At 70.1% G+C, this 47,998-nt stretch carries 42 protein-coding genes (1 of these 42 cut by a window edge); 29 read left to right on the forward strand and 13 right to left on the reverse strand.

Going from position 1 to position 47,998, the window contains the following annotated elements; translation table 11 throughout:
• Together AC0KUR_RS33020 and AC0KUR_RS33025 are read left to right on the forward strand one after the other, a co-directional pair.
• A protein-coding gene (locus AC0KUR_RS33020) for a hypothetical protein (protein ID WP_473376964.1) crosses the window boundary here: on the forward strand, positions 1–626 show its 3' portion. It extends 589 nt beyond the left edge of the window; 626 of the gene's 1,215 nt are visible here — the last part of the coding sequence; the start codon falls outside the window, past its left edge; it ends in the stop codon at positions 624–626.
• Positions 627–639: 13 nt separating this feature from the next.
• Positions 640–1,314, forward strand: a complete 675-nt coding sequence (locus AC0KUR_RS33025) for a DUF1266 domain-containing protein (RefSeq protein ID WP_034186723.1) — start codon at positions 640–642, stop codon at positions 1,312–1,314.
• Positions 1,315–1,391: 77 nt separating this feature from the next.
• Here AC0KUR_RS33025 and AC0KUR_RS33030 read toward each other — a convergent pair whose 3' ends face one another.
• The 3 genes from AC0KUR_RS33030 to AC0KUR_RS33040 all read right to left on the reverse strand — a co-directional run bounded on the left by AC0KUR_RS33030 (position 1,392) and on the right by AC0KUR_RS33040 (position 3,325).
• On the reverse strand, positions 1,392–2,321 hold the full coding sequence (locus tag AC0KUR_RS33030; protein WP_034186724.1) for a phosphatidate cytidylyltransferase: 930 nt from the start codon (positions 2,319–2,321) through the stop codon (positions 1,392–1,394).
• Between the two features lie 38 nt (positions 2,322–2,359).
• Positions 2,360–2,992 carry a lysophospholipid acyltransferase family protein gene (locus AC0KUR_RS33035; RefSeq protein WP_034186775.1) on the reverse strand — a complete coding sequence of 211 codons (633 nt, stop codon included), beginning with the start codon at positions 2,990–2,992 and terminating at the stop codon, positions 2,360–2,362.
• A 102-nt stretch (positions 2,993–3,094) separates the two neighbouring features.
• On the reverse strand, positions 3,095–3,325 hold the full coding sequence (locus tag AC0KUR_RS33040) for a hypothetical protein (protein WP_226251760.1): 231 nt from the start codon (positions 3,323–3,325) through the stop codon (positions 3,095–3,097).
• Between the two features lie 133 nt (positions 3,326–3,458).
• On the opposite strand from AC0KUR_RS33040, the gene AC0KUR_RS33045 reads away from it, so the two are divergent.
• From AC0KUR_RS33045 to AC0KUR_RS33060, 4 genes are read left to right on the forward strand one after another with little or no spacing between them, the layout of a single operon-like run.
• Positions 3,459–4,064 carry a CDP-alcohol phosphatidyltransferase family protein gene (locus AC0KUR_RS33045; RefSeq protein WP_034186725.1) on the forward strand — a complete coding sequence of 202 codons (606 nt, stop codon included), beginning with the start codon at positions 3,459–3,461 and terminating at the stop codon, positions 4,062–4,064.
• Between the two features lie 59 nt (positions 4,065–4,123).
• Entirely contained in the window at positions 4,124–5,893 is a 1,770-nt protein-coding gene (locus AC0KUR_RS33050; RefSeq protein WP_473376965.1) for a bifunctional alpha/beta hydrolase/class I SAM-dependent methyltransferase, read from the forward strand.
• Positions 5,890–7,290 carry a dual specificity protein phosphatase family protein gene (locus tag AC0KUR_RS33055; protein ID WP_473376966.1) on the forward strand — a complete coding sequence of 467 codons (1,401 nt, stop codon included), beginning with the start codon at positions 5,890–5,892 and terminating at the stop codon, positions 7,288–7,290. Before AC0KUR_RS33050 ends, AC0KUR_RS33055 begins: the two co-directional genes overlap by 4 nt.
• The gene (locus tag AC0KUR_RS33060) at positions 7,290–7,742 is read left to right on the forward strand and encodes a hypothetical protein (RefSeq protein WP_059557015.1); all 453 of its coding nucleotides are present in this window, start codon (positions 7,290–7,292) and stop codon (positions 7,740–7,742) included. The genes AC0KUR_RS33055 and AC0KUR_RS33060 overlap by 1 nt, the downstream gene beginning before the upstream one ends.
• A gap of 16 nt (positions 7,743–7,758) precedes the next feature.
• On the opposite strand, the gene AC0KUR_RS33065 is transcribed toward AC0KUR_RS33060, so the two are convergent.
• Positions 7,759–8,781, reverse strand: coding sequence for a diguanylate cyclase domain-containing protein (locus AC0KUR_RS33065; RefSeq protein ID WP_473376967.1), 1,023 nt, complete (start codon positions 8,779–8,781; stop codon positions 7,759–7,761).
• A gap of 475 nt (positions 8,782–9,256) precedes the next feature.
• Between AC0KUR_RS33065 and bcsB the strand changes: the two genes are divergently transcribed.
• The 9 genes from bcsB to AC0KUR_RS33110 are packed head-to-tail and all read left to right on the forward strand — an operon-like array spanning position 9,257 to position 23,924.
• Positions 9,257–11,566, forward strand: a complete 2,310-nt coding sequence (gene bcsB / locus AC0KUR_RS33070; protein WP_473376968.1) for a cellulose biosynthesis cyclic di-GMP-binding regulatory protein BcsB — start codon at positions 9,257–9,259, stop codon at positions 11,564–11,566.
• Between the two features lie 3 nt (positions 11,567–11,569).
• Positions 11,570–12,799, forward strand: a complete 1,230-nt coding sequence (gene bcsZ / locus AC0KUR_RS33075) for a cellulose synthase complex periplasmic endoglucanase BcsZ (protein ID WP_034186731.1) — start codon at positions 11,570–11,572, stop codon at positions 12,797–12,799.
• Positions 12,784–16,692, forward strand: coding sequence for a cellulose synthase subunit BcsC-related outer membrane protein (locus tag AC0KUR_RS33080; RefSeq protein ID WP_473376969.1), 3,909 nt, complete (start codon positions 12,784–12,786; stop codon positions 16,690–16,692). Before bcsZ ends, AC0KUR_RS33080 begins: the two co-directional genes overlap by 16 nt.
• Positions 16,693–16,701: 9 nt before the next feature.
• Positions 16,702–18,645, forward strand: coding sequence for a cellulose biosynthesis protein BcsE (bcsE, locus tag AC0KUR_RS33085; RefSeq protein WP_473376970.1), 1,944 nt, complete (start codon positions 16,702–16,704; stop codon positions 18,643–18,645).
• Positions 18,642–18,851 carry a hypothetical protein gene (locus AC0KUR_RS33090; protein ID WP_034186734.1) on the forward strand — a complete coding sequence of 70 codons (210 nt, stop codon included), beginning with the start codon at positions 18,642–18,644 and terminating at the stop codon, positions 18,849–18,851. Before bcsE ends, AC0KUR_RS33090 begins: the two co-directional genes overlap by 4 nt.
• Positions 18,848–19,627, forward strand: a complete 780-nt coding sequence (gene bcsQ, locus AC0KUR_RS33095; protein WP_473376971.1) for a cellulose biosynthesis protein BcsQ — start codon at positions 18,848–18,850, stop codon at positions 19,625–19,627. Before AC0KUR_RS33090 ends, bcsQ begins: the two co-directional genes overlap by 4 nt.
• Positions 19,624–22,161, forward strand: coding sequence for a UDP-forming cellulose synthase catalytic subunit (gene bcsA / locus AC0KUR_RS33100; RefSeq protein WP_473376972.1), 2,538 nt, complete (start codon positions 19,624–19,626; stop codon positions 22,159–22,161). The genes bcsQ and bcsA overlap by 4 nt, the downstream gene beginning before the upstream one ends.
• 27 nt (positions 22,162–22,188) lie before the next feature.
• Entirely contained in the window at positions 22,189–23,745 is a 1,557-nt protein-coding gene (gene bcsG / locus AC0KUR_RS33105) for a cellulose biosynthesis protein BcsG (RefSeq protein ID WP_049031656.1), read from the forward strand.
• Positions 23,727–23,924: a hypothetical protein gene (locus AC0KUR_RS33110; protein ID WP_034186737.1), complete on the forward strand. Its 198-nt coding sequence runs from the start codon at positions 23,727–23,729 to the stop codon at positions 23,922–23,924. Before bcsG ends, AC0KUR_RS33110 begins: the two co-directional genes overlap by 19 nt.
• A 63-nt stretch (positions 23,925–23,987) precedes the next feature.
• Here AC0KUR_RS33110 and AC0KUR_RS33115 read toward each other — a convergent pair whose 3' ends face one another.
• From AC0KUR_RS33115 to AC0KUR_RS33130, 4 genes are read right to left on the reverse strand one after another with little or no spacing between them, the layout of a single operon-like run.
• A complete protein-coding gene (locus tag AC0KUR_RS33115; protein ID WP_034186738.1) occupies positions 23,988–24,872 on the reverse strand; it encodes a pirin family protein in 885 nt (294 codons plus the stop codon).
• A gap of 35 nt (positions 24,873–24,907) precedes the next feature.
• Entirely contained in the window at positions 24,908–25,300 is a 393-nt protein-coding gene (locus tag AC0KUR_RS33120) for an OsmC family protein (RefSeq protein WP_473376973.1), read from the reverse strand.
• A 52-nt stretch (positions 25,301–25,352) separates the two neighbouring features.
• Positions 25,353–26,933: a cation:proton antiporter gene (locus AC0KUR_RS33125; RefSeq protein WP_034186740.1), complete on the reverse strand. Its 1,581-nt coding sequence runs from the start codon at positions 26,931–26,933 to the stop codon at positions 25,353–25,355.
• 25 nt (positions 26,934–26,958) lie between these two features.
• Positions 26,959–27,219 (reverse strand): XapX domain-containing protein, encoded by a 261-nt coding sequence (locus AC0KUR_RS33130; protein WP_034186741.1) that lies wholly within the window; start codon positions 27,217–27,219, stop codon positions 26,959–26,961.
• A 274-nt stretch (positions 27,220–27,493) separates the two neighbouring features.
• Between AC0KUR_RS33130 and AC0KUR_RS33135 the strand changes: the two genes are divergently transcribed.
• Positions 27,494–28,180: a hydrolase gene (locus AC0KUR_RS33135; RefSeq protein ID WP_034186742.1), complete on the forward strand. Its 687-nt coding sequence runs from the start codon at positions 27,494–27,496 to the stop codon at positions 28,178–28,180.
• Between the two features lie 63 nt (positions 28,181–28,243).
• Here AC0KUR_RS33135 and AC0KUR_RS33140 read toward each other — a convergent pair whose 3' ends face one another.
• Positions 28,244–29,167, reverse strand: a complete 924-nt coding sequence (locus AC0KUR_RS33140; RefSeq protein WP_034186743.1) for a LysR family transcriptional regulator — start codon at positions 29,165–29,167, stop codon at positions 28,244–28,246.
• A 99-nt stretch (positions 29,168–29,266) separates the two neighbouring features.
• On the opposite strand from AC0KUR_RS33140, the gene AC0KUR_RS33145 reads away from it, so the two are divergent.
• From AC0KUR_RS33145 to AC0KUR_RS33170, 6 genes are read left to right on the forward strand one after another with little or no spacing between them, the layout of a single operon-like run.
• Positions 29,267–29,434: a DUF1427 family protein gene (locus tag AC0KUR_RS33145; RefSeq protein ID WP_034186744.1), complete on the forward strand. Its 168-nt coding sequence runs from the start codon at positions 29,267–29,269 to the stop codon at positions 29,432–29,434.
• A gap of 18 nt (positions 29,435–29,452) precedes the next feature.
• Positions 29,453–31,345 carry an amidohydrolase gene (locus AC0KUR_RS33150; RefSeq protein WP_059557005.1) on the forward strand — a complete coding sequence of 631 codons (1,893 nt, stop codon included), beginning with the start codon at positions 29,453–29,455 and terminating at the stop codon, positions 31,343–31,345.
• 1 nt (position 31,346) lies between these two features.
• Positions 31,347–31,808, forward strand: coding sequence for a DoxX family protein (locus AC0KUR_RS33155; protein ID WP_034186746.1), 462 nt, complete (start codon positions 31,347–31,349; stop codon positions 31,806–31,808).
• 26 nt (positions 31,809–31,834) lie between these two features.
• Positions 31,835–32,752 (forward strand): glyoxalase, encoded by a 918-nt coding sequence (locus tag AC0KUR_RS33160; RefSeq protein WP_200089531.1) that lies wholly within the window; start codon positions 31,835–31,837, stop codon positions 32,750–32,752.
• Positions 32,749–33,444: a YoaK family protein gene (locus tag AC0KUR_RS33165; protein ID WP_034191206.1), complete on the forward strand. Its 696-nt coding sequence runs from the start codon at positions 32,749–32,751 to the stop codon at positions 33,442–33,444. Before AC0KUR_RS33160 ends, AC0KUR_RS33165 begins: the two co-directional genes overlap by 4 nt.
• The gene (locus AC0KUR_RS33170) at positions 33,441–34,919 is read left to right on the forward strand and encodes an alginate export family protein (protein WP_473376974.1); all 1,479 of its coding nucleotides are present in this window, start codon (positions 33,441–33,443) and stop codon (positions 34,917–34,919) included. The genes AC0KUR_RS33165 and AC0KUR_RS33170 overlap by 4 nt, the downstream gene beginning before the upstream one ends.
• A 96-nt stretch (positions 34,920–35,015) precedes the next feature.
• On the opposite strand, the gene AC0KUR_RS33175 is transcribed toward AC0KUR_RS33170, so the two are convergent.
• On the reverse strand, positions 35,016–36,602 hold the full coding sequence (locus AC0KUR_RS33175; RefSeq protein ID WP_059557001.1) for an acid phosphatase: 1,587 nt from the start codon (positions 36,600–36,602) through the stop codon (positions 35,016–35,018).
• Between the two features lie 223 nt (positions 36,603–36,825).
• Between AC0KUR_RS33175 and AC0KUR_RS33180 the strand changes: the two genes are divergently transcribed.
• From AC0KUR_RS33180 to AC0KUR_RS33190, 3 genes are all read left to right on the forward strand, one after another.
• Positions 36,826–38,175, forward strand: a complete 1,350-nt coding sequence (locus AC0KUR_RS33180; protein ID WP_069245621.1) for a cytochrome-c peroxidase — start codon at positions 36,826–36,828, stop codon at positions 38,173–38,175.
• Positions 38,176–38,284: 109 nt separating this feature from the next.
• Positions 38,285–38,671 (forward strand): hypothetical protein, encoded by a 387-nt coding sequence (locus AC0KUR_RS33185; protein WP_034191202.1) that lies wholly within the window; start codon positions 38,285–38,287, stop codon positions 38,669–38,671.
• An 11-nt stretch (positions 38,672–38,682) separates the two neighbouring features.
• Positions 38,683–39,153, forward strand: coding sequence for an NUDIX hydrolase (locus AC0KUR_RS33190; RefSeq protein ID WP_049035811.1), 471 nt, complete (start codon positions 38,683–38,685; stop codon positions 39,151–39,153).
• A gap of 128 nt (positions 39,154–39,281) precedes the next feature.
• Here the strand turns inward: AC0KUR_RS33190 and AC0KUR_RS33195 are convergent, their stop codons facing one another.
• Positions 39,282–40,991 (reverse strand): glutamine--tRNA ligase/YqeY domain fusion protein, encoded by a 1,710-nt coding sequence (locus AC0KUR_RS33195; RefSeq protein ID WP_034191200.1) that lies wholly within the window; start codon positions 40,989–40,991, stop codon positions 39,282–39,284.
• Between the two features lie 253 nt (positions 40,992–41,244).
• Between AC0KUR_RS33195 and AC0KUR_RS33200 the strand changes: the two genes are divergently transcribed.
• Both AC0KUR_RS33200 and AC0KUR_RS33205 read left to right on the forward strand, forming a co-directional pair.
• A complete protein-coding gene (locus AC0KUR_RS33200; RefSeq protein WP_006497729.1) occupies positions 41,245–41,454 on the forward strand; it encodes an ornithine acetyltransferase in 210 nt (69 codons plus the stop codon).
• Positions 41,455–41,611: 157 nt separating this feature from the next.
• Positions 41,612–42,160, forward strand: a complete 549-nt coding sequence (locus AC0KUR_RS33205) for an RBBP9/YdeN family alpha/beta hydrolase (protein WP_059556998.1) — start codon at positions 41,612–41,614, stop codon at positions 42,158–42,160.
• A gap of 33 nt (positions 42,161–42,193) precedes the next feature.
• On the opposite strand, the gene AC0KUR_RS33210 is transcribed toward AC0KUR_RS33205, so the two are convergent.
• Complete coding sequence (locus AC0KUR_RS33210; protein WP_059556997.1) at positions 42,194–43,414, reverse strand: CaiB/BaiF CoA transferase family protein; 1,221 nt, start codon at positions 43,412–43,414, stop codon at positions 42,194–42,196.
• A gap of 254 nt (positions 43,415–43,668) precedes the next feature.
• On the opposite strand from AC0KUR_RS33210, the gene alaS reads away from it, so the two are divergent.
• A complete protein-coding gene (alaS, locus tag AC0KUR_RS33215) occupies positions 43,669–46,293 on the forward strand; it encodes an alanine--tRNA ligase (protein ID WP_034191197.1) in 2,625 nt (874 codons plus the stop codon).
• 129 nt (positions 46,294–46,422) lie between these two features.
• Here alaS and AC0KUR_RS33220 read toward each other — a convergent pair whose 3' ends face one another.
• A complete protein-coding gene (locus tag AC0KUR_RS33220) occupies positions 46,423–47,337 on the reverse strand; it encodes a LysR family transcriptional regulator (RefSeq protein ID WP_343727038.1) in 915 nt (304 codons plus the stop codon).
• Between the two features lie 123 nt (positions 47,338–47,460).
• Between AC0KUR_RS33220 and AC0KUR_RS33225 the strand changes: the two genes are divergently transcribed.
• Positions 47,461–47,998, forward strand: a 538-nt coding sequence (locus AC0KUR_RS33225; protein ID WP_473376975.1) for a YbfB/YjiJ family MFS transporter, incomplete at its 3' end; no start/stop codon positions are given.

Here is a 47,998-nt window from a genome sequence, read left to right on the forward strand (position 1 = left end):
AGAGTTACGTGATGCGTCACTGCCTCGGCCAGTTCGCGGATCGGCGCGCCTTGACGGGCGGCTACGGCGAACGCTACGCGCGGGCGATCGAGGCACGCACGCTGCGGCTCCTGAGCTTTCGCGACCCGAACGGCCAGCCGCACATCACGATCAGCGTCGCGATACGCGCGGACGGCGGCCTGGACGTCGATCAGGTGAAGGGCAAGCAGAACCGGCCGCCGATCGAGCGCTACGTCGGCGACCTGCTGACGTGCCTGAATGCGCTCGGCACGACCGATCGCACGCCGGACGACTGCATTGCGATCGGCGTCGTGCGCACGGCGTCCGGCTGGTGCCGGATCGAGGACGTGACCGAGGCCGCGGCGCAAGCGCGACTCGTCGCCCGTCATCCGCAACTGTTCGCGCGGCTGGCGGCGCCGACGCCTGCCGTCGAGTGGCTGGTGGCGGCACGGCAGCCCGAGCTGTTGTCGCAGCGGCCGCCGCGCGCGGCTTCGGTGCGTTATGCGGTGCGCGCGACGGCGCCGCAGTCGCAGCCGCCGTCGGTCGATGCCGCGGCCGGGTTCGCGACCGAGGGTGTGTCGTGGCCCGGGTACGACGGGCGCGGTGCTCAACGGCCGGGCAGTTGAAGGCGCCGCGACCATGACACTGAAGCTGATCGTCGCGCTGTTCATCCTGTGGCGCATCGTCCGCTACCTGCGCCGGCGCGGCCGCGCGCGTGCGTCGGTGCTGTCCGCGCGCAAGCACTGGGCGCTGCTGCTTGCGCATCCGTACGTGGAGGCGACCGAGTTCTCCCGTTTCAGCGATGCCGATGCGAGCCGCGTGGGCGACGACACGCGCCGGTTCCTGCGCGCGCAGATGCTCCACCAGATGGAATTGCGTACCGACGCGACGGACGACGACGCGCGCGCGCATCTGGCGAGGGTGCTGGAAACGCAGTGGTTCCGGGCCGATCTCCACGCGCTGCACGCCGACGACGAACCGCGCGCCGCGCTCGCGTTCGCCTGCGCGCGGATGGCCTTCTTTGCGCGCGCCGCGATGCTGATGGGCTGGGCCGAGCCGGACGTCGCGTGGCGCGTGCTGCTGCTCAATGCACAGCGTGCGCAGGATTGCTTCGACGGCTGGGAGGATTTCGGCCGCGCGTACGTGGCGGGCCGCAAGCAGTGGGTCACGGCGTTTCGTGCCGATCCGCTCGGTCGCGCGGTCGACGAGGCGGCCGTGCAGCGATGGCTCGCGCCGGCCGACGGCGCGTGGGGGCGGGCGGCCTGGCCGGGCCTCGCGACGTTCGATCCGGAGCCGGTCGCCCGACCGCGTTGATGCCGTCGCCGGCCGGTTTGCGTCGATGCATTCGTGCGGCGGCGCCGGCATGTCTGATGCGCCGGCGCGGCCGCGCGTCACACGTACAGATAGCGCACGAGGTGGAAGAACACCGGCGCGGCGAAGCAGATCGAGTCGACGCGATCGAGCATCCCGCCGTGGCCGGCGATCATCGAGCCCCAGTCCTTCGTGCCGAGCGAGCGCTTGACGGCCGACAGCACGAGCCCGCCGACGAAACCCGCGATCACGATCGCGAGCGAGATCCCGAATGCCGCGCCGAAGCTGAACGGCGTCACGCGATACAGCGACGCGCCGCACAGCGTGGCCAGCAGCCCGCCGCCGACGAAGCCTTCGACCGTCTTCGACGGCGACAGCTGCGGCGCGATCTTGCGGCGCCCGAACAGCTTGCCGACGACGTATTGCAGCACGTCGCTGATCTGCACGACGAACAGGAAGAAGAACAGCAGCAGCGCGTTCTGCCCCGCGTAGCGCGGAATGTCGAGGATCAGCACGGCCGGCGCATGGCTCAGCCCGTACACGCACACCATCAGCGCCCAGTTGATCTTCGCGTTGCGGCTGAGGAATTCGCGCGTGTCCTGCGTGAGTGCCGAGACGAGCGACATCGCGAAGAACAGGTGGACGGGCACGAAGATCGAATACATCCCGTACCAGTTGATGCCGAGCAGCAGGTACTGCACGGGGATCGCGATGAAGAACGCGATGAAGAGCGTCGTATGGTCGCTCGCCGTGGTCGGCGTGAGCGTGATGAACTCGCGCAGCGTCAGGTACGACAGCAGCGCGAACACGAGATACGTGACGTTGTTGCCGAGGCCGATCGCGACGGCCATGATCGCGATCATCGCCCACCATGCGCGGATGCGCTGGTTCAGGTTGGCGATGGTCGCGTTCTGCCCGCCGCTGCGCGCGCCGAGGATCGCGCCGATCACGGTCGCGACGACGAGCACGCCCGTCACGCCCGCGACCAGTTCCCAGAAGAGGGTTCGCATGGTTGATATCCGGAAAAGGGGAGAAGAGGGCGCCGCGTTCAGCCGGCCGGTCGTTGCGGCGGCGCGAGCGCGATGACCGCGTCGCGCATGCGGGCGAGGAACGTCGGCTTGTCTTCCTGGGCGTCGAGCGCGTCGTTCGCACCGAAATGCACCTTGCAGATCAGCGGCACGGGCCAGATCGCGCCCTTCGGCATGATGCGCTGCAGGTTCTCGAGGTAGACGGGCGCGAGCGCGACGTTCGGGAACTCGGTCGCGAGATGGAACAGCCCGCTCTTGAACGGCTGCGGCAGCACGTCGGCGCCGCGCGTGCCTTCGGGGAAGATGATGATCGAGTGGCCCTGCCGCAGCGCGTCGCGCACGGGGTCGAGCGGGTCGCCGCCCGATTCGCGGTGGCGGTCGATCAGCACGACGTTCAGCAGTTTCCGCGCGATGTGCCGCTTCAGGTCGCTGCTGTCCCAGTAGTCGCGCGCGGCGACCGGCCGCACGACCGCGCGCACGTCGCGCGGCAGCGCGGCGAGAATCGCGAGCGTGTCGATGTGGCTCGTGTGATTCGAGAAATAGATCTTCTGCGTCGGGGACGGCGGCGCCTGATGCCAGACCGGATACGCGCCGGCGACGAGCCGCACGATGGACAGCAGGAAATCGCGCTGCCAGACGTTGAGAATGTTCATCGGCGCGACGCCTCCTGCCTGCATGCACGGCCCGCTGCGCACGCGCGGCGGGCGGAACCCCGGAATGCCGGCGCGGCAGGATGCGCGCCGGACGGCTCTTGTTTAAATTTTTTCAAATTCGTGGCTGCCTGTCGCAGGTCCGCGATAATCGGACGATTCGCCGTCGCACGCTGTTGCGTCGCGGCGAATGCGCCGGTCGGCGGCGTGATAATCGGCTGTTGCACGAGTGCCCGTCTGCAGTTCGAATGGATCGCGCCGCGATCGGGCCAGCGGATTATCGCGAGTTTCGCCGAAAAACGCCAGATTGGCGCCGCGCGGGCGGGCCGAGCGCATGCTTGACGCATCGGGGCCGCTCGGCGACGATTAGGGCCGTCCAATGAAGGCCGACCGAGGCCGACCAAGGCCGTTACGCCGCCCGGGGCATGGCGGCGGGAAACGTATCCGATAGCGCCGCGCAAATAAAACGATGAGCCTCTACGCACTCAAACCCAAATTCCAGAACCGTCTGCGTCCGTTCGCGGATTCGCTTGCCGCGCGCGGGGTCACGGCCAACCAGGTCACGCTGTTCGCGGCCGGCGGCTCGATCGTCGTCGGCGCGCTTGCCGGGCTCGGCGTGTTCGCCCGCGCGCTGTTCCTGCTGATTCCGCTTTGGCTGTTCGCGCGCATGGCGCTCAACGCGATCGACGGCATGCTCGCGCGCGAGCACGGTCAGAAGAGCACGCTCGGCGCGTACCTGAACGAGCTGGGCGACATCGTGTCCGACGTCGCGCTCGTGCTGCCGTTCCTCGCCATTCCCGCGTTCGCTCCGGCGGACGTCTGGCTGTTCGCGCTGACGGCGGTGATCGTCGAGTGCGCGGGGCTGATCGGCCCGCTCGTCGGCGCGACGCGCCGCTACGACGGCCCGTTCGGCAAGAGCGACCGCGCGCTGGCCCTCGGCGCGTTCGCGCTGTGGATCGGCCTCGGGTTCCCGGTCGGCGGCGTCGCCGCCTGGCTGTGGCGGCTGCTGATCGTGCTGTCGATCGTGACGGCGGTGCGGCGCGTACGGGCCGGGATCGCCGAAGCGGGCGGCTGACGGGCCGGGCGCCGGAGGGCGGCGCCACACCATTCGAATAACGAAACGAGAGAAAGCGCATGAGCACACGCACGGCACGTGAGGCCGGCTTCATCACGCACGACGGCGAAACGCTGTTCTACCGCCACTGGCCCGCGACGGGCCCGCATTGCCGCGGCGCCGTCGTGCTGCTGCATCGCGGCCACGAACATTCGGCGCGCGTCGCGCACCTCGTCGGCGAGCTCGACCTGCCCGATTTCGCGTTCTTCGCGTGGGACGCGCGCGGCCACGGCCGCTCGCCCGGCGCGCGCGGCTACAGCCCGGGCGCGGCCGCGTCGGTGCGTGACCTGCAGACCTTCGTCGAGCATATCCGCGACGCGCACGGCATCGCGATCGAGGACATGGCCGTGGTCGGACAGAGCGTCGGCGCGGTGCTCGCGGCCACGTGGGTGCACGACTACGCGCCGCCGATCCGCGCGCTCGTCGTCGCGTCGCCGGCGTTCCACATCAAGCTCTACGTGCCGTTCGCGCGGCCGGGGCTGCGGCTGATGCACAAGCTGCGCGGGCTGTTCTACGTGAACAGCTACGTGAAACCGAAATTCCTCACGCACGATCCCGAGCGGATCGCGAGCTACGCGTCCGATCCGCTGATCACGCGGCCGATCGCGGTCAACATGCTGCTCGACCTGCACGATACCGCGCGGCGGATCGTCGCCGACGCCGCCGCGATCACCGTGCCGACGCAACTGCTGATCTCGGGCGCCGACTGGGTCGTGCATCGCGGCCCGCAGGACCGCTTCTTCGAACGGCTCGGGTCGGCGCGCAAGGAGCGCATCGTGCTGCCGGGTTTCTATCACGACACGCTCGGTGAACGCGACCGCGCACAGGCGCTCGCGCCGCTGCGCGCGTTCGTGCTGCGCGAGTTCGACGCGCCGAGCCCGCGCGTGTCGCTCGCCGACGCCGATCGGCGCGGCGCGTTCCACGACGAATACGCGGCGCTTGGCCGGCCGCCCGCGAACGTGTTCGCGCGGGCGTACTGGGCGCTGACGCGCGCCGGGCTGAAAGCCGGCGGCGCGCTGTCGGACGGCATCGCGCTCGGGCTGCGGCTCGGCTTCGATTCGGGCTCGACGCTCGACTACGTGTACCGCAACCGTGCGCAGGGGCGGCTCGGCGTCGGCGCGCTGATCGACCGCACGTACCTCGATTCGCCGGGCTGGGTCGGCATCCGTCAGCGCAAGGTGCATCTGCAGGAACTGATCGGCTCGGCGATCGGCCGCCTGCGCGGCCACGGCACGCCGGTGCGGATCGTCGACATCGCGGCCGGCCACGGGCGCTACGTGCTCGACGCGATCGCGTCGGCCGCCGAGCGCGACGGCGCGGCGCCGGACGACATCACGCTGCGCGACTACAGCCCGCCGAACGTCGAGGCCGGACGCGTCCTGATCGCGCAGCGCGGCCTCGAGCCGATCGCGCGCTTCGAGCGCGGCGACGCGTTCGACGAGACGTCGCTCGCGACGCTCGAGCCGCGCCCCACGCTCGCGATCGTGTCGGGCCTGTACGAACTGTTCGGCGAGAACGCGCTGATCGAGCGCTCGCTGCGCGGGCTCGCGCGGGCCGTGCCGCCCGGCGGCTATCTCGTCTATACGGGGCAGCCGTGGCATCCGCAGCTGGAATTCATCGCGCGTGCGCTGAACAATCACCGCGGCGAGGCGACCTGGGTGATGCGCCGCCGCTCGCAGGCCGAGATGGACGAGCTCGTCGCGCGCGCGGGCTTCCGCAAGCTCGACCAGCGGATCGACGAGATGGGTATCTTCACGGTCAGCCTCGCGCAGCGGGTCGACGCGCCATGAGCGCGCTCGGCGGCGGCGCGGGCGGCCTCGCCGAGCCGGTGACCGGCGCGCGCGACGCATCGTTCGCGCTACGCTTGGGCTGGCTCGCGGCGATGGGCGCCGTGTTCTTCTCGACGTACGGCTTCGCGAACTGGCTCGCCGCGCGCCGCGCGGCGGTGCCGACGTTCGCGTTCGGCTGGGAGCACGCGATCCCGTTCGTGCCGTGGACGATCGTGCCGTACTGGTCGATCGACCTGCTGTATGCGGTGTCGTTCTTCTTCTGGACGCGCCGTGCCGATCTGCTCGATCACGTGAAACGGCTGCTGACCGTGCAACTGGTGTCGGTGGCCTGCTTCATCGCGTGGCCGCTGCGCTTCGGGTTCGAGCGGCCCGACGCGGGCGGCGTGGCCGGCGCGCTGTTCACGCTGCTGATGGGCTTCGACAAGCCGTTCAACCAGGCGCCGTCGCTGCATATCGGGCTGCTCGTCGTGCTGTGGGCCGTTTATGCGCGGCACCTGCGCGGTACGGTCGCGCGCGCCGTGCTGCATCTGTGGTTCGCGGCGATCGGCGTGTCGGTGCTGACGACCTACCAGCATCACGCGATCGACGTGCCGACCGGTGCGGCCGTCGGCTGTCTCGCGCTGTTCCTGTTTCCGTTGCGCGATGCGACGGGCCGGCTGCCGGGCGCCGATGCGTCGCCGAGCGCGGCCGGCCGCGCGCTCGCACGGCGCTATGCGATCGGCGCGGCACTACTGGCGTGGACGGCCCTGTGGTGCGTGCCGCGCGCGCCGGGCTGGGCGCTGGCGGCCGGGTGGGTCGCGCTGGCGCTCGCGTGTGTCGCGTGGGCGTACCGGCGCGGCGCGCCCGGCGTTTTCCAGAAGGATGCGGATGGACGTCTCCCGGTCTTCATCCGCGCGCTGCTTGCGCCGACGATCGCCGGCGCGTTCGTCAATTCGCGGCTGTGGACGTGGCGCCGGCCGGCGCCCGTGCGGATCGACGAACGCGTGTCGATCGGCCGTACGCCGACGACGCGCGACGTGCGCCGCCATGGTTTCACCGCGCTGGTCGACTTGACCGCAGAGATGCCGCGCTGGGCGGCGGACGAAACGTCGCTCGCGTATGCATCCGTGCCGCAGCTCGATCTCGTCGCGCCGACGGCGGCGCAGCTTGCGCAGGCCGTCGCGGCGCTCGAACGCCTGCACGGGGAAGGGCGTGACGTGCTGGTCTGCTGCGCGCTCGGTTATGGACGCAGCGTGCTGTGCGCGGCCGCGTGGCTCGCCGCGCGGCGCGGGCTGGGAGACGCGCGCGACGCGCTGGCCGCGGTGCGCGCGGTGCGGCCGCACGCGGTGTGGTCGGACGAAGGCGTGGCCGTGCTGCAGCAGTGGATCGATCGCCGTCGCGGCACGGAGCGCGTGTGATGCGCGATCCGTCCGCTCCGTTCAGGATTGCCGCCGCGCGCGGCGCGCTCGATGCGGGCGCATGGGCGATCGCGGCCGCGCTGGCCGCGGCCGGCGCGGGCTGGTGGGTCGCGGCGGGCTGGATGCCGGCGACGCTCGCCCGCGTGTTGCTGGCCGTTGTCAGCACGGGGTCGGGGATGGTGGCGCTGTGGTACGCGGTGCGCATCGAGATCGACCGCCGGCTGTTCGCGGCGCTCGCGCGGGCGGCAGCGGGCGACGGGCCCGTCGACGACGCGCTCGCGGCGCTCGACCGCGCGCTCGCCGATCTCGGCTGGATCGACGCGGCCAAGGCCGGCCGTACGCTCGATGCACGCGTGCGCGGCGCGGTCGGGCTGTGCCGGGCCGGTGTGCTCGTGGCGATCGTGCAGTGGCTGGCGGTCGGGATCGCGATCGCGGTGTCGCGGATCGGTTAGCGCCGCCCGCCGCCCGTCAAGCGTGCGCCGCGCGCCGCGAGCGCGTGCGCTTCACTTCATACATGGCCCGATCGGCATGCTCGATCAGCGCGGTCATGTCGGTGCCGTCGTCCGGCAGCATCGCGACGCCGATGCTGACGCCCAGCCGCAGCGCATGCCCGTCGAATTCGAACGGTTCGCCGACCCGCCGCGCGAGCCGCGCGCTGTGCGTGTGCGCGTCGTCGCGGGTGCCGATGTTCGGCAGGATCACCGCGAATTCGTCGCCGCCGATGCGCGCGACCGTGTCCGAGCGCCGCACCGCACCCTGCATCCGCGTGGCGATCTCGCACAGCGCGGCGTCGCCCGCGCGGTGGCCGAGCCCGTCGTTGATCGGCTTCAGCCCGTCCATGTCGATGTTGAGAATGCCGAGCCGGCCGTTCGCGCGCAGCGCCGTATGCATCGACTGGCGCAGGCGGTCGTAGAACAGCGCGCGGTTCGGCAGGCCCGTGAGCGCGTCGTGCGTCGCGCGCAGGTACAGCTCGTTGGCCTCGTTGCGCGCCGCGTGGAACATCGCGGCGGCGATCAGGTCGGCCGTCAGCCGCAGCGTGCCGGCGTCGGCCGGCGAGAAGCCGTCGACGTTCGGCGACATCACCTTCAGCACGCCGACGGTCGTGTCGGCATGCGTGAGCGGCACGACGAGCATCGAGCGCAGGCCGACCCGGCGGCACGCATCGCGATCGACGCGCGGGTCGGTTTCCGAATCGACGCAGTGCAGCAGTTCGCCTTGCTGCACGCACCGGCCCGACAGGCTGCCCGAGCGGCGCAGCCGCAGGCCGAGCATCCCGGCGGCGGTGCCCGACGCGGCGCGGTACACCATGTCGTCGCCCTCGGCGAACTCGACCGCGGCGGCGCTCGCGCCCGTGAGCTGCGGCACCTGCTCGGCCACATAGGCCATCACGCTGCCGAGGTCGAGGCCGAGCTTCGCGATCTCGGTCTGCAGGGCGATGATGCGCAGCAGCGTGTCGGAGGACGGGGTGGCGGTGTCGACGATTTGATTCAAGTCAGTGATCCATCAAAGAAAGCGCATCCGGCGTCGCGGGTTTGCGGTAGCATACGCGCCGCATCGCGGCGGCGTGCCCCGGGCGGTCCGTCACGGGCCGCCGCCGGCCAGCCGCACGGCGCCGGCAGTATGCCGTTCGGCTCGCCCGGCGACAACGGCGCAATTCTTACCATTCGTCCCTCTCGTGCAGCATTTCCGACTCGATTGAGGTTTTTTTCGCTTTATCGGCGCGAATTCGCGTAAGTTTTGTCCTATTTTTGAGATAGTGTGACGAATGGGCGCGCGCCCGTGCCAGGCGCGCGCAGCACGGCGACGGCCGTTAAAGAATCCGCCGCGTCGTTTCGATAAATGCATCAGGCCAGGTCGCCATATGAGGGGAAGCAGTGGGGATGTGCACTCACGGGCATAGCTGCTTGACGCGCGTCGGTTCGGACGCGCTTGATGACCGGATCAACCAGACGACACGGAGGGGCGCATGAAGCCGGCCGCGTCGCTGCTCGTCCTGTCGGTCGCCATGGTTGGCGCTTTTCACACGGCAGTGCTGTCGGCCGCGCCGATGCCGGCGGTGCCGGCGGCCGCGTCGGCCGCCGGGCCCGCCGATGCGTCCGCTCCGGTGCTCGCGGCCGCGCCGGCCGTGGCCAGCGCGTCGTCCGCCGGCTTGCCGGCGACCACCGTGCATCTGCCGTTCGCGTCGCTCGGCGCGTTCGATCCGCTGCGCCTGCGCGGCGCCGACGACGCGCGCACGATCAACGCCGGCGTGCGGCTCGACCGCGTGGTCACGGGGGCGCGGTTGCGCCTGACCTACGCGTATTCGCCGTCGCTGGTCTTCCCGATGTCGCACCTGAAGGTGTCGGTGAACGGCGAGGTGATCGCGACCGTCCCGTTCGACGCCGCGCGCGCGGGCCGCACGGTCACGCAGGAGATTCCGATCGATCCGCGCTACTTCTCGGATTTCAACCAGATCGGCCTGCGCCTGATCGCGCACTACACGCTCGACCATTGCGAGGATCCGTCGAACTCGGCGCTGTGGGCCGACGTGAGCCCGACGAGCGAACTGATCCTCGACGAATCGCCGGTGAGCTTGCCGAACGATCTCGCGCTGCTGCCCGCGCCGTTCTTCGACCGGCGCGACAACGGCCGCGTGCGGCTGCCGTTCGTGCTGCCGGCAGCGCCCGATTCGGCGACGCTGCGCAGCGCGGGTGTGCTCGCGTCGTGGTTCGGCGCGCTGGCCGATTACCGGCATGCGCGCTTCCCGGTATCGTCCGCGCTGCCGGCCGACGACCAGGCGGTGGTGGTCGGCACGGCCGCGACGCTACCGGCCGGGCTCGCGCTGCCGCCGGTCAACGGACCGCTGCTCGCGGTCGCCGACAACCCGGCCGCGCCGGGGCGCAAGCTGCTGGTCGTCACGGGCCGCACGGCGGCCGAAGTCGACGACGCGGTCGCCGCGCTCGTGCTCGGCCGTGCGGCGCTGTCGGGGCCGACGGCGACGGTCGCGCACGTCGATCTCGGCGCACCGCGCAAGCCGTACGACGCGCCGCGCTGGCTGCCCGTGAACCGGCCGATCACGTTCCGCGAGCTCGTCAACGATCCGCGCCAGCTGGAAGTGCGCGGCACGACGCCCGACGCGATCCGGCTCAACCTGCGCGTGCCGGCCGATCTGCACTCGTGGAACGGCGCGGGCGTGCCGATCACGCTGCGCTACCGCTACACGGCGCCGACCGTGCAGGACAACTCGACGCTCGCCGTCGAGATCAACGACCAGCTCGTGAAGTCGTACCGGCTCGGGCCGGCCCATGCCGAGGACGCGCGCGGCCGCATGCAGCTGCCGCTGCTGTCGGTGCCGGAAGGGCGCGTGACGAGCGACGTCGACATTCCCGCGTTCCGCGTCGGCAGCGGCAACCAGCTGCAGTTCCGCTTCACGCTCGATTCGCAGAAAACGGGCCTGTGCTCGAGCACGGCGACCGAGCCGCAGCGCGCGGCGATCGATCCCGATTCGACGATCGACTTCTCGCATTTCGTCCACTACGCGCAACTGCCGAACCTCGCGTTCTTCGCGAACAGCGGCTTCCCGTTCACGCGCTTCGCCGACCTGTCGCAGACGGCCGTGGTGCTGCCCGACCGGCCGTCGCCGCAGGAACTCGAGGCCTATCTGACGATGCTCGGCCACATGGGCGAATGGACCGGCTTCCCGGCACTGCGCGTGCAGATCGCCCGGCCCGGCGACGTCGCCGCATTGGCGGGCAGCAAGGACCTGCTCGTGATCGACGGCTCGCCCACGTCGCCGTTGCTGGCGCACTGGCGTGCGGCGCTGCCGCTCGCGATCGGCGAGCAGGGCGGCGCCGGCGCGACGCGCGTCGCGTTCTCGGTGAAGGAGCGCTGGCGCAACGGCGTCGGTCTCGCGGACGGCGGCGCGCATATCGAACAGACGGGGCCGCTCGCGGCGCTCGCCGGTTTCGAGCTGCCGGGCAGCCACGGCCGCAGCGTCGTCGCGCTGACCGCGACCGACCAGCCGCGTCTCGGCGATCTGCTCAACGTGTTCGAGAACGCCGGCCTCGTCGCGCAGCTGCAGGGCGACCTCGCGGTGGTGCGGCCGGGGCAGGTCGACAGCCTGCGGGTCGGCGAGCCTTACGTGGTCGGTTTCGTGCCGTGGTATGCGCGTGTCTGGACGCATGCGGCGCGGCATCCGGTCGTGCTCGGCGCGGTGGGCGTCGTCGCGGGGCTGCTGCTCGCGCTCGGCGTGTTCAGCGTGCTGCAGAGGATCGCCGCGCGTCGACGGGGGATGTAACGGATGGCGCGGGCAATGACGAAGCGACGGGCAGCGCGGCCGGCGCGGCGTGTCGGCGCGACACTCGCGCTGGCGGTTGCGGTGACGTGCGCGGCGGCCGGCCTGGCCGCGCGGGCGCACGCGGCCGGGGGCGGCGCGACCGATGCGGCCAGCGCGGGATGCAGTGCGGCGTGGCCGCGCTGGGATGCGTTCAAGCGCGATTTCATCTCGGCCGACGGCCGCGTGATCGACGTCGGCTCGGCCGATTCGCGCACGGTGTCGGAGGGGCAGGCCTATGGACTTTTCTTCGCGCTGGTCGCGAACGACCGGCGCACGTTCGACACGATCCTCGCATGGACCGAGAACAACCTCGCGCAGGGCGACCTGAGCGCGCATCTGCCCGCGTGGCTGTGGGGCCGCGCGCCCGACGGCGCGTGGCGCGTGCTCGACGCCAACGCGGCGTCGGACGCCGATCTGTGGATCGCGTACGCGCTCGTCGAGGCCGGCCGGCTGTGGCACGAGCGCAGCTATACGGCACGCGGCGCGCTGCTCGCGAAGCGCGTGCTCGACGACGAGACGGCGACCGTGCCGGGCCTCGGCCTCACGCTGCTGCCGGGGTCGACCGGGTTCAAGCTCGCCAACGGCCAGTTCCGCGTGAATCCGAGTTATTCGCCGCCGCAGGTGATCCGCGCGCTCGGCGCGCGCCTGCCCGACGACCGGCGCTGGGCCGCACTGGCATCCAGCACCGGGCGCGTGCTGCTCGACACGGCGCCGAAGGGTTTCTCGCCGGACTGGGCGCTGTATCGCGCGGGCACGGGCTTCGGCCCCGATCCGCAGACGCACGCGGAGAGCGCGTACAACGCGATCCGCGTGTATTTGTGGGCCGGCATGCTCGACCGTGCCGATCCGCTCGCCGCGCCGCTGCTCGCACGCTTCGCGCCGTTCGCCGACCATATCGCCGCGCATGGCGCACCGCCGGAGAAGGTCGATACGACGACGGGCGTCGCGGGGCCGAACGACGGCAACGGCGGGTTTTCGGCGGCGGCCGTGCCGTTCCTCGATGCGCGCGGCCAGCACGCGCTTGCCGATGCGCAGGCGGCCCGCGTCGATACGCTCGCGCGGCAGTCGGCGCCCGGCTATTACACGAGCGTGCTGACGCTGTTCGGCCTCGGCTGGCGCGACGGCCGCTACCGGTTCGGCGCGGACGGCACGCTCGACACCCGCTGGGGAGGTCGCTCGTGCGCCGCCCGCTGAAACGCGCCGCGCCGCACGTCGCGGGATTCGCGTGGCTCGCGTCGTCGATGTGCGCGGCGGCGCCGGGCGCCGCATCCGGCACGGCGATGGCGAACCCCGCGGCGCCGGCGACTGCCGCGTCGGCCGACGCGCAGCGTCAGCTCGACACCGCGCGGATGTGGGGCGTCAAGCATCGCGACGATCTCGCGCGCGATGCGCTGCGCAAGGGGCTGCTGATCGCGCCGGGCGATCCCGAGCTGCTGGCCGAACAGGTCCGCGTGCTGCTGCGGCTCGGCGACGCGAAAGGCGCGCAGGCGTCGCTGGCGCGCCTGCAGGCGCAGTCGCCGAATGCGCCCGCCACGCGGCGCGTGGCCGACGAATACCGTGTCGCGACGAGCGGGCGCGGCGAGATGGCGCAGATTCGCCTGCTCGCGCGCAGCGGCCGCGCCGACGAAGCCGCGCGGCGGATCGTCGCGCTGTTTCCGAACGGCGCGCCGTCGGGTGCGCTTGGCGCCGAGTATTACGAGATCCGCGCGAATGCGCCGGGTGGCCGCGAGTCGGCGCTTGCCGCGCTGCGCCGCAGGGTCGCGGCCGATCCGCAGGACACCAGCGCGGCCATGGCGCTGGCGCGGTTGCTGAACCAGCATGCCGATACGCGCGCGGAGGCCAACCGGATCGCCTGGTCACTCGCGAAGCGGGACGATGCCGACCATACCGAGGCGATGTCGCTGTGGCGCCGCGTGCTGCAGTCGGCCGGCGACGATCCCGCGTATCTCGACGCGCTGCATGCGTATCTCGCGCTCACGCCGGACGACACCGAATTCCGCGACCGTGCGGCCGGTCTCGACCGGCAGCGCGACGCGCAGCGCCGGCTCGAACGCGACCCCGACTACATCGCGCAGCAGCGCGGGCTGCAGGCGCTCGCGCGCGGCGACTTGGTCGCGGCCGATCCGCTGCTGTCGCGGGCGGCGCGTGCGCGAGCGGACGACGCGGACGCGCTCGGCGGCCTCGGCCTGCTGCGCCTGCGCGAAGGGCGGCACGACGAAGCGCGCGCGCTGTTCACGCAGGCCGCCGCGCGCGCGACCGATCAACGCGGGAAATGGCAAGGCCTCGCACGCACCGCGCAGTTCTGGGGGCTGCTCGCGCAAGGCCGCGAAGCGGCCAACGCGGGGCGCCCGCAGGAGGCCGAACGCGCGGCGCGGGCGGCGCTCGCGATGCAGCCGGGCAGTCCGGACGCGGAGCTGCAGCTTGCCGATGCGTTGCTCGCGCAGCGCGACTGGGCGCACGCGGAGCCGTTGCTGCATGAATTGCTGGCGGCACGTTCGCCGGCGCTGTCGGCCGTGCGCGGCACGGCCACGTTGTATGAAAACACGGGCCGCGCGGACCGGGTCGGCCCGCTGCTCGACGCGCTGCAAGGTCGCGTGACGGGCCGCGACGATCGCCGCGCGCTCGACGGCCTGCGGGCCGACCTGCTCGCGAACCAGGCGCGCGCATTGGCCGACAAGGGCGAACGCGGCCCGGCCGCGCAACGCTACGAGGCGGCCGTGCGTGCGGCGCCCGACGCGCCGTGGACGCGCTTCGCGCTCGCGCGCCTCTATCGCGACATGGGGTTGCCGCAGCTCGGCCGCACGGTGATGGACGACGGGCTCGCGCAGGGCGATACGCCGGAGATGCGCTACGCGATCGCGTTGTACCGCAATTCGCTCGACGATGTCGCGGGCGCGCAGGCCGCGCTGGCCCCGGTCGACGACGCGCACCGTTCGGACGGAATGCGTGCGCTCGCGCGCAAGCTCGACGCCGAACATGCGCTGGCCGACGCACGCGGTACGCTCGCGCGCGGCGACCGCGCGGCGTTCGCCGCGTCGCTCGCGCACGCGCAGGCGAGCGCGCCGGACGATCCCGACATGCTCGCCGCGATCGGCGCGCAGTGGATCGACGCGGGCGAACCCGAACGCGGCCTCGCGCTGCTGCACGACTGGATCGTCGCGCATCCGCGCGAAGCCGATGCCGACGTGCGGCTGCGTTACGGCGATCTGCTCGGCAGCGCGGGGCGTGACGACGCGCTCGCCGCGTGGCTCGACACGTTGCGGCGCGAAGCGTCGCTGACCCCGGCGCAGACGGCGCGGCTCGAGGACCAGTCGCTGCGGCTCGTGCTGCGGCAGACCGACGAAGCGATCGCGCGGCAGGACTATGCACGGGCGCGCACGCTGCTCGATCGTGCGAGTCCGGCCGGCCGAGCGGACAAGCGTCACGCGCTCGAGCTGGCCGATCTCGAACGCGCGCAGGGCCATTACGGCGCCGCGCGCGACGCGCTCGCGCCGGTTGTCGCGCGCACGCCGGACGACGCCGATACGCAGCTCGCGCTCGCACGGATCGACGAGGACAGCGGCAACCGGGCCGCCGCGCTGGCGCGCGTCCAGGCCGTGCTCGCGCGTACGCCGGACGACGACGTCGACACGCAACTGTCGGCCGTGCGCCGCCTGAACGCGCTGCGCCGCCCGGACGAAGCCGCGCAGGTGACGGACCGGCTGCACGCCGCGTATCCGGCGCGCGCCGACGTGACGGTCGCGGCCGGGCGCGTGGCCGAGGCGCAGGGCCGTTACGACGACGCGGCGTCGCTGTACCGGCTGTCGCAGTCGCAGGAACGCGCGACGGGCGTGAGCCCGGGCCGCGACGGCCTGACGCCCGCGCGGGCCGCGTTCGCGGAGCTCGAACAGCGGCGCAATCCCGAAATCGAGACCGGCTGGACGCCCGCGTACAAGTCGGGCGACGAAGGCGTCTCGTCGTATCGCGCCCAGCAGGTGCCGATCTATCTGCAGATGCCGGTCCGCTACGACGGGCACGTGTTCGCGCAGATCGATACCGTGCATCTCGACCCGGGCACGCTCGATACGAGCGACCCGGATGCGTATGCGCTGAAGACGTTCGGCACCTACGCGGCGCTCAAGGCCCCGGGCGGACTGCCGCCGCCGTTCCAGACGAATCCGTCGGCCGCCGCGCTGCTCGCGAATCCGCCGGGTTCGCTGCACCAGTCGACGACGGGCGTCGCGCTCGGCGCCGGTTATCTGTCGGACGCATGGCGCTTCGACCTCGGCACGTCGCCGCTCGGCTTCCCCGTGCACTACCTCGTCGGCGGCGTGCGCTACCGCTTCGACGCGGGCCCGGCAAGCTTCAGCGTGAATGCGTCGCGGCGGCCGGAAACGAGCAGCGTGCTGTCGTATGCGGGGATGCGCGACCCATGGACGGGCGCGGTCTGGGGCGGGGTGCGCCGCGATGGCGTGAACCTGCGCGCGTCGGTCGACGTCGGCCGCACGAACCTGTTCGCGGAACTCGGCGCGGGCGTGCTGTCCGGCCGCAACGTCGAACGCAACGCGGAAGTCACGCTGCGCACCGGCTTCACGGTGCCCGTGTACGAACGCGCGACGATGAAGGTCAGCACCGGCCTCGTCGGCAATGCGTGGCACTACGCGCAGAACCTGCGCTACTACACGTACGGGCAGGGCGGCTACTACAGCCCGCAACGCTACCTGTCGCTCGGCGTGCCGATCGAATGGGCGGGGCGGTACGACGCGCTGTCGTGGGACCTGACCTTCACGGGCGGGATCTCGAACAGCTTCGAGAAGGATTCGCTGTACTACCCGACGTTCTCGGGCCAGCGGGCCGCGCAGGTCGCGGCCGGGTTCGTGTACGCGGGCAGCTCGACGCGCGGCGTGTCGTTCTCGTACGGCTTCAACGGCATCGCCGAGTACCGCGTGAACCCGCACCTGAGTGTCGGCGCGCAACTGCATGTCGACCGGTCGCACGACTACGCGCCGAGCTCGGCGCTCTTGTACTTGCGCTATGCGTTCGATGCGCGCGCGCAGCGCAGCTGGCTCGTCACGCCGACTCCGGTGCGGCTTTATTCGGATTACTAGGGGAACGTCGTGAATACGGAAATCGATGCCACCCGTCCCGCGCCCGGCGTTGCCGGTCTGCTGGGCCACCTGCGCGCGCTGCTGCGCATGGGGCCGGCCGGCGGCCGCGTCGGCACGCTGAGCCGGCTTGCGATCGACGGCCTGCCCGATGCATGGACGCAACTGGAGGCGGGGGGGCTGTACGCGATCTACGCGGCCGGCGGCACGCCGGCATGCGATGCGCTTGTCTGGGAAAGCGCGCGGCAGGCACGCACGCGCGATGTGACGGTCGTGCTCGCGCGCGACGCGGCCCGCGTGGCCGACCAGATGGCATCGCTCGGCTTCGCGGGCGGCGTGCAGCCGGCCGGCTGGCCGCGCAACCTGAACGTGCTGGCGATGCCGCCGGCGGTCGAGGCGGCCGACGACGGTCTCGGCACCGGCGCGCCGCGCCGCGCGGCGCCGGGCCCGTTCGCGCGGCTGACCGGCGGCCTGCGCGCGATGCGGCGCTACGGTTTTCGCGCGCGTTCGCTGTATTTCGTGGAAGGCGCCCAGCGCTGGTTCAGCTGGGACGATCCGGTCGCGCTCGCGGATGAAGCCCGCGCACTGGCCGACTGGTGCCGTACGCACCGCCTCGCGCTCGTGCTGCTGCTCGACCCGGAGGCCGCGCGGGCGGGCGACGACGCGCGCACCGACGATGCGCCGCTCGTGCGCGATGCGGACCGCACGCCGCGCAGCGGCTTCCACGGTATCTGCTCGGGCGTCGCGCAGTTGCAGCGCACGCATGGCGAGCTGCTGTGGATCGTCGATTTCTGGCGCGTGGGCGACACGCTCGCGGCCGGTGAAGTGCGGCCGCTGCGCTTCGCGCCCGGCGGTCGGTTGTCCGCGAGCATCGACGGCGGCGCGACCGAACCGGCATGCCGGATGAAGCTCGCGAGCGACGAGGACCGTGTCATCGTCAGCCGCGCGGTGCTCGACGGCACGAATCGCCTGCCCGCCGACTGGGAAATCGTCGAAGACAACGCGGCCGTCGTCGCGGCCTGCGCCCGTGCCCAAGCCGCGACCGCGGTGCTCGCGTTCCGCTCGCATGCGCAGCTCGAGGCGTTGTGCGCGGACGTGCATGCGTTGCGCCGGCAATGCGGCGGCGCGCTGAAGATCGCGGTCGTCGAGCGCGGCGAAGTGCTGCGCCAGCAGTTCGAGATGCTCGTGCTGAGCGTCGGCGCGAACCGCGTGGTCGCGCGCGACTTGCCGGTCTCGCGGATGCAGGCGGCCGTGCACGCGCTGCGCGGCCAGCTCTACGCGCGGCCGGTCGCACCCGACTATCGCGCGGCGCTCGCGGCCGCGCTCGGCGATTCGGTGCTCGGCTATCTGCCGGTCGGCGCATTCTGCCTGCGCATTCGCGCGGTGCTCGATCGCGGCGCCGTGCTCGCGCTCCCGCACACGCTCGCGAAGATCACGCTGCTGCCGGGCGTGTCGCACGTCGATGCGTTGCGGCACTGCCGCCCGCGCCGGGCGGGCGACGTCGTGACGGCCGATCCCGGGCATCTGTTCGTGTTCCTGTTCGCGTGCGAACCGGCCGACGCCGACGATGCGCTCGCGCGGATCTTCGACGTGCCGGTCGACACGCTGTCCGATCGCGTCGTATGCCTCGGAAAGGGCAGCATCGACACCGAGCTCGATGCGCTGAAAGCCGAGAACCGGCGCGCGCCGATCGCCGACTACAGCGACCTGTTCGCGGCAACGCAACCGGCCGGCAGCGCGAGTGCGCCGCCCGCGGATGCCGGTCCCGGCGAGACGCCCGCCGAGGCGAGCGAGGCGATCGATGCAATCGATGCGATCGTCGCGCTCGAGGCGATCGGCGCGCCGCCGGTGCCCGATGCCGTCGACGCACCGGCGCCGCATCCCGTCATTCCCGCCGCGCGTGCGCGCGGCGCTACCCGCAGCGCGATGCCGCTGCGCAAGCAGGAGCGCGCATGATTGCCGTACTCGTCATCGGTTTCATCGTCGGCATCGTGATCGCGGTGCCGGTGTGGATCATTGCGCAGCACCTCGGCGTCGGCCGCGGCTTTCAGGCGCCGCGCGGAATCGACCGGCGCGACGCCGTGCCGTGCGAGCTCGTGCCGGTCGCGCTGCGCGGCCGGTTGCTGCCCGGCGCCGAGGGCGGCGACAAGGCGGCCCGATGAAGACGATCGCCATTACGTCGACGACCGGCGGCGCGGGCCGCACGACGCTTGCCGCCGCACTTGCGGTGCTGCTCGCGCGCCGCGGCCGGCCGGTCGTCGCCGTCGAATTCGATGCGCAGAACCTGATGGGCGCGACGCTCGGCCTCGACACGCTGGCCGAACACGGCCTCGCGCAAAGCGTGCTCGGCGGCGCCGAACCGTGGCACGCGCACACGTGGCGCAATGCCGACGGCGTGCTGTTCGTGCCGTACGGGCAAGTCGATGCGGTCGACGCAGCCGCATGCGATGCGCGGCTCGCGGCGGATCCCGCATGGCTGTCGCGCGCGCTGGACGAGATCGCGCTGCCGGCCGACGGCGTGGTGCTGGTCGACACCGCGCGCTATCCGTCGCCGCAGGCCGAGCAGGCGATTCGCCGCGCGGACCTGACGCTCGTCGTCGTGCCGCCGGAGCCGGCCGCCTGCGCGACGACGGCCGCGCGGCTCGGTGCGCTGCGGGCCGGCACCGGTGAGCTGCAGATCGTCGTGAATCGGCTGAATCCGGCACGCGACATGCAGCGCGACGCGCTCGCGATGCTGCGCGCGGTCGCCGGGCCGGCGTCGATGCTCGAACAGCGGATCCACGTCGACGCGGCCGTGCCCGAGGCGCTCGCGCGCGGCAGCTGGATTTTCGACGACGCGCCGTATTCGCAGGCGTCGCACGACCTGAACGGCGTCGCGAACTGGGTCCATGCGTGGCTGACGGCCGTTGCCGCGGGCCGCACCGGAGCGGCGCGATGAAGCCCGCGCGCGCGCAGCGGTTGCGCACGCTCGGCCGCCGTGCGGCCGACTGGTGCGCGCGCGGCATCGGCCTGCCGGCCGAGCGCACACTGGTCGACTGGCTCGTGCGGCTGTTTTTCCACGCACCGCCGCCGGGCCGGCCCGATCACGTGCGCCGCTGGGTGCGCATCGCGTTCCTGCGGCTCGCGCACGACTGGGGCGTGCTGCAGCCGTTGAGCCCGCGCGAATGGCTGTGGCGCGCGATCGTGCGTGCGCCGCGCGCGGCCGACGGCCGGCCCGCGCGCGATCCGCTCGCATGGTTCGACAAGACCGTCGTGCCCGCTTACGTGGCCGTCCGCGCGGTCGGCCGGCGCATCAACGCGCTGCTCGATCGTCTGCCGTGGGCACGCTGGGGCGGCTGGCTCGATGCGCGCGCGAACGGCGTCGGCCGGCGCGGCTGGCTCGCGCCGCTGCTGCTGGTGGCCGGCGCGGTGCTGTGGGCCGCGGCCGGGATGTCGCCGCTGATGCCCGGCGCGCAGTTCGCCTTCTTCGCGATCGTCGCGGTGCTGGCGCTCATGCTGCGCCGTCTGCCCGGCCATCTGCCGACGCTCGCGCTCGCATCGCTCGCGCTGCTCGCGACGGTGCGCTACGTGTGGTGGCGCACGACGCAGACGCTCGACTTCCGCAGCCCGGTCGAGGCCGTCGCCGGCTACCTGCTGTACGGCGCCGAAGCCTATACGTGGATGATCCTGCTGCTCGGCTTCGTGCAGACCGCGTGGCCGCTCGACCGGCCGATCGTGCCGCTGCCCGACGACCCCGACACCTGGCCGACCGTCGACGTCTATATCCCGACCTACAACGAGCCGCTGTCGGTCGTGAAGCCGACCGTGTTCGCCGCGCAGAGCATCGACTGGCCGACGGCGAAGCTGCGCGTGTACCTGCTCGACGACGGCCGGCGCTCCGAGTTCGCGGCGTTCGCGGCCGAGGCCGGCATCGACTACCTGACGCGCGACGACAACCGCCACGCGAAGGCCGGCAACATCAACCGCGCGCTGCCGAAGACGCACGGCGAATACATCGCGATCTTCGATTGCGATCACGTGCCGACGCGCTCGTTCCTGCAGACGACGATGGGCGTGTTCCTGCGCGACCCGAAGTGCGCGCTCGTGCAGACGCCGCACCATTTCTTCTCGCCCGATCCGTTCGAGCGCAACCTCGGCACGTTCCGCGAGATCCCGAACGAGGGCAACCTGTTCTACGGGCTCGTGCAGTCGGGCAACGACCTGTGGAACGCGACGTTCTTCTGCGGCTCGTGCGCGGTGCTCAAGCGCAGCGCGCTGGAGGAGGTCGGCGGCGTCGCGGTCGAGACCGTGACCGAGGATGCGCACACGGCGCTCAAGCTGCACCGGCGCGGCTACACGTCGGCGTACCTGCCCACCGTGCAGGCGGCCGGCCTCGCGACCGAAAGCCTCGCGGGCCACGTGAAGCAGCGCACGCGCTGGGCACGCGGGATGGCGCAGATCTTCCGCATCGACAACCCGTTCCTCGGGCGCGGGCTCGGCCTGATCCAGCGGATCTGCTACGGCAACGCGATGCTGCACTTCTTCTACGGGATTCCGCGGCTGGTGTTCCTGACGATCCCGCTCGCGTACCTGTTCTTCCACCTGTACTTCATCAACGCGTCGTCGCTCGCGCTCGCGAGCTACGTGATCCCGTACCTCGTGCTCGCGAACGTCGCGAACTCGCGGATGCAGGGGCGTTTCCGCCATTCGTTCTGGGCCGAGGTCTACGAATCGGTGCTCGCGTGGTACATCGCGCTGCCGACCACCGTCGCGTTCTTCAGCCCGAAGCACGGCAAGTTCAACGTGACCGACAAGGGCGGCAAGATCGACGAGGGCTACGTCGACTGGTCGACGTCGAAGCCGTATCTGGTGCTGTTCGGGCTGAACGTGCTCGCGATCCTGGCCGGCCTGTGGCGGCTGGCGGCCGACCAGGGCGACGAGGCGTCGACGATCCTGATCACGCTCGGCTGGACCGTGTACAACCTCGCGATGCTCGGCGCCGCGCTGGCCGTCGCGCGCGAGACCAAGCAGGTGCGCGTCACGCACCGGATCGCGATGCGCGTGCCGGCCATGCTGCTGCTGGCCGACGGGTCGACGGCCGCGTGCTTCACGAGCGACTACTCGACCGGCGGCCTCGGCCTCGAAGCCGTGCCGGGGCTGCCGCTCGCCGTCGGCGACACGCTGACGGTGTGCGTGACGCGCGGCGATCGGGCGTTTCCGTTCCCGGTGCGCGTGACCCGCGTGACGCCGACGCACGTCGGCGTGAGCTTCGAGGCACTGACGCTCGAACAGGAGCGCCAGCTCGTGCAGTGCACGTTCGGCCGCGCCGATGCGTGGCTCGACTGGCATGAAGGCGAGCGCCTCGACACGCCGCTCGGTGGGCTGAAGGAAGTGCTGCGGATCGGGCTGGACGGCTACGTGCGGATGTGGAAGGGCGCGGCGCGCGGCGTGCAGGCGATGCTGGCGCCGAAACTCGATCGGGCGCGCGACTGACGCGGCGCCCATCATGGAGTGGTTTAGATGACGTTCTGGAATCTGTATTTCATCCTGAAGTTCGCGCTGTTCGCGACCGGGCACCTGCAGCCGTTCTGGCTCGCGAACCTCGCGTTCGCGGTGGCGCTCGCGGCGAGCGCGCCGATCCGGCGGCGCGCGTGGCGCATCGTGCGGCAGATCGCGGCGATCGCGATCGCGGTGCCGCTGCTCGCGCGCGAGATGCACGCGCCGCCGCTCGCGCGCCTCGTCGATGCCGCGCGCGAAGTGAGCACGTTCCGTTTCGACTACTGGATGGAACTGCTGCCGCGCCTGCTGCCGCCGTTGCTGGTGCTGACGGTCGCCGGCGCGCTGATCGTCTATTTCATCGTGAACCGCTGGCTGCGCGTCGCGACGTTCGTGCTGGCCGTGCTGATCGCGATGCCGCTGTGGCAGGCCGGCAGCGGGTTGATGGCGCGCGTCGTCGCGCCGGCCCCGCAGCAGGCGAACGCGACGGGCGCCACGCGCGCCGACCAGCCCGAGGATCACAACGCGGCGCTGGCGACGTTCCGCGCCCAGGAGTCGCAGCGGCAGGTGGCGTTCGGCCATCTCGGCCAGGATCCGGCCACGCAGTTCGACGTGATCGTGCTGCACATCTGCTCGCTGTCGTGGGACGATCTCGATGCGGCGAAGGTGCGCAACCATCCGATGCTGAGCCACTTCGACTACCTGTTCACGAACTTCAGCACGGCCGCGAGCTACAGCGGCCCGGCGGCGATCCGCGTGCTGCGCGCGAGCTGCGGGCAGGAGGCGCACGCGGACCTGTACAAGCCCGCGCCGCAGCAGTGCTACCTGTTCTCGCAACTGGCGCGCGCCGGCTACTCGGTGCAGTCGCTGCTGAACCACGACGGCCATTTCGACAACTTCCTGCAGGTGATTCACGACAACATCGGCGTGGCCGATGCGCCGATGATCTCGAACGCGGCCGCGCCCGTCGCGATGCACGCGTTCGACGGCTCGCCGATCAAGGAGGACTATTCGACGCTCGCGAACTGGTACGCGCAGCGCGCGTCGGTGCCGGGGCCCGTCGCGCTGTACTACAACACGATCAGCCTGCATGACGGCAACCGTGTCGTCGGCAGCGCGCTGACGAGCATCGACTCGTATCCGCAGCGCGCGACGAAGCTGATGACCGACTTCGACCGGCTCGCCGACCTGATCGCGCAATCGGGCCGCCGCGCGGTGATCGTGTTCGTGCCCGAGCACGGCGCCGCGCTGCGCGGCGACGAGAATCAGATTGCAGGCCTGCGCGAAATCCCGACGCCGCGCATCGTGCACGGCCCGGTCGGCGTGCGGCTCGTCGGTTTCGCCGGCAACCATGGGGCAACGACCGTGATCGACCAGCCGACCAGCTTCCTCGCGCTCGCGCAGTTGCTGTCGAACCTGGTGTCGAACAGCCCGTTCAAGCCGGGCACGACGCTCGCGCAATACGCGGCGGACCTGCCGCGCACGCGCATGGTCGGCGAAAACGAGGGCACGGTGACGATGCAGACGGCCGCGGGTTACGCGGTGAAAACTCCGGACGGCGTATGGATCGACGAACACTAATCCTTCCCGGCGACGGCGACGACGATCGCCTGTCGCAACCCAACGACGTGATCGGTCTGTCGCGGCACCTGCCCGCGCTCGATCCCGAACGGTATGTCGACGAGCAGGCGCGGCGCGCGTTCGTCGAATCGCTCGATCGCTGGCCGACGCTGGCGAAGCTGATGGGATTGAAGCCGTAAACGCAAGACGGCCGGCGTGGGTGCCGGCCGTCGCTTCCTCTCAGGCGGTCCTGCCGATCCTGCCTATTGCGCCTTGCGCGCCGGCTGGCGCGTCCATTCGTGTTCCTCGCCCGGCACCTTGCCGAAGGTTTGATCGGCCCATGCCGCGCGGGCCGCATCGATCTTCGCGCGCGCGCTCGAGACGAAATTCCATTCGATGAAACGCTCGCCCGGCAGGTGCGCACCGCCGAGCAGCATCACGCGCGCGCCGTTCGCGCTCGCGAGCGCGACGGTCGCGCCCGGTTCGAGCACGGCCATCGTCGCCGCGGCGAGCGGCGTGCCGTCGACGGTGAGATCGCCGTCGACGAGATAGACGCCGCGCTCGTCATGCTCCGCATCGAGCGCGAGCCGGCCGCCCGGCGTGAATTCCGCGTACGCATAAAGCGTCGGCGAGAATACGGCGACCGGCGACGCCAGCCCGAACGCGGTGCCCGCGATCACGCGCACGTTCGCGCCGTCGCGCGTGAACGACGGCAGCGTGTCGGCCGCGTGGTGCACGAACGCGGGCGCGGTGTCTTCATGTTCGACCGGCAGCGCGACCCAGGTCTGGATCCCGTGGACCGGCTGCTCGCGCGGCCGATCCTCGTCGGGCGAGCGTTCCGAATGCACGATGCCGCGACCGGCCGTCATCCAGTTCACGTCGCCCGGCACGATCTTTTGCCGGAAGCCGAGGCTGTCGTGATGCATCAGCGAGCCGTCGAACAGGTAGGTGACCGTCGCGAGCCCGATGTGCGGATGCGGCAGTACGTCGATGCCGCGGCCGGCCGGCAGCACGGCCGGGCCCATTTCGTCGAAGAAGATGAACGGGCCGACGAGGCGCGCGGCGCGCGCGGGCAGCACGCGGCGCACGACGAGGTTGCCGATGTCGCTTTCGCGCGGCGTGAGCAGGGTCTTGATCGAGGCGGACATGGTGGGGGGATGCTCGTGGTCGGTGCGACAGGCGATCAGGCGATCGCCGTGTCGATCGTGATCGGGTGCGTGAGGATCTTGTGGACCGGGCACGCGTTCGCGATCTGCAGCAGGCGGTCGCGCTGCTCGTCGGTCAGGTCGCCGTCGAGCGTGATGCGGCGCACGATCGTGCTGCCCGCGCCGCCCGATTCGTGCGCGAGCTTCACGTGCACTTCGGCGAGCGGCCAGCCCTTGCGTTGCGCGTACATCTTCAGCGTGATCGCGGTGCACGCGCCGAGGCTCGACAACAGCAGCGTGACGGGTGTCGGCGCCGCGTCGCCGCCGCCGAGCGCAGCCGGTTCGTCGGCACGCCACTGATGGACGCCATCGCTGAAGTGGACGAGGTAATCGACCGAGCCGATGCTCGCTTCGACGGACAGTTCGCTCATTGCAGTTCCAGGTGGGGAAAGGGGGCGGGCCGGCGGCGTGGCCGGCCGGGCGTTACGGTTCGAGCAGCCGCTGCAGCCGCAGTTCCTCGAAATCGAGCTCCGATTCTATGCGGTGCAGCACCGCGTCGTCGACCTTGCCGTCGCGGTGCAGGTCGAGCAGGGCGCCGCGCGACACGCCGACGAGTTCGAGCTCCACGCGCAGCATGCGCGTGCGCACGCCGGCGGGCTCGGCGCCTTGCCGGTGCGCGCGTTCGTTGAACGTGACGCGGTTGCGGTATTCGGCGAGCAGGCGGTCGAGCGACGGACGCTCGAGATCCGACCCGCGCTGCTCGCGCGCGTCGAGCTCGGCGAGCGCCGCGCCGAAGGTATGCGCGCGCACCGCATGCTCGGACATCGTGCGGCGCGCGGCCGGGCGCAGCTTCAGCACGCGGATCAGCGGCGCAAGCGTGCCGCCTTGCACGACGAGCGTCGCGATGATCAGCAGGAACGTGCTGAACAGGATCAGGTCGCGGCCGGGGAAGTTGGCCGGCAGCGCGACCGCGGCCGCGAGACTCACGACGCCGCGCATGCCCGACCAGCCGAGCACGACGGCCTCGCGCCACGACCACGGCGCATGCCCGGCGCGCGGCGCGCGCAGGCGGCCCGGCAGCCACATCGCGGCGAATACCCACACGACGCGCGCGCCGATCGCGGCGGCGGTGGCGGGCAGCGCGACGCGCAGGCCGGCCATCAGCACCGCGCCTTCGTGGTTCACGCGCGCGAGGATCGCGTGCAGCGCGAGACCGATCAGGATGAACACGAGCGCGTCGAGCACGAACACGATCGCTTCCCACGTCGCCTTTGCCTTGATCCGCATGTCGGCGTCGAACACGCGGTGCTGGCGCACGCCGAGCACCAGGCCGCAGGTGACGACCGACAGCACGCCCGAGCCGTCGACGGCTTCCGCGACGCCATAGCTGCCCCACGCCATCGCGAAGGTCACGACGATGCCGAGCATCGGATCGCGCAGGCGCGGCAGCACCCAGCACATCGCATGGCCGCAGGCGAGGCCGACCGCGATGCCGATCAGCGTGAGCGAGAAGAACAGGCCGGTGGCGCTCGCGGCCGTGATCGACACGGCGAGCGCGGCCGAGACGGCCATCTGGTACAGCAGCAGGCCCGACGCGTCGTTGACGAGGCTTTCGCCCTCGAGCACCGCGACGAGCCGCGCGGGCAGCGGGTGGCGCTGCAGGATCGCCTTCGCGGCGACCGCGTCCGGCGGCGACACGATCGCGCCGAGCGTGAAGCACGCGGCCCAGGGCAGATCGGGGTTCGCGGCATGCACGGCGAGTGCGACCGCGACGGTCGTGAACGCCACCGCGCCGAGCGCGAGCGACGCGATCGATGCGAGTTGCTCCCGGAACTCCTTCCACGCGGTGTAGAACCCGCTCGACATCAGCAGCGGCGGCAGCACGGCCGCGAGCAGCAGCGCCGGGTCCATGTCGGGCACGCGCTTGCCGGCGATCGCGATCGCGCAGCCGCCGAGCAGCAGCACGACGGCCGGTGGAATCGAGATGCGCTCGGCGAGCCACGTGAGCGCGCCCGCACCGCAGATCAACAACAGCAGGTAATGGAACAGTTCGACGTTGGTCATGCGCGGCCGGCAGGGAAGGGAGTCGTCACGACGGCTTGCGGTCGTTCGTCGTGCCGCCCGGCAGCGCGCCGAACATGTGCTGGCTGCACTGTGCGTCGCGCCATGCGGTGTTCAGCCGATGGCCGGACAGCATCCGGCGCGCGACCGGCAGGATCTGTTCGCCGGCCAGCATGCCGAGCAGGCCGGTGAGCGCGATGATCGGCGGCGCCGGCGAGTTCACGCCGAGTGCGCCGTAGATGACGCCGGCGAGGATGCCGGCGAGCAGTGACAGGAAATACGGTTTCATGGTGGGCATCCCGTGATGGCCGACGAAGGCGCGGCGCGCGTCGTCAAGGTCTTGAAAGCGTATCGGGTTTACATGAAGAAAAAAAGGGCGGGTCGCCCGGATCGGGCATCGATTGCGGAATCGGACCGATTCCATTTCTTGGGTGTTCGCGCCGCGCGTTTGCGGATTAAATGTTCGGGCCGGATGACGATCCGGCACCGACGCATCTCCGGCTCCTCCCGTTTTCACGGCCGAGGCAGGCCCCCCTTTTTTCGTTCACAGGACACCTTGCGCCATGAGCAATCCGAAACTCGAAGTACTGACACCGCAGAACAGCCAGCTGATCTTCATCGACCAGCAGCCGCAGATGGCGTTCGGCGTGCAGTCGATCGATCGCCAGACGCTGAAGAACAACGTCGTCGGGCTCGCGAAGGCCGCGAAGGTCTTTGACATTCCGACCACGATCACGACGGTCGAAAGCGACAGCTTCTCGGGCTACAGCTATCCCGAACTGCTCGACGTGTTCCCGAACCAGAAGACGCTCGAACGCACGTCGATGAACTCGTGGGACGACCAGAAGGTACGCGATGCGCTGGCCGCGAACGGCCGCAAGAAGGTGATCGTCTCGGGCCTGTGGACCGAGGTCTGCAATACGACGTTCGCGCTGTGCGCGATGCTCGAAGGCGACTACGAGATCTACATGGTGGCCGACGCGTCGGGCGGCACGTCGCAGGCCGCGCACGACTTCGCGATGCAGCGGATGGTGCAGGCCGGTGTCGTGCCCGTTACGTGGCAGCAGGTCGTGCTCGAGTGGCAGCGCGACTGGGCGCGCCGCGAGACGTACGACGCGGTGATGGCGCTCGTGAAGGAGCACTCGGGCGCGTACGGGATGGGGGTCGACTACGCCTACACGATGGTCCACAAGGCCGCACAGCGCACCGCGACGCCGCACGAGTCGCTCGCGCCGGTGCCGGCGAAGTAACGGGCTGCCGGATGCGATCGCCGCGGGGAATGCGGCGATCGCCTGTCATCGGCCGCCACGCATTCAGGCTGCCGGCAATGCCCACGGCGCGTGCGAGAAGTGTTCCGCGAGGAAGTCGAGCAGTACCGTCACGCGCGCGGCGCGCAGCATGCCGGGCGGCGTGACGAGGTTCACGTTGATGTCGGCGATCTTCCAGTCGCTCATCACTTCCTCGAGTTCGCCGCGCTGCATCGCCTCCCACACGAGGAACTCGGGCTGAAGCGCCAGGCCGTGACCCGCGACGAGCGCGGGAAGGATCACGTCCGCGTTGTTGGTGCGGATGCGTCCGTGCACGGACACGCCGACTTCCTCGCCCGAGGCCGGGTGACGGAAGCGCCAGTGTTCGGGTGTCGGCAGGTTCGTGTAGGTGAGGCACACGTGCTGGTCGATGTCGCGCGGGTGCGCGGGGCGGCCGCGCCGGTCGAGGTAGGCCGGCGCCGCGACGAGCGGCCGGCGCACCGCGCAGAGGCGGCGCGAGCGCAGCGACGAATCGTTGAGCTCGGCGATGCGGATGGCGACGTCGAAGCCGCCGGACACGATGTCGACGATGTGATCGGTGAGCACGAGGTCGATGTCGACGCGCGGATAGCGCTCGAGAAATGCGGGCAGCACCGGCGACAGGTGGCGCAGCCCGAACGACATCGGCGCATTCACGCGAACGAGGCCGTGCGGTTCGAGCGCCTGCGCGGACGCTTCGTTCTCGATCAGCTCGGCGTCGGCAAGCAGGCGGATCGCGCGGTCGCGCAGCAGTTCGCCGGTCGGCGTGAGCGACAGCTTGCGCGACGTGCGGTACAGCAGCATCGCGCCGAGGCGCTTTTCGAGGCGCGCGATCGCCTTCGACACGGTCGGCTGCGACACGCCGAGCAGGTCGGCGGCTTTCGCGAACGAGCCGGTCTCCGCGACGCGCGCGAAGATGGCCCAGGCTTCGAGATCAGGAAGGTGTTGCATGGTCGGAATGAATGGCAGGGAAGCGAAACGGATGCGATGTGCCGCGAAGGCGGAACGCGCGATGCAGGTGATTCTAATCCGGCCGGGAGAAAAATCGTTATGGAATCTTATCTAATTTCGTTGGGCGCCGGCGTGCTGATCGGCGTCGTATACAGCGTGATCAAGGTGCGCTCGCCGGCACCGCCGCTGATCGCGCTGGTCGGCCTGGGCGGCATGCTGATCGGCGCACAGGCGATCGCGCCGGTTCGTCACTGGCTCGGCTTCTGACCGCATCGAGGACACTTCATGAGCGCAACCGATACTCAACCCGATCTCATCCTGCACAACGGGCGCATCACGACGCTCGATCGTGCGAACCCGGTCGCGACGGCCGTCGCGATCAAGGACGGCCGCTTCGTCGCGGTCGGCGGCAACGCGGACGTCGTGCCGCTCGCGGGTCGCGCGACGAAGGTCGTCGACCTCGACGGCCGCACCGTGCTGCCGGGCCTGATCGACAACCACACGCACGTGATTCGCGGCGGCCTGAACTACAACCTCGAGCTGCGCTGGGACGGCGTGCGTTCGCTCGCCGTCGCGATGGAGATGCTCAAGCGCCAGGTCGCGATCACGCCCGCGCCGCAGTGGGTGCGCGTGGTCGGCGGCTTCACCGAGCATCAGTTCGCGGAGAAGCGCCTGCCGACGATCGACGAACTCAATGCGGTGGCGCCCGATACGCCGGTGTTCATCCTGCACCTGTACGACCGCGCGCTGCTGAACGCGGCTGCATTGCGGGTGGTCGGCTATACGAAGGACACGCCCGAGCCGCCGGGCGGCACGATCCTGCGCGACGACGCGGGCAACCCGACCGGGCTGCTGCTGGCGAACCCGAACGCGACGATCCTCTACGCGACGCTCGCGAAGGGGCCGAAGCTGCCGTTCGACTACCAGTACAACTCGACGCGCCATTTCATGCGCGAGCTGAACCGGCTCGGCGTGACGGGCGTGATCGATGCGGGCGGCGGCTCGCAGAATTATCCCGACGATTACGCAGTGATCCGCAAGCTGCACGACGCGGGCGAGATGACGGTGCGGATCGCCTACAACCTGTTCACGCAGAAGCCGAACGCGGAGAAGGAAGACTTCGTGAACTGGACGAAGAGCGTCACGTATCACGACGGCACCGACTATTTCCGCCACAACGGCGCGGGCGAGATGCTGGTGTTCTCCGCCGCCGATTTCGAGGACTTCCGCGTCGCGCGGCCGGACTTGCCGGCACAGATGGAAGACGATCTCGAAGGCGTCGTGCGCGTGCTCGCGCAGAACCGCTGGCCGTGGCGCATGCATGCGACGTACGACGAAACGATCAGTCGCGCGCTCGACGTGTTCGAGAAGGTGAACCGCGATATTCCGCTCGACGGACTCAATTGGTTCTTCGATCATGCGGAAACCGTCTCCGAACGATCGATGGACCGCATCGCCGCGCTCGGCGGCGGCATCGCGGTGCAGCACCGGATGGCGTACCAGGGCGAATACTTCGTCGAACGCTACGGCGCGCAGGCGGCCGAGGCGACGCCGCCGGTCGCGAAGATGCTCGAGAAAGGGCTCAAGGTGTCGGCCGGCACCGACGCGACGCGCGTCGCGTCGTACAACCCGTGGGTGTCGCTCGCGTGGCTCGTGACGGGCAAGACGGTCGGCGGGTTGCGGATGTATCCTCGGCGCAACCTGCTCGATCGCGAGACCGCGCTGCGCATGTGGACCGAGTACGTGACGTGGTTCTCGAACGAGGAGGGGAAAAAAGGGCGCATCGCGGTCGGGCAACTGGCCGACCTGATGGTCCCGGATCGCGATTTCTTCACCTGCGCGGAGGACGATATCGTGGACACGTCCGCGCTGCTGACGGTGGTGGGCGGCAGGATCGTGTGGGGCGCGGGGCCGTTCGCGTCGCACGATGCGCCGATTCCGCCCGCGATGCCCGACTGGTCGCCGGTGCGCGAGTACGGCGGTTACGGCGGCTGGGGCGCGACGCAGCGCGACGGTGCACCGCTGCAGCGTGCGGCGGCAGCGGCCGCCGCGTGCGGCTGTTCGAGCGCGTGCAACGTGCATGGGCATGCGCATGCGGGCGCGTGGGGCCGCGCGTTGCCGACCTCGGATGCAAAGGGCTTCTGGGGCGCGTTCGGCTGTTCGTGCTGGGCGGTCTGACATGGCGACCCCGACCAACCCGGGCCGCGTCGGCAACCCGGCATGGGTCCGTGCGCTGCTGGCGCAGCCGTGGGTCCTGCCGCTCGTGCGTCTGGCGCTGGTGTCCGCGTACCTGATCGGCGGCGTCGCGAAGGCGCTGGACTTCGGCGGCGCGGTCGCGGAGCAGGCGCATTTCGGCCTGCACCCGGCCGCGCTGTGGGCGGCGCTCGCGATCGCGGTCGAGATCGCCGGCTCGCTGTGCGTGGTGTTCAACCGCTTCACTTGGCTCGGTGCCGGCAGCCTCGGTATGCTGACGCTGGTCGCGATGGCGGTGGCGAACGATTTCTGGAACCGCACGGGCGCCGAGCATTTCATGGCACTCAACAGCTTTTTCGAGCATCTCGGACTGATCGCGGCACTCGTGCTCGCGACGCTGCTCGCCGATACGAAGCACGCGGCCGGTGACGGCCGCACGACTCGATGACGATGACACAACCAGGAAAACCCTTCATGAAATCCATTCGTTCCGTGTTGCTCGCCGCAATGATCGCGGGCGGTCTCGCCGTCGCGCCGGTCGCATTCGCGAAGACGCCGGTCACGAAGGCTGGCGCGACGCCGGCCGTGGCCGTCGGCCCGCAGTACGACACGACGCACGTGTGCGTGGCGCCCGAGGACTTCGACCGCTTCACCGACAGCTTCGTCGCGACCTTCGGCGGCAAGAAGTCGAAGCAGGGCGTGTTCCAGGTCACGCCCACGCCGAGCCAGACGATGTCGCAGCTCGTGCTCACGCCGGTCGGCACGGTCTCGGTGTTCGGCTTCAAGACGCCGATTCCGTATCCGTTCTGCGCGGAGCGCACCGGTTATCTCGTCACCGATCTCGACGTCGCGATGAAGTCGGCGCGCGCGCACGGCGCGGACGTGGTGGTCGACACGTTCCCCGACCCGATCGGCCGCGACGCGATCGTCCGCTGGCCGGGCGGCGTGAACATGCAGCTGTACTGGCATACGGAAGCGCCGCACTACGATGCGCTGGAGACGGTGCCCGAGAACCGCGTGTACGTGTCGCCGGAAAGCGCCGACACGCTCGTGCGCGACTTCGTCGCGTTCTCGCACGGCAAGGTGGTGTCCGACGTGCGCCGCGCGCCGGGCGTCGAGATCGGCCGGCCGAACGACACGTACCGGCGCATCCGCATCGAATCGGGCTTCGGCAAGATGACGGTGCTCGCCACCGACGGCCATTTGCCCTACCCGTTCGGCCGCGAGATGACCGGCTATGAAGTGCGCGATCTCGCCGCGACGCTGAAGCAGGCGCAGGCCGCGGGCGTGACCGTGCTCGTGCCGGCGTTCACGTCGGACGGCCGCGATGCGGCGCTCGTGCAGTTCCCGGGCGGCTACGTCGCCGAGATCCACGCGGGCGCGGCGCGATGAAGCACGAGGATACGATTCTTGCCGCGGTGGCCGGCTTCGTCGACACGCTGAGCTTCGTCGCGCTGTTCGGGCTGTTCACCGCGCACGTGACGGGCAACTTCGTGCTGATCGGCGCGGGCATCGCGGGCTTCGGCCAGGGTGTCGTGCTGAAGCTCAGCGTGTTTCCCGCGTTCGTGTGCGGCGTGATCGCGAGCAGCCTGATCGCGCGGTCGATGTCCGCGCGGCCGGCCTGGCAGGGTACGCGTGCGCTGCATGCGGTACAGGCCGTGCTGCTGCTCGGCTTCTGCGCGGCCGGCGTGTGGGCGACCCCCGTCACGCAGCCCGACAGCCTGCCGGCGCTCGTGGCCGGCATCGTCGGCACGTTCGCGATGGGCGTGCAGAACGCGCATCCGCGCGTGATCCCGCGCGCCGGCGTGCCGAACACGGTGATGACCGGCAACGTCACGCAGGCGATCCTCGACGTCGTCGATATCCTGTCCGCCGGCACGGCCGACAGCGTGCGCGCGGCCGCCCGCGCGCGCTTCGCGAAGATGCTGCCGGCGATCGTCGCGTTCGCGCTCGGCGCGGCATGCGGTGCGCTCGGGTTCCGCTACGTCGGGTTTCCGGCGTTGCTCGCGCCCGTCTGCGCGCTGGCGTTGCTCGCGCTGCGCGCGTCGCAAGCGGCCGGCACCGTCAAGCCGGAGCACGCATGAGCCGGCGGCGGGAACGGCATCGTCGCGCGCGCCGCTTCGATCGTGCTGCACGGGCGTCGGTCGTCGCGGGCTTGCTGCTCGCGGGCGCCGATGCCGCCTGCGCGGAAACGGCAACCGCCGCGACCACGACGTCGGCCGCCGACGGCGCCGCATCGACCTGTACGGCCAAGCGGCCGACCGTGCTGTTCAATCGCTGGCAGGAAGACTGGTCGGTGCTCGCGAATCCGTGCGTGCCGCGCGCGCCGCTCGACGGGTTGAAGTACATTCCGCTCGGCAACGATCCGGCTGCCTATCTGTCGCTCGGCGTGAACCTGCGGGAGCGCCTGGAGACCAACGATGCACCGCTGTTCGGCATCGGCTCCGCGCAATCGGACACGTACCTGATCCAGCGCGTCGAAGTGCATGCCGATGCGCATCTCGGCCAGCACTGGCAATTCTTCGTGCAGTTGCAGGACGACCGCGCGTTCGGCAAGAACACGATTTCGCCGGTCGACAAGAATCCGCTCGATCTCGAACAGGCCTTCGTGACCTACACGGGTGCGCTCGGCGGCGGCACGGTCAAGTTCCGCGTCGGCCGCCAGGAGATGGCGTTCGACCTGCAGCGCTTCATCGCCGCGCGCGACGGCCCGAACGTGCGGCAGGCGTTCGATGCGGTGTGGGCCGACTACGAGTACCGGAAGTGGCGTTTCATCGGGTATGCGACGCAGCCGGTGCAGAACCGCACCGTGTCCGCGTTCGACGACGTGTCGAACCGCGATCTCACCTTCAGCGGCGTGCGCTTCGAGCGGCAGTCGGTCGGGCCCGGCGACCTGTCCGGCTACTGGTCGCGCTACAACCGCAGCAACGCGCGCTTTCTCGATGCGAGCGGCGCCGAGCGGCGCGACGTGTGGGACCTGCGGTACACGGGCACGCAGGGCCGCTTCGACTGGGATCTCGAGACGATGCTGCAGACGGGCACGGTCGGCAACAGTTCGATCCGCGCGTGGGCGGTCGGCTCGATCGCCGGCTACCGGCTCGACGCGCCGTGGTCGCCGCGCGTCGCGCTGCAGGTCGATGCGGCGTCGGGCGACCGGCATTCGCACGACGGCCGCGTCGGCACCTTCAACCCGCTGTTTCCGAACGGCTATTACTTCACGCTGGCGGGATTCACGGGTTACTCGAACCTGATCCACGTGAAGCCGTCCGTGACGTTGAAGCCGTCATCGAACCTGTCGTTGCTCGGCGCGCTCGGTTTCCAGTGGCGCGAGACGACCGGCGATGCGGTCTACCAGCAGGGCAACGCGGTCGTGCCGGGCACGGCAGGCAAGGGCGGGTTGTGGACGGGGATGTACGTGCAGCTGCGTGCGGACTGGACGATCGCCGCGAACCTGATCGGCGCGATCGAGGCCGTGCATTTCCAGGTCGGCGATGCGATCCGGCAGGCGGGCGGGCACAACGCCGACTACGTCGGCGTCGAGCTGAAGTACGGCTGGTAACGCGCGGGTACGCGATGCATGAAAGAAGGGCGGCCGGCAGGCCGCCCTTCGTGCGTTCGGGCCGGCTTCGCCGCCGGCCCGGTCGGTGCGGGCCCGTTACAGGTTCGGCGACAGCGCGAGCGCGTTCGTCAGGTCGCCCATCGGCTGCCCGCCGTTCGCCTTCAGCGCGTCGTCGCGCTGCTGCAGGCCCGCGAGGCGCGGCAGCGAGAAGCGGCGCGTGATGAAGCGCAGGATCGAACCCGTGTCGTACTGCGTGTGGTCCACGAAGCCCTTCTTCGCGTACGGCGACACGATCAGTGCCGGAATGCGCGTACCCGGGCCCCAGCGGTCGGCGCTCGGCGGCGCGGCATGATCCCAGAAGCCGCCGTTTTCGTCGTACGTGACGACGACAACCATGTTCTTCCACTGCGGGCTGGCCTGCAGGTGCGCGATCACGTCGGCGATGTGCTGGTCGCCGGAGGTCACGTCCGTGTAGCCCGGGTGTTCGTTCAGGTTGCCCTGCGGCTTGTAGAACGCGACCTGCGGCAGCGTGCCCGCGTCGATCGCCTTGATGAACTCGGCGCCGTTCGCGCCGCCGTCGAGCAGGTGCTGCGCGCGGCTCGCGGTGCCCGGCGCCTGGTTCGCGAAGTAGTTGAACGGCTGGTGGTGCGGCTGGAAGTTCGGCGTCGACAGATCGGCACCGTAGATCACGTTCGACGTGCCGTTCTGGCTCGCCTGCAGCGCCTGGCCCCATGCGCCGCTGTACCAGGCCCACGACACGCCTGCGTTGGTCATCAGGTCGCCGATATTGGTCGCCGTCTGCGGCGGCATCGTCGACGGATTCGCCGGGTCGGCCAGCAACGGGTCGCCGCCCGTGGCCGCCTTGTTGCCGCTCGGCTGATACGCCGGCTGCATCGTGTTGATGCCGTAGAAGTCGGGCGTGAGCGCGCCGTCGTTGACGAACTTCGGCGGGCCGCTCAGCGCGGAGGCCGGCGAGTTCGTCGCGACCTTCAGCGACTTGCCGTCGGCATTCAGCACGGCGATCTTGCCGGCCGCGGGGCTCTTGTCGGCGTTCGGGTAGTACGGTGCGCACGCGCAGACCAGGTACTGGTGGTTCAGGAACGAACCGCCGAACGCGCCCATGAAGAAGTTGTCGGCGAGCACGTACTGCTGCGCGATCTTCCACAGCGGCAGCTTCGACGGATCCGCGGTGTAGTGGCCCATCGTCAGGCCGCCCGCGTCGGTCCAGGCGGCGTACATGTCGTTCTTGCCGCCGTTGATCTGCATCTGGTCCTGGTAGAAGCGATGCACGATGTCGCGCGTGGCGATGCTCATCGACTGGTTGAAGCCCTTCGGGTCGTCGATCGCGAACGGCGCGTTCGGCAGGTTCGCCGTCATCGCCTCGGTGACCGCCGGCGTGATGCCGGTCGCGGTCAGTCCGCCCCAGATCTTCGGCAGCGTCGCCATCGTCGAGCCGTCGCGATCCTTCTGCACCGAGTTCGCGGCCGTCGCGTTCTGCAGGCCGTTCGCGCCCGGGAAGTTGCCGTACAGGTTGTCGAAGCTGCGGTTTTCCGCATAGATCACGACGACGTTCTTGACGGCGGACAGGCCTTGCTGCGTGACATCGTCGCCGCCGCAGGCGGTCAGGCTGAGCGCGGCCGCAAGGGCGATCGGCGTGTAGCGAATCCAGGCGTGCTTCTTCATGCGATGTTCTCTCTCATTCGTCGTTGGTCGCGTGTGGGAACCGGGTGGCGGGAGGGCCGGCGCACGAACCTCGCGGTACCGCCCGGCAGCGCGCATTATCTGGAACCGATTTGACAGCCGGGTGTAGGCGCGCTTTCAATTGACTGTCGGTGGAACGTCATTGAACGGTCATGGAACTGACATAAGCTCCGGCCGATCGCCCACCGCTACCAGAACAACGACGATGCACACCCTTCTGAAATCCCTCGCGTCCGCGCGATCGCTGATCTCCGCCGCGGCCGCGCTGGCACTCGCGGGCGGACTCGCGGCGCTCGCCGGTTGCGATGCGCGGCCCGGCACGACCGCGTCGGCCGCGTCCGTCGTACCGGCGGCTCAGGCCGCGTCGGCCGGCCCGGCGGTCGCGCCAGCCAGCCAGCCGCAGACGCGCGCGCAGGTGTTCGAGGGCGTGAAGCAGATGACGGCACTCGGCAAGCAACTGTTCTTCGATCCGTCGCTGTCCGGGTCCGGCAAGCTCGCCTGTGCGTCGTGCCATAGCGCCGAGCATGCGTTCGGGCCGCCGAACGCGTTGTCGGTGCAGCTCGGCGGCGACGACATGCACCGTAGCGGTTTTCGCGCGGTGCCGTCGCTGAAATACCTGCGCGGCATTCCTCCGTTCAGCGAGCACTTCCACGATTCGCCGGACGAAGGCGATGAAAGCATCGACGCGGGTCCGACCGGCGGCCTGACCTGGGACGGTCGTGTCGACACGCGCGACGCGCAGGCGCGCATTCCGCTCACGTCGCCGTTCGAGATGAGCAGCTCGCCCGCACGGGTGGCGAAGGCGGTTCGCGCCGCGCCGTATGCCGACGCGTTCCGCAAGGCGTTCGGCGATCAGGTCCTCGGCGACGATCGGGCAACGTTCGATGCCGTGCTGCGCGCGCTCGACGCATTCCAGCAGCAGCCGGCGCTGTTCGATCCGTACACGAGCAAGTACGACGCGTATCTGGCCGGCCGCGCGCGGCTCACGCCTGCCGAGCTGCACGGCCTGCAGCTGTTCAACGACGAGAAGAAGGGCAACTGCGCGAGTTGCCACATCAGCCAGCGCACGCTCGAAGGCGGCCCGCCGCAGTTCAGCGATTTCGGGCTGATCGCGATCGCGGTGCCGCGCAACCGCGCGCTGCCCGTCAACCGCGACCCGCGCTTTTACGATCTCGGCGCGTGCGGTCCCGAGCGCACCGACCTGAAGGGCCGCGACGAATTCTGCGGGCTGTTCCGCACGCCGTCGCTGCGCAACGTCGCGCTGCGCAAGACGTTTTTCCACAACGGCGTGTATCACACGCTCGAGGACGTGATGCGCTTCTACGTCGAGCGCGACATCCATCCGGAGAAGTTCTACCCGGTCGTGCACGGCAAGGTGCAGATCTACGACGACCTGCCGAAGCGCTACTGGCCGAACATCAACCGCGAGCCGCCGTTCGACCGCAAGCGCGGCGAGCAGCCGGCGCTGAACGCGGCCGAGATCAAGGACGTGATCGCGTTCCTCGGCACGCTGACTGACGGATATCAGCAAACGGCCGCGCCGGCCGGGCACTAGAAGGCGCTGCCGCCGGCACGCATGCTATGCTCGCTCGCTGACGGGCGCGCTGCGGGCCGGTTCGCCGGCCTGCAGCGCGCCGTTCGATCGAACATCCAAGGAGAAAAACATGTCGATGCGCGCATCCCTTTCCGTCGTCACGCGTGTGCTGGCCGGCGCCGCGTGCGCAGCCGCGATGCTGCCCGCCCATGCGCAGAACAACCTGAGCTTCCTGAACGACACGCCGATCAGCTATTTCAGCAACGCCGACCGCGCGTCGCTCTCGAAGGCCGTCGTGCAGGCGCGCGACGAAGGCAAGGACGGCGAAACCACGACGTGGCAGAGCAGCGGCCGCGGCACGCAGATCGACGCGAAGCTCACGCCGACCACGACCGAGACGGACGGCAAGACCTGCCGCGAAATCACCACCGACATCACCGCGAAGGGCCAGACGATGACGCTCAAGCCCGTCTACTGCAAGACGGCCACGGGCAAGTGGCAGTTGCAGAAGCGCTGAGCACACGCGCGATGAAGCGGGGCGGCGCGCCGCGCACGGTGTCGTGCGGCGTCGTGATTCTCGATGCGGCCGGCCGCGTGTTCCTCGCGCACGCGACGGATACCACGCACTGGGACATCCCGAAGGGGCAGGGCGAGCCCGGCGAGACGCCGGCCGACGCCGCGCTGCGCGAGCTGCTCGAGGAAACCGGCATCGAGCTCGCGCCGGCGCGGCTGCTCGATCTCGGCCGGTTTTCCTATCGTCACGACAAGGATCTGCACCTGTTCGCGGTGCGGGTGGCCGCAGGCGAGATCGATCCCGCGCACTGCACGTGCACGTCGCTGTTCCCGAGCCGTCGCGACGGCTCGATGATTCCCGAGATGGATGCGTACCGCTGGACCGCGCCGGGCGACGTCGACGCATATGCGAGCCGCAGCCTCGCGCGGCTGTTTCGCACGAAGCTGTCGCTGGCGGACCTGCATCGGCGGTTGGCGGGCGCATGAGCGTGTGCGGCGGCTCCCGCCGCGGCGTGCCGTTTCGATGCGCGCAAAAAAACCGGCACTTGGGCCGGTTTTTTTTGGGGTGACGCGAGGGCGGCGCCCGAAGCCGCCGCCGCGCGCCGAGCAGGCCGTCAGGCCGGCTTGCCCCAGCTGTCGCGCAGCCCGACGATCCGGTTGAACACCGGCTTGCCCGGTTTCGAATCGACACGGTCGGCAACGAAGTAGCCGTGACGCTCGAACTGCAGGCGCGTTTCCGGCGCGATGTCGCCGTTACCGGGCTCCAGATAAGCCTGCACGATCTTCTTCGAATCGGGGTTCAGCGCCTCGAGGAAGTTCGCGCCGCCCGCGTCCGGATGCGGCTCCTTGAACAGGCGGTCGTAGATCCGCACTTCGGCCGGCTGCGCATGCTTCGCGCTGACCCAGTGGATGTTGCCCTTGACCTTGTACGTGTTCGCGCCTTCGGTGCCCGACTTGCTGTCCGGGAAGTAGTTGCAGTGCACGGCCGTCACGTTGCCGTCGGCGTCCTTGTCGAAGCCCGTGCATTCGATCACGTAGCCGTAGCGCAGGCGCACCTTGTTGCCCGGGAACAGGCGGAAATAGCCCTTCGGCGGGTTCTCGACGAAATCCTCGCGCTCGATCCACAGCTCGCGCGAGATCGGGAACGTGCGCACGCCGCGGTCCGGGTGGTGCGGATGCACGGGCGCCGTGCACGCTTCCTCGAGGTCTTCCGGATAGTTGTCGATCACGAGCTTCAGCGGATCGAGCACCGCGACCGTACGCGCGGCCTTGTCGTCGAGGTCGTCGCGCAGCGCGCCTTCGAAGATGCTCATGTCGATCCACGAATCGATCTTCGTCACGCCGATCCGCTCGCAGAACAGGTGGATGCTCTCCGGCGTGAAGCCGCGACGGCGCACGCCGACGATCGTCGGCATCCGTGGGTCGTCCCAGCCGTCGACGTGGCCTTCGGTGACGAGCTGCAGCAGCTTGCGCTTGCTGGTGATCGCGTACGTGAGGTTCAGGCGCGAGAATTCGATCTGTTGCGGCAGCGGACGCGTGAACACGCCGGCTTCCGCGAGTTCGTTCAGCACCCAGTCGTACAGCGGGCGGTGATCCTCGAATTCGAGCGTGCACAGCGAATGCGTGATGCCTTCGAGCGCATCCGAGATGCAGTGCGTGTAGTCGTACATCGGATACACGCACCAGGCGTCGCCGGTGCGGTAGTGGTGCGCGTAGCGGATCCGGTAGATCACCGGATCGCGCATGTTCATGTTCGGCGAAGCCATGTCGATCTTCGCGCGCAGCACGTGCTCGCCTTCCTTGAACTCGCCGGCCTTCATGCGGCGGAACAGGTCGAGGTTTTCCTCCGGCGTGCGGTCGCGGAACGGCGACGGCTTGCCGCCTTCCGTCAGCGAGCCGCGGTTCGCGCGCATTTCGTCGGCGCTCTGGCTGTCGACATACGCCTTGCCGCGCTTGATCAGCAGCTCGGCGAACTCGTACAGCTTGTCGTAGTAGTCGCTCGCGAAATACTGATGATCGACCGCGTCCTTGCGCCAGTCGAAACCGAGCCAGCGCACCGCGTCGACGATCGAATCGACGTACTCGACGCTTTCCTTTTCCGGGTTCGTGTCGTCGAAGCGCAGGTGGCACACGCCGCCGTAGTCGCGCGCGACGCTGAAGTTCAGGCAGATGCTCTTCGCATGGCCGATGTGCAGATAGCCGTTCGGCTCGGGCGGGAAGCGCGTCTCGACGCGTCCGCCCCATTTGCCGGTGCGGTTGTCGTCGTCGATGATGTTACGGATGAAATTGGAAGCCGCGGGGGCGTCGTTGCGTTCGGTGCTCATGCGGTTGGCGTCAGGTTGTGTCGGCGCGTCGCGCCGGTTTAATCCTGTAATTCTACCTGACCGGGGTCCGTCCCGCGCGGGTCGCGGGTCCGGTACCCTGCGTGCGCGATGCGCGCCGCAATATATCGAGTGTGTGTCGGCTGTAACACGACGTAAATCGGATTGCCCGCGCCGTTCGGGTTTTCCTATGATGGCTTTACCGATTCAACGCCGCCATTCGTATTTTTTGCCTGGCGGGAGGAAGCCAATAACCATGATGAAGAAGACCACTTTTCTCGTTCGTACCGCGGTGATCGTCGCGGCCCTGTCGCAACTCGGCGCATGCGCGATGACGCATACGCAGCGTAATGCCGGGATCGGCGCGGCCGCGGGCGGCGCACTCGGTTACCTGATCACGGGCGGCCCGGTCGGCACGGTCGCCGGTGCGGCGGCAGGCGGCCTGGTCGGCGCTGGCGTCCGCTGAACGCAGGACGGCCGTGACGTCGACCTGAATCGACGTCGCGGCCCGCTCGCTCCTCACGCACATCCTCCGGTTTTTTGACAGGCAGCATCAGGGAGAGGAGGGTATGCGACACTTCGTCGACGCCACCACACGATTCCATTCGTCGACGAACCCCGCCATGAGCGACCCCTTCGTTTTCGTCTTGCCGGGCTACGGCAATTCCGGCCCGCTTCACTGGCAGAGCCGCTGGGAGCGTGCCGATGCGCGCTTTTCGCGTGTCGCGATGCCCGACTGGGACCGCGCGTTCCGCAACGGCTGGTGTCTCGCGCTCGACCGCGCGGTCCAAGCCGCGCGCGGGCCCGTGGTGATCGCCGCCCACAGCCTCGGCACGCTGACCGCCGCGTGGTGGGCGACGCGCTATGCGCGTCCGGCCGCGCTCGCGAAAGTGCGCGGCGCGCTGCTGGTCGCGTTGCCCGATCCCGCCGGACCGGCGTTTCCGGCCGACGCGCACGGCTTCGGCCCGGTGCCGCGCGAGCGGCTGCCGTTTCCGACCTGCGTCGTCGCGAGCAGCGACGATCCGTACGGGTCGCTCGCGTTCGCGCGCGGCTGCGCGCATGCGTGGGGCAGCGAATTCCGTGACATCGGCCCGCGCGGCCACCTCAACGCGGACAGCGGGCTCGGCGACTGGCCGGCCGCCCGCGGCTGGCTCGACGCGCTCGCGCGGTAGGCGGGCGAGCCGCCGCCGCGCGAGCCCGGCGCGTCAGATCGCCTGCTTCGCCTTCAACGCGGCGATCCGCGCGTCGTCGTAGCCGAGCATCTCGCGCAGCACGTCGTCGGTCTGCGCGCCGAGCAGCGGCGGGGCCGTGCGCGCGTCGGGCGGCGTCGCGCTCATCCGGATCGGGTTGCGCACGAGCTTCACGTCCGCGCCGCACGGGTGCGGCAGCGATACCTGCATCCCGCGCGCGACCACCTGCTCGTTGTCGAACACCTCGTCGAGATCGTTGATCGGGCCGCACGGCACGCCGGCCGCTTCGAGCACGGCGATCCAGTCGGCCTTGCCGCGCGCCTTCACCATCTCCGCGAGGATCGGCACCAGCGTGTCGCGGTGGCGCACGCGCGACGGGTTCGTCGCGAAGCGCTCGTCGTCGGCCAGCTCGGGCCGGCCGCCGGCCTCGACGAATTTGCGGAACTGCCCGTCGTTGCCGACAGCGACGATAATCCAGCCGTCGCGCGTCTGGAACGTCTGGTACGGCACGATGTTCGGATGCGCGTTGCCCCAGCGCACCGGCGGCTTGCCGCTCGCGAGGAAGTTGGTGTTCATGTTCGCGAGCAGCGCGACCTGCACGTCGAGCAGCGCCATGTCGATGTACTGGCCTTCGCCGGTGCGGTCGCGGTGCGCGAGCGCGGCGAGCACCGCGATCGTCGAATAAAGGCCCGTCGCGAGATCGGCGATCGCGACGCCGGCCTTTTGCGGGCCGCCGCCCGGCTCGCCGTCGCGCTCGCCGGTGATGCTCATGAAGCCGCCGATCCCCTGCACGATGAAGTCGTAGCCCGCGCGGTGCGCGTACGGGCCCGTCTGGCCGAAGCCGGTGACCGAGCAGTAGACGAGATCGGGCTTCACCGCGCGCAGCGACGCGTAATCGAGCCCGTATTTCTTCAACTGGCCGACCTTGTAGTTCTCGAGCACGACGTCGCTTTGCGCGGCGAGCTCGCGCACGATCTGCTGGCCTTCGGGCGTCGCGATGTCGATCGTCACCGAGCGCTTGTTGCGGTTCGCCGCGAGGTAGTACGCGGCCTCGGCGGTATCCGCGCCGTCCGCGTCCTTCAGGTACGGCGGCCCCCAGTGGCGCGTGTCGTCGCCGGCGCCCGGGCGCTCGACCTTGATCACGTCCGCGCCGAAATCGGCAAGGGTCTGCGCGCACCACGGGCCCGCGAGCACGCGGGTGAGGTCCAGCACGCGGATATGGCTCAGGGCACCCATCGTCGAATCGTCTCCTTTCATGGCTGGCCTGCCTTGTCGGGCAAGGCCGATTGGCATGCCGAGCATCTTAAGGCGAATCGGCCGCGCGGGTGGCCCAGCCGGGCCGTCCGGATGGCCGAGCCGCTTTGCCGGCGCTTTGCCCGGAAGCCGGCCCCGATCCCGTATAATCGATCGTTTCCGAATCCATGCCGTCGCGCGCCCGTCAAGGGCGCCGGCGTTTTGAAGCCGTCTTTGCCAGACTGTCCCCGCACGCCATGAAAGCTGCCGAAATCCGCGAGAAATTCCTCAAATTCTTCGAATCGAAGGGCCATACGATCGTCCGCTCGTCGAGCCTCGTGCCCGGTAACGACCCCACGCTGATGTTCACGAACTCGGGCATGGTCCAGTTCAAGGACGTCTTCCTCGGCACGGACCCGCGCCCGTACTCGCGCGCCACGACGGCGCAGCGCAGCGTCCGCGCGGGCGGCAAGCACAACGACCTCGAGAACGTCGGCTACACGGCGCGCCACCACACGTTCTTCGAGATGCTCGGCAACTTCTCGTTCGGCGACTACTTCAAGCACGACGCGATCAAGTTCGCGTGGGAGCTGCTGACCACGGTCTACCAGCTGCCGAAGGACAAGCTGTGGGTCACCGTCTACCAGGAAGACGACGAGGCGTACGACATCTGGGCGAAGGAAGTCGGCGTGCCGACCGAGCGCATCATCCGCATCGGCGACAACAAGGGCGCGCGCTACGCGTCGGACAACTTCTGGACGATGGGCGACACCGGCCCGTGCGGCCCGTGCACCGAAATCTTCTACGACCACGGCCCGGACGTGTGGGGCGGCCCGCCGGGGTCGCCCGAAGAAGACGGCGACCGCTACATCGAGATCTGGAACCTCGTGTTCATGCAGTTCAACCGCGACGCGCAGGGCAACATGACGCGCCTGCCGAAGCAGTCGGTCGACACCGGCATGGGCCTCGAGCGTCTCGCCGCCGTGCTGCAGCACGTGCACAGCAACTACGAGATCGACCTGTTCCAGAACCTGATCAAGGCCGCCGCGCGCGTGACCGAGATCAGCGACCTCACGAACAACTCGCTGAAGGTGATCGCCGATCACATCCGCGCATGCTCGTTCCTGATCGTCGACGGCGTGATCCCCGGCAACGAAGGCCGCGGCTACGTGCTGCGCCGGATCGTGCGCCGCGCGATCCGCCACGGCTACAAGCTCGGCCGCAAGGGCTCGTTCTTCCACAAGCTGGTGGCCGACCTCGTCGCCGAGATGGGCGTCGCGTATCCGGAGCTGAAGGAAGCCGAGCAGCGCGTGACCGACGTGCTGCGCCAGGAAGAAGAGCGCTTCTTCGAGACCATCGAGCACGGCATGTCGATCCTCGAGGCGGCGCTGGCCGACGTCGAGGCGAAGGGCGGCAAGGTGCTCGACGGCGAACTCGCGTTCAAGCTGCACGACACCTACGGCTTCCCGCTCGACCTCACGGCCGACGTGTGCCGCGAGCGCGGGATGACGGTCGACGAGCCGGCATTCGACGACGCGATGGCGCGCCAGCGCGAACAGGCGCGCGCGGCCGGCAAGTTCAAGGCCGCGCAGGGCCTCGAATACTCGGGCGCGAAAACCACGTTCCACGGCTACGAGGACATCGCGTTCGACGACGCGAAGGTCGTCGCGCTGTACGTCGACGGTTCGGCCGTCAACGAAGTGAAGGCCGGCCAGGATGCGGTCGTCGTGCTCGACCACACGCCGTTCTACGCGGAATCGGGCGGCCAGGTCGGCGACCAGGGCGTGCTCGCGAACGCCGCGACGCGCTTCGCGGTGGCCGACACGCTGAAGGTGCAGGCCGACGTGATCGGCCATCACGGCACGCTGGAGCAGGGCACGCTGAAGGTCGGCGACGTGCTGCGCGCGGAAATCGACGCGCATCGCCGTGCCCGCACGCAGCGCAACCACTCGGCCACCCACCTGATGCACAAGGCGCTGCGCGAAGTGCTCGGCGCGCACGTGCAGCAGAAGGGTTCGCTGGTCGACGCGGAAAAGACCCGCTTCGACTTCGCGCACAACGCGCCGATGACCGACGACGAAATCCGTCGCGTCGAGCAGATCGTCAACAACGAGATCCTGGCCAACGCGCCGGGCATCGTGCGCGTGATGCCGTACGACGAAGCGGTGAAGGGCGGCGCGATGGCGCTGTTCGGCGAGAAGTACGGCGATGAAGTGCGCGTGCTCGATCTCGGTTTCTCGCGCGAACTCTGCGGCGGCACGCACGTGCACCGCACCGGCGACATCGGGCTCTTCAAGATCGTCGTCGAAGGCGGCGTCGCGGCCGGCATCCGCCGCGTCGAGGCAATCACCGGCGACAACGCGGTGCGCTACGTGCAGGAGCTCGACGCGCGCGTGAACGAAGCGGCGGCCGCGCTGAAGGCGCAGCCGTCGGAACTCACGCAGCGCATCGCGCAGGTGCAGGACCAGGTGAAGTCGCTCGAGAAGGAGCTGGGCGCGCTGAAGTCGAAGCTCGCATCGAGCCAGGGCGACGAGCTCGCACAGCAGGCCGTCGAAGTCGGCGGCGTGTACGTGCTGGCCGCGACGCTCGACGGCGCCGACGCGAAGACGCTGCGCGAAACGGTCGACAAGCTGAAGGACAAGCTGAAGAGCGCGGCGATCGTGCTGGCGGCTGTCGAAGGCGGCAAGGTCAGCCTGATCGCGGGCGTCACGCCGGACGCGAGCAAGAAGGTCAAGGCCGGCGAACTCGTGAACTTCGTCGCGCAGCAGGTCGGCGGCAAGGGCGGCGGCCGTCCGGACATGGCGCAGGCGGGCGGCACCGAGCCGGCGAACCTGCCGGGCGCGCTGGCCGGCGTGAAGGGCTGGGTCGAAGAGCGGCTCTGATCGTCATGCGACCGGTGCGATGCCGTTGCGCTGACGGCATCGCGTGAATGAAACAACGACTCGATCGGCGGATGCCGGTCGGGTCGTTTCGTTTGCGCACGTCGATCGATGCGGCGACGCGCGCACCGGTCAGGCCGTCACGATCGCCGGCGACTTCGTCGCGTCGCCGGGCGGCCGCGCGGCCTCGGCGAGCGCATCGCGCAGCGCGGCGAGCGCCGCCGACGCATAACCCTGTCGCCACGCGAGCAGCGTGTCGATGCCTTCGAGTTCGGGAATCGTGTGCGCGGCGATGTTGCCGGTTTCCGGCTGCAGGTCGAGCACCGAACGCGGCGCGACCGCGACGCCAGCGCCGGCCGCGACGCACGCGACGATCGCATGGTACGAGCCGAGTTCGAGCACGCGCGCGGGCTTCATGCCGTGCGCCGCATACCATTGCTCGACGTACTTGCGGTACGCGCAGCCGCGCTCGAACGCGATCAGCGTCGGCAGGATCACGTCGCGCGGCGTGCGCACCGGCGGATGGCCGCGCGGCGTCAGCAGCACGAGATCCTCGCGGAAGACCGGCACCGTCTCGAACGTGTCGGGCAGCCCGCCCGGTTCGGGCGGGCGCGCGAACAGCGCGGCATCGATCTCGAAGTCGCGCACCCGGTCGATCAGCCAGCCCGTCGTGCCCGTCACCAGTTCGAGCGACACGTCGGGCCACGCGTGGTGATAGCGCGCGAGGAGAGCCGGCAGTCGGCTCGCGGCCGTGCTTTCCATCGTGCCGAGCCGCAGCCGGCCGCGCGGCGTGTCCTCGCGCACCGCGTCGCGCGCCTCGTCGGCGAGCGCGAGCAGGCGCTCCGCATACGGCAGCAGCGTCTGCCCGGCCGGCGTCAGCACGAGCCGGCGTCCGTCGCGCACGAACAGCGCGGCGCCGAGTTCTTCCTCGAGCTGCTTGATGCGCGTGGTGACGTTCGACTGCACGCGATTGAGCTTGGCCGCCGCGCGCGTCACGCCGTTCTCGCGCACGACCGCCCGGAAAATCGCCAGCGCGGCCAGGTCCATGATTCTCTCCGAGGGATGAGTCGATTCTTGATTATTCATTTTTCAAGAACGTTTGGTCAAGCTACGATGGCCGCATTCCGGTTTCCGATCCGGCCGGCGCGCTCAGTGCCGGCCGTTGCCGCCATGTCCCGCTTCGATGCCTCGCCCGCCGCTGCCGGCGTCCTTTCGTCCGACCAGGCCGACCGCCTTGCCCGCGCGGCCGCGCGGGCGTGCATGGTCGGCCTCGCGGTCGTGCTCGGCGTCGGCCGTTTCGCGTTCACGCCGCTGTTGCCGCTGATGCTCGCGGACGGCTCGATCGGCCTGAAAGCCGGCAGCTGGCTCGCGTCGGCGAACTACGCGGGTTACTTCGTCGGCGCGGTCAGTTGCGCGGCGCTGCGCATCGCGCCCGCGCGGATGGTCCGCTTCGGGCTCGCGGCCACCGTGCTGCTGACCGCCGCGATGAGTGTCGGCCACCTGCTGCCCGTGTGGCTCGCGGTGCGCTTCGTCGCGGGCGTCGTCAGCGCGTGGACGTTCGTGTTCGTGTCGCAGTGGGGATTGCGGCGCCTGGCCGAACTGCACGCACCCGAATGGAGCGGGGTGATCTACGCGGGGCCGGGCGTCGGCATCGTCGTGACGGGGCTGATCGGCAGCGGGGGGGGGGGGAGGGGGGGGGAGGGGGGGG

The sequence above is a fragment of the Burkholderia sp. YHN3-13 genome (genome assembly GCF_055810675.1).

What these genes read in the sequence shown, in the direction of transcription:
- AC0KUR_RS33025 (WP_034186723.1), top strand. Translation starts at nt 640, where the DNA reads ATGACACTGAAGCTGATCGTCGCGCTGTTCATCCTGTGGCGCATCGTC.
- AC0KUR_RS33030 (WP_034186724.1), bottom strand. Translation starts at nt 2,321, where the DNA reads ATGCGAACCCTCTTCTGGGAACTGGTCGCGGGCGTGACGGGCGTGCTC.
- AC0KUR_RS33035 (WP_034186775.1), bottom strand. Translation starts at nt 2,992, where the DNA reads ATGAACATTCTCAACGTCTGGCAGCGCGATTTCCTGCTGTCCATCGTG.
- AC0KUR_RS33040 (WP_226251760.1), bottom strand. Translation starts at nt 3,325, where the DNA reads ATGCGCTCGGCCCGCCCGCGCGGCGCCAATCTGGCGTTTTTCGGCGAA.
- AC0KUR_RS33045 (WP_034186725.1), top strand. Translation starts at nt 3,459, where the DNA reads ATGAGCCTCTACGCACTCAAACCCAAATTCCAGAACCGTCTGCGTCCG.
- AC0KUR_RS33050 (WP_473376965.1), top strand. Translation starts at nt 4,124, where the DNA reads ATGAGCACACGCACGGCACGTGAGGCCGGCTTCATCACGCACGACGGC.
- AC0KUR_RS33055 (WP_473376966.1), top strand. Translation starts at nt 5,890, where the DNA reads ATGAGCGCGCTCGGCGGCGGCGCGGGCGGCCTCGCCGAGCCGGTGACC.
- AC0KUR_RS33060 (WP_059557015.1), top strand. Translation starts at nt 7,290, where the DNA reads ATGCGCGATCCGTCCGCTCCGTTCAGGATTGCCGCCGCGCGCGGCGCG.
- bcsB (WP_473376968.1), top strand. Translation starts at nt 9,257, where the DNA reads ATGAAGCCGGCCGCGTCGCTGCTCGTCCTGTCGGTCGCCATGGTTGGC.
- bcsZ (WP_034186731.1), top strand. Translation starts at nt 11,570, where the DNA reads ATGGCGCGGGCAATGACGAAGCGACGGGCAGCGCGGCCGGCGCGGCGT.
- AC0KUR_RS33090 (WP_034186734.1), top strand. Translation starts at nt 18,642, where the DNA reads ATGATTGCCGTACTCGTCATCGGTTTCATCGTCGGCATCGTGATCGCG.
- bcsQ (WP_473376971.1), top strand. Translation starts at nt 18,848, where the DNA reads ATGAAGACGATCGCCATTACGTCGACGACCGGCGGCGCGGGCCGCACG.
- bcsA (WP_473376972.1), top strand. Translation starts at nt 19,624, where the DNA reads ATGAAGCCCGCGCGCGCGCAGCGGTTGCGCACGCTCGGCCGCCGTGCG.
- bcsG (WP_049031656.1), top strand. Translation starts at nt 22,189, where the DNA reads ATGACGTTCTGGAATCTGTATTTCATCCTGAAGTTCGCGCTGTTCGCG.
- AC0KUR_RS33110 (WP_034186737.1), top strand. Translation starts at nt 23,727, where the DNA reads ATGGATCGACGAACACTAATCCTTCCCGGCGACGGCGACGACGATCGC.
- AC0KUR_RS33115 (WP_034186738.1), bottom strand. Translation starts at nt 24,872, where the DNA reads ATGTCCGCCTCGATCAAGACCCTGCTCACGCCGCGCGAAAGCGACATC.
- AC0KUR_RS33120 (WP_473376973.1), bottom strand. Translation starts at nt 25,300, where the DNA reads ATGAGCGAACTGTCCGTCGAAGCGAGCATCGGCTCGGTCGATTACCTC.
- AC0KUR_RS33125 (WP_034186740.1), bottom strand. Translation starts at nt 26,933, where the DNA reads ATGACCAACGTCGAACTGTTCCATTACCTGCTGTTGTTGATCTGCGGT.
- AC0KUR_RS33130 (WP_034186741.1), bottom strand. Translation starts at nt 27,219, where the DNA reads ATGAAACCGTATTTCCTGTCACTGCTCGCCGGCATCCTCGCCGGCGTC.
- AC0KUR_RS33135 (WP_034186742.1), top strand. Translation starts at nt 27,494, where the DNA reads ATGAGCAATCCGAAACTCGAAGTACTGACACCGCAGAACAGCCAGCTG.
- AC0KUR_RS33140 (WP_034186743.1), bottom strand. Translation starts at nt 29,167, where the DNA reads ATGCAACACCTTCCTGATCTCGAAGCCTGGGCCATCTTCGCGCGCGTC.
- AC0KUR_RS33145 (WP_034186744.1), top strand. Translation starts at nt 29,267, where the DNA reads ATGGAATCTTATCTAATTTCGTTGGGCGCCGGCGTGCTGATCGGCGTC.
- AC0KUR_RS33150 (WP_059557005.1), top strand. Translation starts at nt 29,453, where the DNA reads ATGAGCGCAACCGATACTCAACCCGATCTCATCCTGCACAACGGGCGC.
- AC0KUR_RS33155 (WP_034186746.1), top strand. Translation starts at nt 31,347, where the DNA reads ATGGCGACCCCGACCAACCCGGGCCGCGTCGGCAACCCGGCATGGGTC.
- AC0KUR_RS33160 (WP_200089531.1), top strand. Translation starts at nt 31,835, where the DNA reads ATGAAATCCATTCGTTCCGTGTTGCTCGCCGCAATGATCGCGGGCGGT.
- AC0KUR_RS33165 (WP_034191206.1), top strand. Translation starts at nt 32,749, where the DNA reads ATGAAGCACGAGGATACGATTCTTGCCGCGGTGGCCGGCTTCGTCGAC.
- AC0KUR_RS33170 (WP_473376974.1), top strand. Translation starts at nt 33,441, where the DNA reads ATGAGCCGGCGGCGGGAACGGCATCGTCGCGCGCGCCGCTTCGATCGT.
- AC0KUR_RS33175 (WP_059557001.1), bottom strand. Translation starts at nt 36,602, where the DNA reads ATGAAGAAGCACGCCTGGATTCGCTACACGCCGATCGCCCTTGCGGCC.
- AC0KUR_RS33180 (WP_069245621.1), top strand. Translation starts at nt 36,826, where the DNA reads ATGCACACCCTTCTGAAATCCCTCGCGTCCGCGCGATCGCTGATCTCC.
- AC0KUR_RS33185 (WP_034191202.1), top strand. Translation starts at nt 38,285, where the DNA reads ATGTCGATGCGCGCATCCCTTTCCGTCGTCACGCGTGTGCTGGCCGGC.
- AC0KUR_RS33190 (WP_049035811.1), top strand. Translation starts at nt 38,683, where the DNA reads ATGAAGCGGGGCGGCGCGCCGCGCACGGTGTCGTGCGGCGTCGTGATT.
- AC0KUR_RS33195 (WP_034191200.1), bottom strand. Translation starts at nt 40,991, where the DNA reads ATGAGCACCGAACGCAACGACGCCCCCGCGGCTTCCAATTTCATCCGT.
- AC0KUR_RS33200 (WP_006497729.1), top strand. Translation starts at nt 41,245, where the DNA reads ATGATGAAGAAGACCACTTTTCTCGTTCGTACCGCGGTGATCGTCGCG.
- AC0KUR_RS33205 (WP_059556998.1), top strand. Translation starts at nt 41,612, where the DNA reads ATGAGCGACCCCTTCGTTTTCGTCTTGCCGGGCTACGGCAATTCCGGC.
- AC0KUR_RS33210 (WP_059556997.1), bottom strand. Translation starts at nt 43,414, where the DNA reads ATGGGTGCCCTGAGCCATATCCGCGTGCTGGACCTCACCCGCGTGCTC.
- alaS (WP_034191197.1), top strand. Translation starts at nt 43,669, where the DNA reads ATGAAAGCTGCCGAAATCCGCGAGAAATTCCTCAAATTCTTCGAATCG.
- AC0KUR_RS33220 (WP_343727038.1), bottom strand. Translation starts at nt 47,337, where the DNA reads ATGGACCTGGCCGCGCTGGCGATTTTCCGGGCGGTCGTGCGCGAGAAC.